Origin of the sequence: Micromonospora sp. NPDC002575, from assembly GCF_042889525.1 — a bacterium.
GTDB classification, from domain to species: Bacteria; Actinomycetota; Actinomycetes; order Mycobacteriales; family Micromonosporaceae; genus Micromonospora; species Micromonospora carbonacea.
On record NZ_JBIARA010000024.1, the window covers coordinates 1 to 57671 of the forward strand.

At 74.2% G+C, this 57671-nt stretch carries 47 protein-coding genes and 2 pseudogenes (1 of these 49 running past the window's edge); 36 read left to right on the plus strand and 13 right to left on the minus strand.

Features of this window, described 5'->3' with window-relative positions; genetic code table 11:
* Positions 1–240 precede the first annotated feature (240 nt).
* Positions 241–921, minus strand: coding sequence for a hypothetical protein (locus ACFYWL_RS27015; RefSeq protein ID WP_386978148.1), 681 nt, complete (start codon positions 919–921; stop codon positions 241–243).
* Positions 922–990: 69 nt separating this feature from the next.
* Between ACFYWL_RS27015 and ACFYWL_RS27020 the strand changes: the two genes are divergently transcribed.
* From ACFYWL_RS27020 to ACFYWL_RS27030, 3 genes are all read left to right on the plus strand, one after another.
* Positions 991–3609 (plus strand): valine--tRNA ligase, encoded by a 2619-nt coding sequence (locus ACFYWL_RS27020; RefSeq protein WP_386978151.1) that lies wholly within the window; start codon positions 991–993, stop codon positions 3607–3609.
* A gap of 101 nt (positions 3610–3710) precedes the next feature.
* Positions 3711–4982, plus strand: a complete 1272-nt coding sequence (locus tag ACFYWL_RS27025; RefSeq protein WP_386978358.1) for a bifunctional folylpolyglutamate synthase/dihydrofolate synthase — start codon at positions 3711–3713, stop codon at positions 4980–4982.
* Complete coding sequence (locus ACFYWL_RS27030; protein ID WP_386978154.1) at positions 4979–5380, plus strand: DUF4233 domain-containing protein; 402 nt, start codon at positions 4979–4981, stop codon at positions 5378–5380. Before ACFYWL_RS27025 ends, ACFYWL_RS27030 begins: the two co-directional genes overlap by 4 nt.
* 159 nt (positions 5381–5539) lie before the next feature.
* Here the strand turns inward: ACFYWL_RS27030 and ACFYWL_RS27035 are convergent, their stop codons facing one another.
* The gene (locus tag ACFYWL_RS27035) at positions 5540–6922 is read right to left on the minus strand and encodes a VOC family protein (protein WP_386978157.1); all 1383 of its coding nucleotides are present in this window, start codon (positions 6920–6922) and stop codon (positions 5540–5542) included.
* A gap of 143 nt (positions 6923–7065) precedes the next feature.
* Here ACFYWL_RS27035 and ndk point away from each other — a divergent pair, with 143 nt between their 5' ends.
* Positions 7066–7491: a nucleoside-diphosphate kinase gene (gene ndk, locus ACFYWL_RS27040; protein WP_386978160.1), complete on the plus strand. Its 426-nt coding sequence runs from the start codon at positions 7066–7068 to the stop codon at positions 7489–7491.
* Between the two features lie 85 nt (positions 7492–7576).
* Here the strand turns inward: ndk and sigJ are convergent, their stop codons facing one another.
* Together sigJ and ACFYWL_RS27050 are read right to left on the minus strand one after the other, a co-directional pair.
* Complete coding sequence (gene sigJ, locus ACFYWL_RS27045) at positions 7577–8683, minus strand: RNA polymerase sigma factor SigJ (protein ID WP_386978163.1); 1107 nt, start codon at positions 8681–8683, stop codon at positions 7577–7579.
* A complete protein-coding gene (locus ACFYWL_RS27050; protein WP_386978166.1) occupies positions 8632–9072 on the minus strand; it encodes a carboxymuconolactone decarboxylase family protein in 441 nt (146 codons plus the stop codon). Before ACFYWL_RS27050 ends, sigJ begins: the two co-directional genes overlap by 52 nt.
* 217 nt (positions 9073–9289) lie before the next feature.
* Here ACFYWL_RS27050 and ACFYWL_RS27055 point away from each other — a divergent pair, with 217 nt between their 5' ends.
* The 3 genes from ACFYWL_RS27055 (at position 9290) to ACFYWL_RS27065 (ending at position 15399) form a co-directional block, all read left to right on the plus strand.
* A complete protein-coding gene (locus ACFYWL_RS27055) occupies positions 9290–10873 on the plus strand; it encodes an alkaline phosphatase D family protein (protein ID WP_386978168.1) in 1584 nt (527 codons plus the stop codon).
* Positions 10874–11238: 365 nt separating this feature from the next.
* Positions 11239–14412, plus strand: a complete 3174-nt coding sequence (gene ileS, locus ACFYWL_RS27060; protein WP_386978171.1) for an isoleucine--tRNA ligase — start codon at positions 11239–11241, stop codon at positions 14410–14412.
* A 285-nt stretch (positions 14413–14697) separates the two neighbouring features.
* Entirely contained in the window at positions 14698–15399 is a 702-nt protein-coding gene (locus tag ACFYWL_RS27065) for a lysophospholipid acyltransferase family protein (RefSeq protein ID WP_386978174.1), read from the plus strand.
* A 57-nt stretch (positions 15400–15456) separates the two neighbouring features.
* Here the strand turns inward: ACFYWL_RS27065 and ACFYWL_RS27070 are convergent, their stop codons facing one another.
* The gene (locus ACFYWL_RS27070) at positions 15457–16926 is read right to left on the minus strand and encodes a cryptochrome/photolyase family protein (RefSeq protein WP_386978177.1); all 1470 of its coding nucleotides are present in this window, start codon (positions 16924–16926) and stop codon (positions 15457–15459) included.
* 196 nt (positions 16927–17122) lie between these two features.
* Complete coding sequence (locus ACFYWL_RS27075; RefSeq protein WP_386978180.1) at positions 17123–19411, minus strand: hypothetical protein; 2289 nt, start codon at positions 19409–19411, stop codon at positions 17123–17125.
* Between the two features lie 238 nt (positions 19412–19649).
* Between ACFYWL_RS27075 and ACFYWL_RS27080 the strand changes: the two genes are divergently transcribed.
* The 8 genes from ACFYWL_RS27080 (at position 19650) to ACFYWL_RS27115 (ending at position 29479) form a co-directional block, all read left to right on the plus strand.
* A complete protein-coding gene (locus ACFYWL_RS27080; RefSeq protein WP_386978183.1) occupies positions 19650–21641 on the plus strand; it encodes a TIGR03960 family B12-binding radical SAM protein in 1992 nt (663 codons plus the stop codon).
* A gap of 98 nt (positions 21642–21739) precedes the next feature.
* Positions 21740–22453 carry a TIGR03936 family radical SAM-associated protein gene (locus ACFYWL_RS27085; RefSeq protein WP_386978361.1) on the plus strand — a complete coding sequence of 238 codons (714 nt, stop codon included), beginning with the start codon at positions 21740–21742 and terminating at the stop codon, positions 22451–22453.
* A 138-nt stretch (positions 22454–22591) separates the two neighbouring features.
* The gene (locus ACFYWL_RS27090) at positions 22592–25918 is read left to right on the plus strand and encodes a ribonuclease E/G (RefSeq protein WP_386978186.1); all 3327 of its coding nucleotides are present in this window, start codon (positions 22592–22594) and stop codon (positions 25916–25918) included.
* A gap of 118 nt (positions 25919–26036) precedes the next feature.
* Positions 26037–26567, plus strand: a complete 531-nt coding sequence (locus tag ACFYWL_RS27095) for a hypothetical protein (protein WP_386978189.1) — start codon at positions 26037–26039, stop codon at positions 26565–26567.
* Between the two features lie 189 nt (positions 26568–26756).
* Positions 26757–27071 (plus strand): 50S ribosomal protein L21, encoded by a 315-nt coding sequence (gene rplU, locus ACFYWL_RS27100; protein WP_007072512.1) that lies wholly within the window; start codon positions 26757–26759, stop codon positions 27069–27071.
* Between the two features lie 11 nt (positions 27072–27082).
* Positions 27083–27337 (plus strand): 50S ribosomal protein L27, encoded by a 255-nt coding sequence (gene rpmA, locus ACFYWL_RS27105; RefSeq protein ID WP_013288010.1) that lies wholly within the window; start codon positions 27083–27085, stop codon positions 27335–27337.
* A gap of 93 nt (positions 27338–27430) precedes the next feature.
* Entirely contained in the window at positions 27431–28918 is a 1488-nt protein-coding gene (gene obgE, locus ACFYWL_RS27110) for a GTPase ObgE (RefSeq protein WP_386978193.1), read from the plus strand.
* Between the two features lie 111 nt (positions 28919–29029).
* A complete protein-coding gene (locus tag ACFYWL_RS27115) occupies positions 29030–29479 on the plus strand; it encodes a GNAT family N-acetyltransferase (protein WP_386978196.1) in 450 nt (149 codons plus the stop codon).
* Between the two features lie 54 nt (positions 29480–29533).
* On the opposite strand, the gene ACFYWL_RS27120 is transcribed toward ACFYWL_RS27115, so the two are convergent.
* Positions 29534–30013: a DUF4383 domain-containing protein gene (locus ACFYWL_RS27120; RefSeq protein WP_386978199.1), complete on the minus strand. Its 480-nt coding sequence runs from the start codon at positions 30011–30013 to the stop codon at positions 29534–29536.
* 193 nt (positions 30014–30206) lie between these two features.
* Here ACFYWL_RS27120 and ACFYWL_RS27125 point away from each other — a divergent pair, with 193 nt between their 5' ends.
* From ACFYWL_RS27125 to ACFYWL_RS27135, 3 genes are read left to right on the plus strand one after another with little or no spacing between them, the layout of a single operon-like run.
* Positions 30207–30992 (plus strand): hypothetical protein, encoded by a 786-nt coding sequence (locus ACFYWL_RS27125; protein WP_386978202.1) that lies wholly within the window; start codon positions 30207–30209, stop codon positions 30990–30992.
* Between the two features lie 31 nt (positions 30993–31023).
* Entirely contained in the window at positions 31024–31488 is a 465-nt protein-coding gene (locus ACFYWL_RS27130) for a phage holin family protein (protein WP_386978205.1), read from the plus strand.
* A complete protein-coding gene (locus tag ACFYWL_RS27135; protein WP_386978207.1) occupies positions 31485–32135 on the plus strand; it encodes a DUF3618 domain-containing protein in 651 nt (216 codons plus the stop codon). Before ACFYWL_RS27130 ends, ACFYWL_RS27135 begins: the two co-directional genes overlap by 4 nt.
* A gap of 186 nt (positions 32136–32321) precedes the next feature.
* On the opposite strand, the gene ACFYWL_RS27140 is transcribed toward ACFYWL_RS27135, so the two are convergent.
* Positions 32322–33569, minus strand: coding sequence for a cytochrome P450 (locus ACFYWL_RS27140; protein WP_386978210.1), 1248 nt, complete (start codon positions 33567–33569; stop codon positions 32322–32324).
* 263 nt (positions 33570–33832) lie between these two features.
* On the opposite strand from ACFYWL_RS27140, the gene ACFYWL_RS27145 reads away from it, so the two are divergent.
* On the plus strand, positions 33833–34234 hold the full coding sequence (locus ACFYWL_RS27145) for a hypothetical protein (protein ID WP_386978213.1): 402 nt from the start codon (positions 33833–33835) through the stop codon (positions 34232–34234).
* Positions 34235–34346: 112 nt separating this feature from the next.
* Here ACFYWL_RS27145 and ACFYWL_RS27150 read toward each other — a convergent pair whose 3' ends face one another.
* Positions 34347–34565 carry a DUF397 domain-containing protein gene (locus tag ACFYWL_RS27150; protein WP_013287999.1) on the minus strand — a complete coding sequence of 73 codons (219 nt, stop codon included), beginning with the start codon at positions 34563–34565 and terminating at the stop codon, positions 34347–34349.
* Between the two features lie 67 nt (positions 34566–34632).
* Between ACFYWL_RS27150 and pepN the strand changes: the two genes are divergently transcribed.
* The 9 genes and pseudogenes from pepN to ACFYWL_RS27195 form a co-directional block, all read left to right on the plus strand.
* Positions 34633–37149, plus strand: a complete 2517-nt coding sequence (gene pepN, locus ACFYWL_RS27155; RefSeq protein ID WP_386978216.1) for an aminopeptidase N — start codon at positions 34633–34635, stop codon at positions 37147–37149.
* Positions 37150–37304: 155 nt separating this feature from the next.
* Positions 37305–37901 (plus strand): nicotinate-nucleotide adenylyltransferase, encoded by a 597-nt coding sequence (gene nadD, locus ACFYWL_RS27160; protein ID WP_043966745.1) that lies wholly within the window; start codon positions 37305–37307, stop codon positions 37899–37901.
* Between the two features lie 110 nt (positions 37902–38011).
* Positions 38012–38422, plus strand: a complete 411-nt coding sequence (gene rsfS, locus ACFYWL_RS27165; RefSeq protein WP_178066109.1) for a ribosome silencing factor — start codon at positions 38012–38014, stop codon at positions 38420–38422.
* On the plus strand, positions 38419–39048 hold the full coding sequence (locus ACFYWL_RS27170; RefSeq protein WP_386978221.1) for a histidine phosphatase family protein: 630 nt from the start codon (positions 38419–38421) through the stop codon (positions 39046–39048). Before rsfS ends, ACFYWL_RS27170 begins: the two co-directional genes overlap by 4 nt.
* A gap of 222 nt (positions 39049–39270) precedes the next feature.
* Positions 39271–40119: pseudogene (locus ACFYWL_RS27175) on the plus strand (DegV family protein); the annotation flags it as partial.
* Between the two features lie 1028 nt (positions 40120–41147).
* Entirely contained in the window at positions 41148–41903 is a 756-nt protein-coding gene (locus tag ACFYWL_RS27180) for a helix-hairpin-helix domain-containing protein (RefSeq protein ID WP_386978224.1), read from the plus strand.
* 134 nt (positions 41904–42037) lie between these two features.
* The gene (locus ACFYWL_RS27185) at positions 42038–44422 is read left to right on the plus strand and encodes a ComEC/Rec2 family competence protein (protein ID WP_386978363.1); all 2385 of its coding nucleotides are present in this window, start codon (positions 42038–42040) and stop codon (positions 44420–44422) included.
* A 122-nt stretch (positions 44423–44544) separates the two neighbouring features.
* Entirely contained in the window at positions 44545–45525 is a 981-nt protein-coding gene (gene holA, locus ACFYWL_RS27190; protein ID WP_386978227.1) for a DNA polymerase III subunit delta, read from the plus strand.
* Positions 45522–45864: pseudogene (locus ACFYWL_RS27195) on the plus strand (hypothetical protein); the annotation flags it as partial. The gene holA and the pseudogene ACFYWL_RS27195, both read left to right, overlap by 4 nt.
* A 612-nt stretch (positions 45865–46476) precedes the next feature.
* Here the strand turns inward: ACFYWL_RS27195 and rpsT are convergent.
* The gene (rpsT, locus tag ACFYWL_RS27200) at positions 46477–46743 is read right to left on the minus strand and encodes a 30S ribosomal protein S20 (RefSeq protein ID WP_043966753.1); all 267 of its coding nucleotides are present in this window, start codon (positions 46741–46743) and stop codon (positions 46477–46479) included.
* Between the two features lie 171 nt (positions 46744–46914).
* Entirely contained in the window at positions 46915–47907 is a 993-nt protein-coding gene (locus tag ACFYWL_RS27205) for a phosphotransferase family protein (RefSeq protein ID WP_386978231.1), read from the minus strand.
* A gap of 83 nt (positions 47908–47990) precedes the next feature.
* Between ACFYWL_RS27205 and ACFYWL_RS27210 the strand changes: the two genes are divergently transcribed.
* The 8 genes from ACFYWL_RS27210 to ACFYWL_RS27245 all read left to right on the plus strand — a co-directional run bounded on the left by ACFYWL_RS27210 (position 47991) and on the right by ACFYWL_RS27245 (position 55614).
* Entirely contained in the window at positions 47991–48524 is a 534-nt protein-coding gene (locus tag ACFYWL_RS27210) for a DUF4240 domain-containing protein (protein WP_386978234.1), read from the plus strand.
* A 180-nt stretch (positions 48525–48704) separates the two neighbouring features.
* Positions 48705–50582: a translation elongation factor 4 gene (gene lepA, locus ACFYWL_RS27215; protein WP_386978237.1), complete on the plus strand. Its 1878-nt coding sequence runs from the start codon at positions 48705–48707 to the stop codon at positions 50580–50582.
* Between the two features lie 149 nt (positions 50583–50731).
* Positions 50732–51019 carry a GlsB/YeaQ/YmgE family stress response membrane protein gene (locus ACFYWL_RS27220; RefSeq protein ID WP_386978240.1) on the plus strand — a complete coding sequence of 96 codons (288 nt, stop codon included), beginning with the start codon at positions 50732–50734 and terminating at the stop codon, positions 51017–51019.
* 209 nt (positions 51020–51228) lie between these two features.
* On the plus strand, positions 51229–51510 hold the full coding sequence (locus tag ACFYWL_RS27225) for a GlsB/YeaQ/YmgE family stress response membrane protein (protein WP_386978243.1): 282 nt from the start codon (positions 51229–51231) through the stop codon (positions 51508–51510).
* 213 nt (positions 51511–51723) lie between these two features.
* The gene (locus tag ACFYWL_RS27230; protein ID WP_386978246.1) at positions 51724–53013 is read left to right on the plus strand and encodes a sugar ABC transporter substrate-binding protein; all 1290 of its coding nucleotides are present in this window, start codon (positions 51724–51726) and stop codon (positions 53011–53013) included.
* The gene (locus tag ACFYWL_RS27235; protein ID WP_386978249.1) at positions 53010–53996 is read left to right on the plus strand and encodes a carbohydrate ABC transporter permease; all 987 of its coding nucleotides are present in this window, start codon (positions 53010–53012) and stop codon (positions 53994–53996) included. The genes ACFYWL_RS27230 and ACFYWL_RS27235 overlap by 4 nt, the downstream gene beginning before the upstream one ends.
* 11 nt (positions 53997–54007) lie before the next feature.
* The gene (locus tag ACFYWL_RS27240; RefSeq protein WP_386978366.1) at positions 54008–54841 is read left to right on the plus strand and encodes a carbohydrate ABC transporter permease; all 834 of its coding nucleotides are present in this window, start codon (positions 54008–54010) and stop codon (positions 54839–54841) included.
* 128 nt (positions 54842–54969) lie between these two features.
* Positions 54970–55614 carry an MOSC domain-containing protein gene (locus ACFYWL_RS27245; protein WP_386978252.1) on the plus strand — a complete coding sequence of 215 codons (645 nt, stop codon included), beginning with the start codon at positions 54970–54972 and terminating at the stop codon, positions 55612–55614.
* Positions 55615–55716: 102 nt separating this feature from the next.
* On the opposite strand, the gene ACFYWL_RS27250 is transcribed toward ACFYWL_RS27245, so the two are convergent.
* Both ACFYWL_RS27250 and ACFYWL_RS27255 read right to left on the minus strand, forming a co-directional pair.
* A complete protein-coding gene (locus ACFYWL_RS27250; RefSeq protein WP_386978255.1) occupies positions 55717–56652 on the minus strand; it encodes a phytanoyl-CoA dioxygenase family protein in 936 nt (311 codons plus the stop codon).
* Between the two features lie 189 nt (positions 56653–56841).
* Positions 56842–57671 carry the 3' portion of a hypothetical protein gene (locus ACFYWL_RS27255; RefSeq protein WP_386978369.1) on the minus strand. It continues 40 nt past the right edge of the window, so the window shows 830 of its 870 coding nt (coding positions 41–870); its start codon lies beyond the right edge, outside the window; it ends in the stop codon at positions 56842–56844.

Sequence of the window (57671 nt, forward strand, 5' to 3'; positions counted from 1 at the left end):
TGGTACTGCACTCGGGAGGGTGTGGGAGAGTAGGACACCGCCGGACATTCTTTCGTTCAGGGCCACCCCGGTTGGGGTGGCCCTGAACCGTTTCCGGCCCCGAACGGCGGGGGTATCTTCGGTGATCAAGAGGTTTGCGTCAGGCTGGAGATCCACTTTGACGCAAATCTCTTGATCACCGGAGCTGGGGGCGGGGCGGGGCCAGGGGCAGGGGCGGGGCGGGATCTGGGCCGGTGGGTATCAGGAGCGGGTCTGGATTCCCTCGCGGATCTGGCGTAGCAGGTCACCGGCGGAGTCCACGGGCCGACCCGGGAACATCGCCATCGCCACGCTGCCGTGGTCCGCCCAGCCGCAGATCGCGAAGTCGCCGCCCTCGCCGGTGGTCGTGCCGCACTTCATGACCCCGCCGAGCCGGCCGGGGGAGACCTCCCGCAGGCCGGTGACCTTCCCGGTCTCGTCCGTCATGAGGCGGAACAGGGTGTCCAGGTCGCGTTCCGGCTGCCACAGCAGCGTCGTACCGCCGAAGATGAGCACCGTCCGCTTGTCGTCGGCTGGGTCCCGGTAGACGGTGCCGAAGCTGCGGTCCAGGTCGATGTCGGCGGACAGGCCGTCACGCAGGTAGTCGGCGGTGCTGCGGGCGCGTTCGCTGTCGTCCCGGCGCAGGCCGGCGACGGTGTCGGGGCTGGACAGCTCGGTGTCCTTCTGCTGCGCCACCCGCCAGCCGGCGACGCCGAGCGCGCCCACCCCGGCGAGGCCGGCAGCCAGCACCACCGCGAGGACGATGCGCCGCCGCCGGGACCGGGGCGCACGGCCGGGGCCGTCCTCCTGGCCCTGGTCACCGAGCCGGATCGGTTCCTCGGTGAGGTCGATCGGCTCGGGCTCGTCGGTGAGCGAACGCTGCGTGAGATGCGCGTCGGACATAGCCGACACCGTACGCGAACAACAGGTGGCGCACGTCAGGTCCTCGGAAGCGCTCCGTAGACTTTGAGGGTGACCGAGAGACTGGATGCCCGACGCCCCGACGCCCCGACCCTGTCCGCCCAGTACCAGCCGGGCGAGGTAGAGCAGCGGCGGTACGAGCAGTGGGTAGCCGGCGGCCGGTTCCGGGCGTCGGCCCAGAGCGACAAGCCCCCGTTCGCCGTGGTCATCCCCCCGCCCAACGTCACCGGGTCGCTGCACATGGGCCACGCCTTCGAGCACACCCTCATGGACGCGCTGACCCGGCGCAAGCGGATGCAGGGTTTCGAGGCGCTCTGGCTGCCGGGCATGGACCACGCCGGCATCGCCACCCAGAACCTGGTGGAGCGGCAGCTTGCTGGGGAGGGCCTGTCCCGTCACGACCTGGGCCGCGAGAAGTTCGTCGAGCGGGTGTGGCAGTGGAAGGCCGAGTCCGGCGGCGCGATCCTGGGCCAGATGCGTCGCCTCGGTGACGCCGTCGACTGGGACCGGGAGCGTTTCACCATGGACGCCGGCCTCTCCCGGGCCGTGCAGACCATGTTCAAGAAGCTCTTCGACGACGGGCTGATCTACCGGGCCAACCGGATCATCAACTGGTGCCCGCGCTGCCTGACCGCCCTGTCGGACATCGAGGTCGAGCACACCGACGACGAGGGCGAGCTGGTCTCGATCCGCTACTCCCCCGACGTGGTGGTGGCCACCACCCGGGCCGAGACGATGCTCGGCGACACCGCCGTGGCGGTGCACCCCGACGACGAGCGGTACCGGCACCTGATCGGCACCGAGGTCGAGGTGCCGCTGACCGGCCGGCGTATCCCGATCGTGGCCGACGAGCACGTCGACCCGGCCTTCGGCACGGGCATGGTGAAGGTGACCCCGGCGCACGACCCGAACGACTTCGAGATCGGCCAGCGGCACGACCTGCCGGCCCTGACGATCATGGACGAGCGCGGGGTGATCACCGCCCACGGCCCGTTCCAGGGCCTGGACCGCTACGAGGCCCGGCCGGCGATCGTGGCCGCGCTGCGCGAGCAGGGCCTGATCGTGGCCGAGAAGCGGCCGTACGTGCACGCCGTCGGCCACTGCTCCCGGTGCAAGACCACGGTCGAGCCGCGGCTGTCGTTGCAGTGGTTCGTCAACACCGGCCCGCTGGCGAAGGCGGCCGGCGACGCGGTGCGCGACGGCCGGGTGAAGATCGAGCCGGCCGAGCTGGCGAAGCGGTACTTCGCGTGGGTCGACAACATGCACGACTGGTGCATCTCGCGGCAGCTCTGGTGGGGCCACCGCATCCCCGTCTGGTACGGGCCGGACGGCGAGATCGTCTGCGTCGGCCCCGACGAGGAGCCGCCGACCGGCGCGGGCTGGCACCAGGACGAGGACGTGCTCGACACCTGGTTCTCCAGCGGCCTGTGGCCGTTCTCCACCCTCGGCTGGCCCGAGCAGACGCCGGACCTGGCGAAGTTCTACCCGACCAGCGTCCTGGTCACCGGCTACGACATCCTGTTCTTCTGGGTCGCCCGGATGATGATGTTCGGCCTGTACGCGATGGACGGCCGGCAGCCGTTCGACGTGGTCGCCCTGCACGGCATGGTGCGCGACGAGCACGGCAAGAAGATGTCGAAGTCGTTCGGCAACGTGGTCGACCCGCTGGACTGGATCGACCGGTTCGGCGCCGACGCGACCCGGTTCACCCTCGCCCGGGGCGCCAACCCCGGCCAGGACGTCCCGGTCAGCGAGGACTGGTGCCAGGGCTCCCGCAACTTCTGCAACAAGCTCTGGAACGCCACCCGCTTCGCGCTGATGAACGGCGCGCACGTCGACGGCCCGCTGCCCGACGCCGGGCAGCTCTCCACCGTCGACCGGTGGATCCTGTCCCGGCTGGCGCACGTCACCGCCGAGGTGGACGAGCAGTTCGAGGCGTACGAGTTCGCGAAGGTCTGCGACCTGCTCTACCACTTCGCGTGGGACGACGTCTGCGACTGGTACGTGGAGCTGAGCAAGCCGGTGCTCGCCGAGGGCGGGCCGGGGGCCGACGCCACCCGGCGGGTGCTCGGGCACGTGCTCGACCAGCTCCTGCGGCTGCTGCATCCGGTGATCCCGTTCGTCACCGAGGAGCTGTGGACCGCGCTCACCGGCGGGGAGACGGTCATGACGGCCGCCTGGCCGGCTGCCGACCGTACCGGGATCGACGACGCCGCGGAGGGCGAGGTCGGCACCGTCCAGCGGGTGGTGACCGAGATCCGGCGCTTTCGGTCCGACCAGGGCCTGCGGCCCACCCAGCGGGTCGCCGCGCGGCTCGACGGCCTGGCCGGCGCGGGCATCGCGGGCCACGAGCGGCTGATCCGGTCGCTGGTCCGGCTCGACCCGCCCGCCGACGACTTCCAGGCCAGCGCCACCCTCGCCATGCCCGGCGAGGTGAGCGTCGCGCTGGACACCCGGGGGTCGATCGACGTGGCCGCCGAGCGGGCCCGGCTCGCCAAGGACCGGGCGGCGGCCGAGAAGGAGGTCGCCCAGGCCCGGGCGAAGCTCGACAACCCGGCGTTCGTGGGGAAGGCCCCGGAGCCGGTGGTCGCCAAGATCCGGGAGCGGCTGGCCACCGCCGAGGCCGACCTGGTCCGCATCGACGCCGCTCTGGAGGCGCTGCCCTCGTGACCGACCGCACCGACCGCACCGACCGCGCCCGTGGGGGCGACGACAGCCGCACCGAGTTCGCCGAGGTGGAGGCCGCGCTCAACGGGCGCGGCTTCACCCGCATGCACTTCGAGCTGGACCGCATCGAGACGCTGCTCGACCTGCTCGGCAGCCCGCAGCGGGCGTACCCGTCGATCCACCTCACCGGGACCAACGGCAAGACCTCGACCGCCCGGATGATCGACTCGCTGCTGCGGGCGTTCGGGCTGCACACCGGCCGCTACACCAGCCCGCACCTGGAGAGCGTGCGGGAGCGGATCAGCCTCGACGGGGAGCCGGTGGGCGAGGACCGGTTCGTGGCCACGTACCGCGAGATCGCCCCCCTGGCCGAGCTGGTCGACCAGCGCTCCGCCGAGCCGCTGACGTACTTCGACATGACGACGGCCCTGGCGTTCGCGACGTTCGCCGACGCCCCGGTGGACGTCGCGGTGGTCGAGGTGGGGCTCGGCGGCGCGGAGGACGCCACAAACGTGCTCCAGGCCGGGGTGGCGGTGCTCACCCCGATCGGGCTCGACCACACCGAGTGGCTGGGCGACACGCTCACCGACATCGCCCTGCACAAGGCCGGGATCATCCACAAGGGGGCCACGGTCGTCTGCGCGGCGCAGGAGGAGGAGGCCGCCCGGCCGATCCTCGAACGCTGCGCCGAGGTCGGCGCGACCATCGCCCGCGAGGGGTCCGAGTTCGGCGTGCTGCGCCGGTCGGTCGCCGTCGGCGGCCAGGTCCTGAACATCCAGGGGCTCGGCGGGGTGTACGAGGAGGTGTTCGTCCCGCTGCACGGCGCGCACCAGGCGCAGAACGCGGCGGTGGCGCTGGCCGCCGTGGAGGCGTTCCTCGGGGCGGGGGCGAAGCGGCAACTCGACGTCGAGGCCGTACGGGAGGGCTTCGCCGCCGTCAGCTCGCCCGGCCGGCTGGAGAAGGTGCGCACGGCCCCGACGATCCTGCTCGACGGCGCGCACAACCCGCACGGGATGGCCGCGACGGTCACCGCGTTGCAGGAGGAGTTCGCGTTCAGCAAGCTCGTCGGCGTGCTCGCCGTCCTCGGCGACAAGGACGCGGCGGGCCTGCTGGAGCTGCTGGAGCCGGTGCTCGACCACCTGGTGGTCGCCCGCAACTCCTCGCCCCGGGCGATGCCGGCCGAGGAGCTGGCCGAGCTGGCCCGGGAGGTCTTCGGGTCGGACCGGGTGGAGGTGGCCGAGGAGATGCCCGACGCGATCGAGGCGGCGGTGGCACAGGCCGAGTCCGACGTGCCCGGCGAGCTGGCCGGGGTCGGCGTGCTGATCACCGGTTCGGTGGTGACCGTGGCCGACGCCCGCCGGCTGCTCAAGCGATGACGTCCCCCGGGGAACGCCCGCAGTCGCCGGAGGAGCGTCCGTCGCCGGGCGGGCCGGGCCGGTCCGGGCTGCGTAACCCCGAGGGGGCCGTGCGTGGCCTGGGCGCGGGGACGCTGGGGTTGGAAGCGCTGGTGCTGCTGCTGGCCATCCAGCCGATCCGGGTGGTCGGCGGCGAGCTGAGCGGCGCGGCCATCGCGGTGATCGTGTTGTTGGCCGTGGCGGCGGTGGCGCTCGCCGGCATGATGCGCCGCCCGTGGGCGTGGCACGCCGGCACCGTGCTTCAGGGGGCGCTGATGCTCGCCGGGCTGCTGCACTGGTCGCTGCTGGTGCTGGGGATCATCTTCGCGCTGGTCTGGGGGTACGCCCTGCACGTGCGCCGGGTGATCCTCGGCCGCTGAGCCGCCCCGTCGCCCTGCCGTGCGCCCGCCCCGTCGCCCTGCCGTGCGCTCGCCCCGCGCCGCCGCGCGGTTCGCCGCGCCGCCGCCTTCGGGGCGGGCGGCGGTTAGGAAGGGGCCCCTGCTCTACAGAATGCGTTAACAGGGGCCCTTCCTTGCACCTCAGGCGTCGGCGCGGGTGCGCCACTGGGTGAGGGCCACGCCGTGGCCGTCCGGGTCGCGGAACGCCGCCGCCCACACCTCCAGCTTGGTGCCCCGGTTGACCACCCGGGGGGCGTAGGTGAACCGGACGCCGGACTCGCGCATCCGTTCGTACGCGCCCTGGATGTCGTCGACCTCCAGGTTGACGTGGACGAGCCGGCGGCTCATGGGGGCCGCGCCAGCGACCTCGCGCAGCACCAGCCGGGTCGCCCCGGAGGCGAGCACGGCGTTGCCGGAGCCCCGGTCGACCTCGGTGAAGCCGAGGGTGTCCCGGTAGAACTCCAGCGAGCGGCCCAGGTCGGTGACCAGCAGGGTGATGCCGACGCCGCTGATCGGGGCGGCGGCGTCGGCCGGCTCGGCCTCCGGGTCGTAGCCGAAGATCGCCTCGTCCAGCTCCGCCTGGTCCAGGGGGGCCGCCCGGGCGCCCGGGTCGTCCAGCGGCACGTCGATCGGGTCGAGGGGCGGGCGGGCGTCGACCGGGTCGGCGGGCGCGGGGCCCGCGTCGATGGTCTCCACCGGAACCGTCGGTTCGAACCGCTCGTCGGCCGGGGCGAACCGCTCCTCGGTCGCCGTGAACCGCTCCTCGGCCGGGGAGCGGGGGGCCGGGGTGGCCCGGCGGGGCAACTGGCCGGCGCTGGGCTCCACCAGCGTCCCCTCGAGCACGACCGGGCCGCCGGGGCGGTGGTGCATCACGACGGGCTCCCGATCATCCGGCAGCGGGCCGAGGTCGTCGCGCAGCGGGTGGAGGTCGTCGCGCAGCGGGTCGGACGCCGGCGCGTCGCGCGGGTCGTCGTGGAAGTCGTCGTCCGCGGCGCGGTCGGCCCACGGCGGCGCCTCCTGCCCGATGAGCACCTCGTCGACGGGATCGGCCGCGGCGAACTCGGGCGGCAGGTCGGCGACGGCCGCGGCGGCGGTCTCCGCGTGGGTGGGCACGTCGTCCCACAGGACCCGGACGTGGCGCTGGTCGTCGAGGGCCACCCGGATCGGCAGGGACTGGCCGACCGACGGCCACTTCGCGACCGACACCCTCGGCTCGATGATCTTCTTCGACCGGGGCGGCATTCCCGGTGCGTCGATGACCAGTTGCAGCTCGCAGCGGCCGAACGCGTACGTGGTGGGGGGCTCGGAGGCGCTGTGCACGTGCCCGACGCCGACGACCCAGGTGCGCCCGCCGCCGCGCACGGTGGCCAGCGCGATCGCCAGCACCACCAGCGCCACGCCCAGCGCCACGATCGCCCAGCTCGTCATGCCCAGCCCGAACAGGACGACGAAGGTGGCCACGGTGCCGAGCACCGCGGCGATGAGCTTGCGTACCGGCGCGATGGGTCGGTTCCCGTCAGCCACAGTGGACCTCCCTGGAGTCAAGGGCCAGGCTAGGCCGGATCGGCGACCCAGGGAAAGAGCAGCCGCCGCGCCGGCGCCGGGACCGGGTCGCTAGGCTGACCGTACCCATGCGAGCCGCCTTCCGCGCACAGGAGGAACCCAGCGTGTCCAGCAGCAGCCCGGACGAGCGCACCCTCGTCCTGATCAAGCCCGACGCGGTCCGCCGTGGCCTGGTCGGCGAGATCCTCTCCCGCTTCGAGCGCAAGGGCCTGCGGATCGACGCCATGGTGTCCCGGACGATGGACGGCGACTTCGCCGACCAGCACTACGCCGAGCACGTCGACAAGGCGTTCTACCCGCCGCTGAAGGGCTTCATGACCGGCGGGCCGCTGGTCGCCCTCGTGCTCGCCGGTGACCAGGTCATCGAGGTCGTGCGCGGCATGATCGGCAGCACCGACGGCCGCCGGGCCGCCGCCGGCACCATCCGCGGCGACCTCTCCCTGTCGAACCGGGAGAACCTGGTACACGCCTCCGACTCGACCGACAGCGCCAAGCGCGAGATCGCGCTCTGGTTCCCCGAGCTGGGCTGACCGGCTCCGGCGCGGGTTGACCGGCTCCGAGCCGCACTGACGGGTTTCCGACCGCGCGGGCGGCGGGGCCGGTCCCACGGCCGCCTCACCCCGCCAGCCGGGTCAGCTTGTCCGGGTTGCCGATCAGGTACAGGCCGGTGATCCGGTCGCCGGCGGCGGCCACGGCCAGCGCGTACCGCCGGCCGTCGGGCCAGCGGATGACGACCCCGGGCCGGCCGTTGAGCTCGGCCGGGGCGAGCTGGGGCGCGGGCCGGCGGCGGGGCCCGTGGACGCCGGCGAAGAAGCGGGCGACCCGGTCCGCCCCGCGCACCGGGTTGCGGGCCGACCGGACCCGCCCGCCGCCGTCGGCCCACACCGTGACGTCGTCGGCCACCAGGGCGGTCAGCCGGGCCAGGTCGCCGTCGCGGGCGGCGGCGAGGAACGCGTCGAGCAGCCGCCGCTGCTCGCCCGGGCTCGCGGTGAAGCGGCGGCGGCCCGCGGCGACCCGGTCCGTCGCCCGGTGGTGCAGCTGCCGGCAGTCCGCCGCCGACCGGCCGAGGATCTCGGCGATCTCCGCGAACGGCAGCGCGAACGCGGTGCGCAGCACGTACACGGCGCGTTCCGGCGCGGTCAGCCGCTCCAGCAGGTGCAGCAGCGCCAGGGAGAGCGAGTCGCGCAGCTCCGCGTGCTCGGGTGGCCCGAAGGGTGGTTCGACCGGCGGCCCGAAGGGCGAGGGCGCGGTGGCCACCGGCTCGGGCAGCCACGGACCGACGTACGTCTCCCGGGCCGCCTGCCGGGCGCGGAGCCGGTCGATCGCGAGCCGGGTGACCACCCGGGACAGGTAGCGGCGCGGCTCGGCCACGGCCGCCCGGTCGACGTCGAGCCACCGCAGGTAGGCGTCCTGGAGCACGTCCTCGGCGTCGTGCAGGCTGCCGAGCAGCCGGTACGCCAGCCCGAGCAGCATCGGCCGGTGCGCATCGAGCGTGCCGGCCGCCCCCGTCGTGCCGGCCGCCCCCGTCGTGCCGGCCGCCCCCGTCGTGCCGGCCGCCCCCGTCGTGCCGGCCGCCCCCGTCGCGTCGGCTGCCGTCGTGCCGGCCGGCTGCGGGGCCGGCGCGCGGCCGGGCCGGCACCCGCCCCCGGCCAGCCGCGCCCCCGCCGCCGTCACTCGTCCGTCGACGGGCGGCGGCGGGTGGCCGCCACGATCCGGTTCCACACGTTGATGGTGGCGATCGCGACCGTCAGGTCCGCCAGCTCCTTCTCCGACCAGACCTTCGCGGCGGCGTCCCACACGTCGTCGGGCACCCCGTGCTCGCCGAGGCGGGTGAGCGCGTCGGTGAGCGCGAGCGCGGTGCGTTCCCGCTCGTCGAAGAAGGGGGCCTCCCGCCAGGCGGCCACGGCGAACAGCCGCCGGCTGGACTCGCCCGCCGCGAGGGCGTCGCGGCTGTGCATGTCCACGCAGAACGCGCAGCCGTTCAGCATGGACGCCCGGAGCTTCACCAGCTCCAGCACGGTGTGGTCGACGTTGTCCCGGGCATAGCGCTCCAGCCCGGACACCGCCCGGTACGCGTCCGGCGCCACCGCCGTCAGGTCGATCCGGCTCATCGTGCCTCCCATCGTCGTGAGCATGCACCCGTCACGACGGGCGGCGGGGGCCCGGATGTGACGGATCGCGGTTGTGACGCGCGTCATCCACGTGCCGTGCGGGTGCCGGCGGCCCCGACTGGTCAGCCGGCCTTCCCCCGCCGGCCATGCGGTCCGCCGCAACAGCACACCTGCCCCCGGTACACCACTGGTGACCAACTTCCCGTGGAGGGGACAGATGACTTCTCTCGACCGACGTACCCTGCTGCGTGCCGGCCTCGCGACCGGGGCGGGCCTGGCCGGCGGCGCGCTGTTCGGCGCGGCCGGCGCCCAGGCTGCCGGTGCCGGCGCGAACCCGCCGGCCGGCGTGCCCGCCTGGCGGCCCGCCGGCCGGCCGGTGCTCACCCACGGCGTGCAGAGCGGCGACGTCACGGCCGACTCGGCGCTGGTGTGGACCCGCGCCGACCGGCCGGGCCGGATGTGGGTGGAGGTGAGCCGCCGGCCCGACCTGCGGGGCGCGCGACTGCTGCGCGGGCCGGTGCTCGACCCCTCCGCCGATTACACCGGCCGGGTGCGGGTGCGTGGGCTGCCGTGCGGCGAGCGGCTGCACTACCGGGTGTCAGTGGAGAGCCTGGACCGGCACGGGGTACGCAGCGAGCCGCTGGTCGGCTCGTTCGCCACCGCGCCCGGCGCGCACGGCCGGCGGGGCGTGCGGTTCGTCTGGACCGGCGACATCGCCGGGCAGGGGTGGGGCATCGCCCCCGACTTCGGCGGGATGCGGATCTTCCAGGCGATGCGGGCCGTCCGCCCCGACTTCTTCCTGTGCAGCGGCGACACCGTGTACGCCGACGGGCCGCTCGCCGAGTCGGTGACGCTGCCCGACGGCCGGATCTGGCGCAACCTGGTCACCCCGGAGAAGAGCAAGGTCGCCGAGACCCTCGCCGAGTACCGGGGGCAGTTCGCCTACAACCTGCTCGACGAGCACCTGCGCGCGTTCGTCGCCGAGGTGCCGCAGGTCAACCAGTGGGACGACCACGAGGTGACCAACAACTGGTATCCCGGGGAGGTCCTGGCCGATGCCCGCTACACCGAGCAGCGGGTGGACGTGCTCGCCGCGCGGGCCCGGCAGGCGTTCGGCGAGTGGCTGCCCGTGCCGGCGGGCGGGCCGCTGTACCGGAAGCTGTCGTACGGGCCGCTGCTGGACGTGTTCGTGCTGGACATGCGCACCTACAAGGACCCGAACGACGGCAACACGTACGCCGACCCGTCGCGTGGCCTGCTCGGCCCGGAGCAGCGGGCGTGGCTGGTCCGGGAGCTGAAGCGGTCCCGGGCGACGTGGAAGGTGATCGCCAACGACCTGCCGGTCGGCCTGGTGGTGCCGGACGGGGCGGCGCAGGAGGGCGTGGCGCAGGGCGACCCCGGCGCGCCCGCCGGGCGGGAGCTGGAGTTCGCCGAGGTGCTGGGGGCGGCGCACCGGGCCGGGGTGACCGGCATCGTGTTCCTCACGGCCGACGTGCACTACACGGCGGCGCACCACTACGACCCGGCGCGGGCGGCGGTGGCCGACTTCACCCCGTTCTGGGAGTTCGTCTCCGGGCCGGCGCACGCGGGCGCGTTCGGGCCGAACGCCCTGGACGGCACGTTCGGCCCCAAGGCGGTCTTCGTGAACGCCCCGCCGCGGGCGAACACGTCGCCGGCGGAGGGCTTCCAGCACTTCGGCGAGGTGGCCATCGACGGGGAGTCGGGCGCGTTCACGGTGCACCTGCGCGACCGCGACGGCGCGTCGCTCTGGACCACCACCCTGCCCGCCCCGGGCCGCTGACCTGATCTTGGACAGTTGTCGTCGCGCGGACGGCAACTGTCCAAGGTCTGAAGGCGGGGCGGGGGCGGGCGGGGGCGCGGTCAAGTCGGCGGCGGGCGACGCCGGGGATCGCGTATCCTTGACCCTCAGTAAGGCGACGACCCGGCCATCACCGGCGAGCCTCCGGAAGAACAGCCGGCGCGAACCGGCCCAGTAGAACCGGACGGGTCCGGCCCGTCACAGCCGGCAACGAGCGGGCGGTCGATCCTGGCCGTCAAGCGGGGTGGTACCGCGGGCCTGCCCCGGCGCGCCGGTGACGGCGTACCGGAAAGGGCTCGTCCTCGCAGACCCACACTGAGTGAGCTGCGCGAGGAGAGCGACCCCCGATGGCCTATCCGTTGCACGACCCGACCGCCGCCGGCGTCCCGGCGAGCCCCGACCTGCCCGCGGTCGAGCGCCGGGTGCTGGAGCACTGGGCGGCCGACAAGACCTTCGAGGCGTCCGTCGAGGCCCGCCCCGCCGGTGACGACGGCAAGAACGAGTACGTCTTCTACGACGGCCCGCCGTTCGCCAACGGCCTGCCGCACTACGGCCACCTCTTCACCGGGTACGTCAAGGACGCGGTGCCCCGCTACCAGACGATGCGCGGCCGGCACGTCGAGCGGCGCTTCGGCTGGGACTGCCACGGCCTGCCCGCCGAGGTCGTCGCCGAGAAGCAGCTCGGCATCACCAGCAAGGCGGAGATCCTCGACCTGGGCGTGGCCCGGTTCAACGAGGCGTGCCGCACCAGCGTGCTGGAGTTCACCCAGGACTGGGAGCGGTACGTCACCCGGCAGGCCCGCTGGGTCGACTTCGCCAACGACTACAAGACCCTCGACCTGGACTACATGGAAAGCGTCATGTGGGCCTTCAAGACCCTGCACGACAAGGGCCTGGTCTACGAGGGCTTCCGGGTGCTGGCGTACTGCTGGCGGTGCGAGACCCCGCTGTCCAACACCGAGACCCGGATGGACGACGTCTACAAGGACCGGCACGACCCCACGCTGACGGTGTGGTTCGAGCTGACCGCCGACGACTCGGCCCCCGAGCTGCTGCGCGGGCCGGTGCGGCTGGGCGTGTGGACCACCACGCCGTGGACGCTGCCGTCGAACCTGGCGCTCGCCGTCGGCCCCGACATCGAGTACGCGGTGCTGGAGCGCGACGGCGACCGTTTCGTCGTGGGCGCGGCGCGGCTGGGCGCGTACGCGAAGGAGCTGGAGGGCTACGAGCAGGTCGGCACCGTGCACGGCCGGGACCTGGTCGGCCGCCGCTACACCCCGCTGTACGACTTCCTCGTCGAACCGGCCGGCGGGAACGCGTACCAGGTGCTCGGGGCGGAGTTCGTCACCACCGAGGACGGCACCGGGATCGTCCACCTCGCCCCGGCCTTCGGCGAGGACGACCAGAACGTCTGCAACGCCGCCGGCATCCCGACCGTCGTCACCGTCGACGACCACACCCGGTTCACGGCGCTGGTTCCGCCGTACCAGGGCGAGCAGGTGTTCGACGTCAACAAGCCGGTGATCCGGGAGCTGAAGGAGCGGGGGGTGGTGCTGCGGCAGGACACCTACACCCACTCCTACCCGCACTGCTGGCGCTGCGACACCCCGTTGGTCTACAAGGCGGTGTCGTCGTGGTTCGTGGCGGTGACGCGGTTCAAGGACCGCATGGTCGAGCTGAACCAGCAGATCAACTGGACGCCGGGGCACATCAAGGACGGCTCGTTCGGCAAGTGGCTGGCCAACGCCCGGGACTGGTCGATCAGCCGCAACCGGTTCTGGGGCTCGCCGATCCCGGTGTGGAAGTCGGACGACCCGAACTATCCGCGCGTCGACGTGTACGGGTCGCTCGACGACATCGAGCGGGACTTCGGCGTACGCCTGACCGACCTGCACCGGCCGGCGGTGGACGACCTGGTACGCCCCAACCCGGACGACCCGACCGGCAGGTCGACGATGCGCCGGGTGCCGGAGGTGCTGGACTGCTGGTTCGAGTCCGGCTCGATGCCGTTCGCCCAGGTGCACTACCCGTTCGAGAACCGTGACTGGTTCGAGCACCACTACCCGGGCGACTTCATCGTGGAATACATCGGGCAGACCCGCGGCTGGTTCTACACCATGCACGTGCTGGCCACGGCGCTGTTCGACCGGCCGGCGTTCCGCAACTGCCTCAGCCACGGCATCCTGCTCGGCTCGGACGGGCGCAAGATGTCCAAGAGCCTGCGCAACTACCCGGACGTCTACCACATCTTCGACTCGTACGGCTCCGACGCGATGCGCTGGATGCTGATGTCGTCGCCGGTGCTGCGCGGCGGGGACATGCCGGTCACCGAGGGCGCGATCCGCGACGCCGTCCGGCAGGTGCTGCTGCCGCTGTGGAACGTCTGGTACTTCTTCTCGCTCTACGCCAACGCCGACGGGTACACGGCGCGCCGGCGGGTGGACTCCACCCACCTGCTCGACCGGTACGTGCTGGCGAAGACGAACGAGCTGGTCGCCACGGCGCAGGCGCAGCTCGACGCGTACGACATCTCCGGGGCCTGCGCCACGGTCCGGTCGTTCCTCGACGCGCTGACCAACTGGTACGTCCGCCGGTCCCGCGACCGGTTCTGGTCCGGCGACGCCGACGCGTTCGACACGCTCTGGACGGTGCTGGAGACGCTGTGCCGGGTGGTGGCCCCGCTGACGCCGCTGACCGCCGAGGAGATCTGGCGCGGCCTCACCGGCGAGCGGTCGGTGCACCTGACCGACTGGCCGGCGGCCGAGGAGTTCCCCGCCGACCACGAGCTCGTCGCGGCGATGGACGCCGTCCGGGACGTCTGCTCGGCGGCGCTGTCGCTGCGCAAGGCCAAGGGGCTGCGGGTGCGGCTGCCGCTGTCGAAGCTGACCGTGGCCTCGCCGGTGGCGGCGCAGCTGCGCCCGTTCGCCGACCTGGTCGCCGACGAGGTCAACGTGAAGGCCGTGGAGTTCTCCGAGGAGGTCACCAGCTACTGCCAGCAGGTGCTGACCGTGGTGCCCCGGGCGCTCGGGCCCCGCGTCGGCAAGCAGGTGCAGCAGGTGATCAGGGCGGTCAAGGCGGGCGAGTGGGAGCTGGTCGACGGCGCGCCCGTCGCCGCCGGCGTCACCCTCGCCGAGGGCGAGTACGAGCTGCGCCTCGTCGCCGCCGACGCGGAGCACTCCGCGCCGCTGCCCGGCGGCGAGGGCGTGGTCGTGCTCGACACCGAGGTCACCCCGGAGCTGGCCGCCGAGGGGCTGGCCCGCGACGTGGTGCGGGTGGTCCAGCAGGCCCGCCGCGACGCCGACCTGGACGTGTCGGACCGGATCGCGCTGACGCTGGCGGCCTCGGCGGAGGTCCGGGCGGCGGTGGCGGCGTACCGGGACTTCGTGGCCCGCGAGGTGCTCGCCGACGCCATCGAGGTGGTGGCGGAGGACGCCGACCTCGCCGGCCGGGCCGACCGCGCGGGCTTCGCCGGCGAGGTCGGCGACGGCGACCGCGTCACGGTGGTGGTGCGCCGCGCCTGAGGTGCAAGGAGGGGTCCCCTGTTAACGCTTTCTGTATAGGAGGGGGCCCCTCCTAACTGCCCCGGGCCGCGTCGCGCGATGGCCCGGGGCGGTGCCGGCCATCCGAGCGGGCGTGGCGGTCACGGAGCGGGCGCGGCGGCGACCCGTGCGGGCGGGCTCGACAGCGTCGGCTAACGTGACAACACCCGTGCCAGCACGGACCACCGGTATCGGCCGACCGCTGGTTACCGGCCCGACCGGCCGTCCCCGCACGACCGCCTGTCCCAGCACGACCCCGGAGGACCAGTGCCGCTGCTCTACACCATCGGCAAGCTCACCGTGGCGCCCACGCTCCGGTTGGCGTTCCGACCGACCGTGGAGGGTCTCGAGCACATCCCGGCGACCGGTGGCGCGATCTTCGCCGGCAACCACCTCTCGGTCGCCGACGAGCTGTTCCTCGGCACGGTCGTGCCCCGGCACCTGGCGTTCTGGGCGAAGTCGGAATACTTCAAGGGCACCGGTGTGAAGGGCGCCTTCTCCAAGTTCGTGCTCACCGGCCTGGGGGCGATCCCCGTCGAGCGGGCCGGCGGCCGGGCGGCGCTGTCCGCGTTCGACGCGGCGATCCCGGCCCTGCGGGGCGGCGACCTGGTCGCCGTCTACCCGGAGGGGACCCGCTCGCCCGACGGGCGGCTCTACCGGGGGCGCACCGGCGCCGCCCGGCTGGCCGTCGCGGCCGGCGTGCCGATCGTCCCGGTCGGCATGATCGGCACCGACAAGGCCCAGCCGATCGGCGCCCGGGTGCCCCGGCCGGGTAGGTCGAAGATCATCGTCCGGTTCGGCAAGCCGCTGGACTTCACCGGCCGCCCCGACGACCGGACGTCGCTGCGCGAGATGACCGACGAGCTGATGAGCGAGATCCAGAAGCTCACCGGCCAGGAGTACGTCCCGCGCTACGCCCCGCCGCGCGCCAACTCGCCGGCCGCAGGCGAGCCCCCGGCCGGGGCCTGACCCGCCGCCCGGGCGTGCCCGGCCTCCCGGGCCGCGCCGTGCCTGCGGGGCGGATCGTCACGGCGCGTCGTTGCCTCGCTGGCGTTCCTGCGCCACGACCCGGTCGACGTCCGCGAGGCGGTCCAGCTGCTTCATCGTGCGGGCCATCCGGGCGTTCGCCGGGATCCGGTCGCGGTTGCGGTGCAGGAACGCCCAGTACCCCGCCGTGTACGGGCACGCACCTGCGCCGAGACGCTTCCGCGGGTCGTACCGGCAGCCGCCGCAGTAGTCGCTCATCCGGTTGACGTACGCGCCGCCGGAGACGTACGGCTTGGTGGTCATCCGGCCCAGGTCGGCGTACTGGCTCATGCCGACCACGTTGGCGGTCATCACCCACTCGTAGCCGTCCACGAAGCGGGTGTGGAACCAGTCCACCAGCTCGGCCGGCCGCCAGCCACGTTGCAGGGCGTAGTTGCCGAGCACCATCAGCCGGGGAATGTGGTGCACCCAGCCGTGGTCGCGCACCCCGGCCAGCACGTCCGACAGGCAGTGCGCCTGCACCGCGTCGGCGTCCAGCTCCTGGAACCAGCGGGGCACCGGGCGGCGGGCGGCGAGCGCGTTGCTGCGCCGCCACCCGGCGCCGAAGTGCCAGTACAGGTGCCACACGAAGTCCCGCCAGCCCAGGATCTGCCGCACGAAGCCCTCCACGCTGGCCAGCGGCGCGCCCTGGCTGCGGTACGCCTGCTCCGCGCCCCGGACCGCGTCGAGGGGGTCGAGCAGCCCGAGGTTGAACGAGGAGGAGAGCATGCTGTGCGCCAGCCACGGGTCGGTGGAGAGCATCGCGTCCTCGTACGGGCCGAAGGCGGGCAGCCGGTGCCGCAGGAAGTGGCGCAGCCGGGCCTGGGCCTCCTTCGTGGTGGCCGGGAAGCGCCGTGGCCCGTCCCGGCCGACGAACCGAATGCCCTCCCGTTCCCAGCGGTCGAGGTCGGCGCGGACCTCGGCGTCGATGTCGTCCTCCTTCGGCACCGGCGCGGCGGGGACGGCGAGCCTGCCCTCCTTCGGCGGCGGCTCCCGGTTCTCGACGTCCAGGCTCCACCGGCCGCCGACCGGCTCGTCGCCGTCGACCAGCACCCGGTGGTGCTCGCGGGCGAACCGGTAGAACGCCTCCATCCGCAGCGCGCCGCGCCCCCCGCCGGCCCACTCGGCGAAGTCGTCGAGGCTGGTGACGAAGCCGCGCGGCGGCAGCACGGTCACCCCGTCCTGCCGGCGGACGAACTCCAGGGCCCGCCGGGAGGTGGGATGGCAGACCTCGACCGGCTCGCGGACCCGACGCAGCCCCTCCGCGTACGTCTCGGTGCGCAGGTAGGTGGCTTGCGCGCCGAGTTCGGCGGCGCGGTGGCGCAGCGCGGAGAGGATCAGGTGCGCCTTCTGCCGGTGGTAGACGCGGCGGCGGAAGACCGCCTTCGACTCGATCAGCAGGACCGGCTGGCGGCGGTCGTCGAGGAAGTGCGGCCCCAGCTGATCGGCGAAGAGCCAACGCCGCGACATGCCCCGATTGTGGCCCGGGCCGGTCGCCGTTCGGCCCGGAAGCCGGAAACCCGAGCGCCGGGACCACCGGTGCCGGTCCGCCGTCCGCCGGCCGTTGGCCCCCGCCGGCCGCCGGCCGCCGGAGAATCTTGGACAGTTCCCGTACGGAGCGGACGACAAGTGTCCAAGAATCCGGTGCCCGGTCGGGCGGGGCGCGTCACGTCGCGCTGGAGCCCACCTGCTGCGGGGTGATGATCTGTTCGCGCATCTCGTCGAGCAGCCGGGCGCTGTCGTCCACGGAGAGCTGGGAGAAGATCCCGTTGGTGAGGCTGCCGTGGTCGACCGAGGTGCAGACCACCACGTCTGTGCCGTCGAGCGCGCCGACGGCGCAGCGGGCGAACCGCCCCCGCACGTCGGTGTCGACCACCTGGGGATCGCCGAGTTGGTATCGCGGCTTGAGCCGGGCCAACTCGTCGTCCGCGTCGCTCTCGGGGGTCAGCCGGAAGCCGGTGCCGCCGAACACGACGGCGGGCTTGCCGGCCGACGAGACGTACACGCCGGCGAAGGTGTCCTCGGCCAGGAGGTGCGCCTCGCGCGTCTCGGCCTCGAGCTGATTCGCGGTGGTCTTGCTGCGGGCGTCCTCGCGCAGCGACAGGTCGGCGATCTGCGCCGGCAGCGCCGCCTTCGCCGGATACTGCTCCCACATCGGCTTCACCCAGTACGCGGGGCAGCCGCAGCAGCAGGCGATGCTCAGCAGCAGCACCCACGGCCAGCGCCGCCGGCGTCGGCGGGGCGCCTTCGGCGCGGGCGGGGGAGGGGCGGGCCGGCGTTGCTGCGGAGGCGGTGGCGGCGGTGCCACCGGGCGGGCCGCGGGCGGCGACACCGGCCGAGCCGGCGGCGACACGGGTCGGGGCGGCGACACCTGCCGGGCTGGCGGCGGCAGCGGCTGGGCCATGGGCGGCGGCGCGGACCGGGCGGCCGGCGGGGGGCTCACGGGCCGGGCCGCGGGCGACACGGGCCGGGCCGGCTGCGGCGGGGTCACGGGGTGGGACGCCGCCGGGGTGCCGCGACCGACGACGGGCGCCGAGCCGGCCGCCGGCCCCGGATACCGCCGGGTGGGTGGCGTCGCGGGATGCGGCGTGGTCGGCGGCAGCGGGGGCAGCTCGGCGGCGTGCAGGTCCCAACTGCCGGTGTCCACGCCGGCCCAGGGGTCCACCGGAACCTGGCTCTCCGGGGGCGGCAGCGGCCCGTGCCCGACCGGTGCGGGCGGCGGCGGAGCCGGGGTCGGTGGCGCAGGGGCGGGCGGGGTGAACATGACGGACTCCCCCCAGCTCCGCTTGCGCGGGGCCGGCGGCGGGACCGATGCGGACCCGCGCAAGCGGGGCGCAGGCGGCTCGGCGGCGGCGGGGTCGACGGTCGTCCGGTCCGGACGCGGGTCCAGCTTCGTGGCGTCCGGGCGGGCGGCGGATTCCGGGGCGTCCGGGCCGGTGTCCAGCCTCGTGGCGTCCGGGCGCGGGTCCAGCTTCGCGTCCGGGTGGGCGTCGATCCTCGTCGGGTCCGGGGTGGGGGTCGGCCTGCTGGCTCTGGCGCGGCCCGGGGCGAAGGCCGGCGGGGTCACGCCGGCCCGGCCGAGGGCGGGCCGCGGCGGCGTGGGCTCGACCCTGGTCGGGTCCGGGCCGGACAGCGGCGGGGTGGCGGAGCCGACCGGTCGAGGTGGCGCGGGAGGTGCCCCGTGGGCGCCGGCCGGATCGACCCGGGTGGGCTCCGGCCCCGGCGACGACCCGGGCTCCGGCGAGGCGTCCGCGACCGGGACGGTCGCCTCGGCGGCCCCGCCGTCGGGGAGCGCGGCGGTCCTGGTCGCGTCGGTTCCGTGGTCGATCGCCCCGTCGGTCACCTCCGTCCTGTCGCCGGTCGCCACCGCCTCGTCGCCGGTCGCCACCGCCTCGTCGCCGGTCGCCGCCGGCTCGTCGTCGGTCGCTACCGGCTCGTCGTCGGTCGCTCGGTCGGTCGCCGAACCGTCGGCCCTCACCTCACCGTCGGCCCTCGTCGTGCCGCCGGTCGGCGGCGCTCCGTCGGCGCCTGTCGCGCCGTTCGTCCTCGGCTCACCGTCGGTCGGCGTCTCCGGATCGGTCGGCGCGTGCTCGACGGCCGCCGTCTCGACCGGGGCCGTCGTGTCGTCGGTCGCCGTGGAGCCGGTCGCCGTCGTGTCGGTCGCCGTCGTGTCGGTCGCCGTGTCGTCGGTCGCCGGCTCGGCGGAGGGGACCTGCACGGCATCGACCGGCTCGACCTGCTGGGTGTCGACCTGCTCGGTGTCGGTCTGCCCGGCCTGCGTGGGGTCGGCCTGCCCGCTGTCGGTCGGCTCGGCGGAGCCGCGCGGGGCCGGTGCGACCGGCGATGGTACGGGGGAGGGGGCCGCCTCGTCGGCGACCGCCGGATCCTGGGCCCGGTCGACGGCCGGGGTGCCCCCGTCGGCCGGTCGATCTGCTCCCGGCTGCGGGTGCGGCATCGCGGCAATCTCCTCTCGCGCCGGTCCGAGGTTAGTACCGGCGTGCCACCGGCGGCGATCCGCCCACGTGCGGGGCGGCCGTGGCCAGGTTCATGGTTCGCGCGTGGACGCCGCGAGCCGGGAGACCGCCCAGCGGTGGCCGGGCCGCGCCGCACGGCCGGGCGTTCTTCCGGGTGGGGCCGGGCAGGCGGTGGGCGCGACGCGGCGGGCGGTGGGTGGCCGCGTACCCTTGGGCATCATGAGCGTTCCGTCCACCACGCCGCGTCCCGCCGTGGAGCCGTCGATCTGGCCCCGTCTGGAGCCGCTGCTGCCCCAGGTGACCAAGCCCATCCAGTACGTCGGTGGCGAGCTGGGCGCGGTGGTCAAGGGCTGGGACGCCGTGGCCGTGCGCTGGGCGCTGATGTATCCCGACGCGTACGAGGTGGGCCTGCCCAACCAGGGCGTGCAGATCCTCTACGAGGTGCTCAACGAGCTGCCCGACGTGCTGGCCGAGCGGACGTACGCGGTCTGGCCCGACCTGGAGAAGCTGATGCGCGCCCACGGCGTGCCGCAGTTCACCGTCGACGCCCACCGCTCGGTGCGCGACTTCGACGTGTTCGGCGTCTCGTTCTCCACCGAGCTGGGCTACACCAACCTGCTCACCGCGATCGACCTGGCGGGCATCCCGCTGCTGGCGGCCGACCGCACCGATGCCGACCCGGTGATCGTGGCCGGCGGGCACGCCGCGTTCAACCCGGAGCCGATCGCCGACTTCGTCGACGCCGCCGTGCTCGGCGACGGCGAGGAGGCGGTGCTGGAGATCACCGCGATCGTCCGGGAGTGGAAGGCCGAGGGCTTCCCGGGCGGCCGGGACGAGCTGCTGCTGCGGCTGGCCCGCACGGAGAGCGTCTACGTGCCGCGCTTCTACGACGTGGACTACCTGCCCGACGGCCGCATCCAGCGGGTGGTGCCGAACCGGGCGGACGTGCCGTTCCGGGTGCACAAGCGCACGACGATGGACCTGGACGCCTGGCCGTACCCGAAGAAGCCCCTGGTCCCGCTCGCCGAGACCGTGCACGAGCGGTACGCGGTGGAGATCTTCCGGGGCTGCACCCGGGGTTGCCGGTTCTGCCAGGCGGGCATGATCACCCGTCCGGTGCGGGAGCGCTCGATCACCACCGTGGGGCAGATGGTGCAGCAGGGGCTGGAGTTCTCCGGCTTCCACGAGGTGGGCCTGCTGTCGCTGTCGTCGGCCGACCACTCGGAGATCGGCGACATGTGCTCGGGCCTGGCCGAGCAGTACGCGGGCACGAACGTCTCGCTGTCGCTGCCGTCGACCCGGGTGGACGCGTTCAACATCGACCTGGCGCAGGAGTTGTCGCGCAACGGCCGGCGCACCGGGCTGACCTTCGCCCCCGAGGGCGGGTCGGAGCGGATCCGCAAGGTCATCAACAAGATGGTGTCGAAGGAAGACCTGATCCGCACCGTCGTCACCGCGTACACCAACGGCTGGCGGCAGGTGAAGCTCTACTTCATGTGCGGGCTGCCCACCGAGACCGACGCCGACGTCCTGGAGATCGCGGACATGGCGCACGAGGTGATCCGGGCGGGCCGGGCCGCCACGGGCAGCAAGGACATCCGCTGCACGGTCTCCATCGGCGGGTTCGTGCCGAAGCCGCACACCCCGTTCCAGTGGGCGGCCATGGAGCGGCCGGAGGTCATCGACGGCCGGCTGCGGCTGCTCAAGCAGGCGATCAACGCCGACCGTTCGCTCGGCCGGGCGATCGGCTTCCGCTACCACGACGGCGAGCCGTCGCTGATCGAGGGCCTGCTCAGCCGGGGCGACCGCCGGGTCGGCGCGGTCATCCGGCGGGTGTGGGAGAACGGTGGCCGGTTCGACGGCTGGAGCGAGCACTTCTCGTACCAGCGATGGGTGGACGCCGCCGCCGAGGTGCTGCCGGCCTTCGGCGTGGACCTCGACTGGTACACGACCCGGCAGCGCGACGAGCTGGAGGTCCTGCCCTGGGACCACCTGGACTCGGGCCTGGACAAGGACTGGCTCTGGCAGGACTGGCAGGACGCCCTGTCCGAGTACGAGCAGGACGACTGTCGGTGGACCCCGTGCTTCGACTGCGGCGTCTGCCCGTCGATGGACACCGAGATCCAGATCGGCCCCACGGGCAGGAAGCTGCTCCCGCTGACCCCGATCAACGGTGCCGGGCTGCGGATTCCCGCCCCCACCCCGCAGTGATCCCCCGCGCGGGATGATCAACCGATCCGAGGAGCACGACGATCAGTAGGAAACCACAGCCGGAGGGCGGGCAGGCGCCGGTCGTCCAGCGCGTCCGCATCCGGTACGCCAAGCGTGGGCCGTTGCGGTTCACCTCGCACCGCGACTTCGCCCGCGCGTTCGAGCGGGCGCTGCGGCGGGCCGGGGTGCCGATCGCCTTCTCCCAGGGCTTCACCCCGCACCCCAAGATCTCGTACGCCAGCGCGGCGCCGACCGGGGTGGCCAGCGAGGCGGAGTACCTGGAGATCGGGCTGCGGGAGCCGGTCGACCCGGGGCAGCTCCGGGCGGCGCTGGACGCCGCGCTCTCGCCCGGCCTCGACGTCCTCGACGCGGTCGTCGCCGCCGGGGGCAGCTTGGCCGACCGGATCGAGGCGTCGCACTGGCGGATCGAGCTGCCGGAGGTGGAGCCGGCCGTGCTGGAGCGCGCCGTGGCCGCCTTCACCGCGGCCGGGGAGGTTCAGGTCGAGCGGATGACGAAGCAGGGGCGGCGCACCTTCGACGCCCGGGCGGCAGTCATGAAGATCGATGTAGTCCGGTCCGTCGAGACGCCTTCCGGGGTACCGGGCGTGTCGTGTGCGATACTCGAACTGGTCGTCCGGCAGGTCACCCCGTCCGTACGACCCGATGACGTCCTTTCCGGCCTGCGCGCGGTGGCCGACCTGGAGCCGCCGGTCTCCCCGAGGGTGATCCGGCTGGCGCAGGGCACGCTGACCGCACAGGGCGAGATCGTCGATCCGTTGGACGCGGATCGCGACGGGGCAGCCATCGTGTGAGCGTTGACCGACGGTCAGCGTTCTGGCAGGCAGACTTCGGCGGTCGCGCAGCTCGCGCGCCCGGCGGAAACACTTTTGCGGCGACCCTGCGTGGCAGCGCTCACCCGCGCCCGGGGCAGCCAGAACTGGAGAACGTCCATGCTCGAGAACGAGCCCGAGGGCGGCGAACGGACCGGTTCCCAGCCGGCCGGCGAGACCGCTGACCGCACCACCGACACCGGCCGCGCCAGCGGTGACACCGTCACCGGTACGGCGGACCTCGCCGCGGGCGGGCCTACCGCCGAGGGCGCGGCCCCGGCCGGCGGCCCCACCGCCGCACAGGGCGAGGCCGCCGGGGAAGCCGCCGCAGGGACGCCGGCCGCGCCACCCCGCAAGCGGGCCACCCGTCGGCGGGCCACCCCGCTTAACCAGCCGGAGCAGACCGAGGCACCGGTGGAGGCGTCCACCTCCGCCGGCTCGGCCAGCGGGGAGGCGCCGCAGGCCGAGGTCTTCGCCCCGGTCGCCGGTGAGCTGGAGGAGACGCCGAAGACGCCGCGCCGACGCCGGAAGGCGACCACCGCGAAGGCCACGGAGGAGCCGATCGTCGCCGCCGCCGCGGAGGAGGCCGGCGCGGAGGTCGTACCCCCGGTCAAGGTCACTCGGACCCGCCGCCGCAAGGCCGCCGCGCCCGCGGCGGAGGCCCCGGCAGCCGAGGCGGCCGTCGGCGAGGCCGAGGGCGCCGCGGCGGGCGAGCGGCCCGACGAGCAACCTGCGGAGGCCGCCCCGACGCCGGCCGCGGCCGAGCCGTCGGCCGCTGCCGCAGCTCAGCCGGATGCTGCCGCTGCCGGCGGCTCCGTCGACCAGCCGGCCGCCGGCGCGACCGAGGCCAGCCAGCCGGCCGCTTCCGGCCAGCCTGCTTCCGGCCGGGCCGCCGCCGGGCGTGGCCGCCGCCGGTCCAGCGGCGCGGAGAACCGTTCCGGGGAGGTGCCGCCCGGGGTTGCCGTCTCCGGTGCCGCCGAGCCGCCGGCCGGTTCCGCCGAGGCTGCCGAGATCGCCGAGCCCGCCCAGGTCGCCGAGCCTGCCAAGGCCAGCGAGCCCGCCCAGGTCGCCGAGCCTGCCAAGGCCAGCGAGCTCGTCGAGGCCGCCGAGCCGAGGACCCGCCGGCGGCGGGCCGTTCTCTCCGCGCCGACCGTCCTCTTCATGGCCCCGCAGCCGGACGAGCTGCCGGTCGCCCGGGTCGTGGTGCCGACCCCGGTGGAGCCGGAGCCGGCCGAGGAGCAGCCCGAGCCGTCCCGCCGGCGTCGCCGCGCCCGGCGCGAGGTCGAGCCGGTCGAGCAGGCCGAGGCGCCGGAGGTCGAGGAGGAGCCGGCCGTCGAGGCGGAGGAGCCCGAGGCCGCCGAGGACGAGGAAGACGAGGAGACCGCCGCCCGTCGGCGTCGCCGCCGGGGTCGCCGGGGCCGGGGCCGGGGCAAGGGCGGCGCGGACGAGGCCGACGACGAAGAGGCAGAGGAGGCCGCCCAGGCCGAGGAGCCCGAGGCCGAGGGCGACGAGGACGAGGGTGAGACCGACGAGGGCGGCGACGGGCTGACCCGCCGTCGGCGGCGTCGCCGCCGCCGGGGCGCCGGGGACACCGACGGGGGCGCCGACGACGGCGTGCCGACGGTCGTCAAGATCCGTGAGCCGCGCAAGGCCGTCGACGAGGTGCAGGGCGTCTCGGGCTCGACCCGGCTGGAGGCCAAGCGGCAGCGCCGCCGGGACGGCCGGGAGCAGCGCCGGACCCGCCCGCCGATCCTGAGCGAGTCGGAGTTCCTGGCCCGCCGGGAGGCGGTCGACCGGGTGATGGCGGTCCGCCAGCGCGGTGACCGCACCCAGATCGCCGTCCTGGAGGACGGCGTGCTGGTCGAGCACTACGTCACCCGCAACTCCTCCGGCACGATGGCCGGCAACGTCTACCTCGGCAAGGTGCAGAACGTCCTGCCGAGCATGGAGGCGGCCTTCGTCGACATCGGGCGCGGGCGCAACGCCGTCCTGTACGCGGGCGAGGTCAACTGGGACACCACCGGCCTGGAGGGGCGGGCCCGGTCGATCGAGCAGGCCCTGCGCTCCGGCGACTCGGTCCTGGTGCAGGTCACCAAGGACCCGATCGGGCACAAGGGGGCCCGGCTGACCAGCCACATCGCGCTCTCCGGCCGGCACCTGGTCTACGTGCCGAACGGCAACGCCTCCGGCATTAGCCGCAAGCTGCCGGACACCGAGCGCAAGCGGCTGCGTGACGCGCTCAAGAAGCTGGTGCCGGACGGCGCGGGCGTGATCGTGCGGACGGCCGCCGAGGGGGCGAGCGAGGACGAGCTGGCCCGCGACGTCAAGCGCCTGCAGGCCCAGTGGGAGGACATCCAGGCCAAGGCCGCCTCCGGCGGCGCGCCGGTGCTGCTCTACGAGGAGCCGGACCTGGTCATCCGGGTCGTGCGGGACCTGTTCAACGAGGACTTCCGCGAGCTGGTGATCGAGGGCGACGAGTCGTACGGGATGGTCGAGTCCTACCTCTCGCACGTCTCGCCGGACCTGGTCGACCGGGTGCGGCGGCACGCCGGCACGACCGACGTGTTCGCCACGTACCGGATCGACGAGCAGATCCTCAAGGGCCTGGACCGGAAGGTCTTCCTGCCCTCCGGCGGCTCGCTGGTGATCGACCGCACCGAGGCGATGACCGTCATCGACGTCAACACCGGCAAGTACACCGGCTCCGGCGGGAACCTGGAGGAGACGGTCACCCGGAACAACCTGGAGGCGGCCGAGGAGATCGTCCGCCAGCTCCGGTTGCGCGACATCGGCGGCATCGTCGTGATCGACTTCATCGACATGGTGCTGGAGTCCAACCGTGAGCTGGTGCTGCGCCGGCTCACGGAGTGCCTCGGCCGGGACCGCACGAAGCATCAGGTCACCGAGATCACCTCGCTCGGCCTGGTGCAGATGACCCGCAAGCGCATCGGCGCGGGGCTGCTGGAGGCGTTCAGCGAGCCCTGCGAGTGCTGCAAGGGCCGGGGTCTGATCATCCACACCGAGCCGGTGCCGGAGAAGCCGCGTTCGGGCGGCGGCGCGGCGGAGAAGGTGAAGGCGGTCGCCTCGGCTGCTCCCGCTCCGGCTCCCGCCGCCGCACCGGCTTCGGCCGAGTCGGCCGGCGGGGCGTCGTCGCGGCGTCGGGCGCGCAAGAGCGCGGCCCCGGAGCGCACGGTCGTCGAGGTCGTCGAGGTGCCGGCCGACGCCGAGTACCACGACACGATGGGCTACGACCTGTCCCGGTACGAGACGGACACCGCCGCCGCGCCGGCCGTGGCGGACAGCCAGCAGGGCGAGTCCGCCCGGCTGGCGGGTGCCGACGACCCGGACGCGCTCGGCGACGACGAGGGCGACGGCGACGGCGGTGAGCCGGGCGGCGGCCGGCGGCGGTCCCGCCGCGGCGGCGCCCGGCGGCGTACCCGCCCGTGACCGGCTGACGGGCCGCGCGTTTCGCAGGGCCCCTGCCCGGGTGACAGCACCGGGGCGGGGGTCCTGTCGCGTGCCGGACCCCGGTTAGGATCGGCCACCCCCGGTCAGGAGAAGAAGAATGCGTCGTCTGCTCGTCCTCACCGTCGCCGCGGTCGTCCTGTCCGCCACGGCGGCCTGCTCCGCCGGGCGTTCCGGCTCCGACCCCGCCGACGGGCCGGGCGGCTCCCCGCCGGCCGCGGCCGGCGGGGCCACCCCGGGCGGCGGGGGCGCGGCACCGGGCACGCCGGGCGGGCCGCCCGCCGCGAGCGGCGCGGCCGGGGGGAACGCCCCGGAGGTCTGCGCCGCCGCCCAGCAGGCCAGCGGCGCGGCGGTCCGCACGTACGTGGCGGAGCTGGGCAGGATGATCGGGGCGGTCGGCGCGAGCGACAGCGCCACGGCGGAGGCCGCCCGCAAGCGGGCGGAGGCGGCGTTGACCGGCTGGCGCGCGGCGCTGCGGGAGCAGTCGACCCGGGCGACCGACCCGCAGCTACGGACGCTGCTGGCCGATCTCGCCACCGAGGTGGGGATGCTCGGCACCGACGTGGACGCGATCGACGAGGAGGAGCTGGACGAGCTCCAGCAGCGCCTCGACCAGCTCTGCGCCCGTTGACCGGCTCGGTACGGGTCGGCCGGGCGGCGTACCCCGGTTTGGGTGTCGCACCGCCGATGACGTACGCTATCTTGCGGCGCACTTTGGTGTGCCGAGTTCCCGCGTGCCCGCGCCGCCGCGCTTCTGCTACCCGGCGAGCCGCCGAGGGAACGACCGCCAGCAGCCTCAACGACAGGGAGTCCGCCTCCGATGTACGCGATCGTCAAGACCGGCGGCAAGCAGTACAAGGTCGCCGAGGGCGACGTGATCGAGGTCGAGAAGCTCGCCGGTGCCCCCGGCGACGCGGTGAAGCTCACCGCGGTGCTCCTCGTCGACGGTGACGACCTGGTGACCGACGCGGCGAAGCTTGCCGAGGTCGCGGTGTCCGGCGAGATCGCCGCGCACACCAAGGGCCCGAAGATCAAGATCCACAAGTTCAAGAACAAGACCGGCTACCACAAGCGCCAGGGTCACCGCCAGCCGCTGACCCAGGTCAAGGTGACCGGCATCTCCAGCGGGAAGTAGGTCGTCCTCAGATGGCTCACAAAAAGGGTGCGTCCAGCTCGCGCAACGGCCGTGACTCCGCGGCCCAGCGGCTCGGCGTGAAGCGCTTCGGTGGTCAGGTCGTCAGCGCGGGTGAGATCCTCATCCGGCAGCGTGGCACCAAGTTCCACCCCGGTGACCTGGTCGGCCGTGGCGGCGACGACACGCTCTTCGCGCTGGCCGCCGGCTCGGTCCAGTTCGGCACCAAGCGCGGTCGCAAGACCGTCAGCATCGTGCCGCAGCAGTAGCTTCGACGCGTCGCGGGCCGCGGACCGGTTGGTCCCGGCCCGCTTCGCTTTTCTCGTACGTGCGGGGCGTCTCCCGCTGGAAGGATTGACGACGTGACGATGTTCGTGGACCGGGTCGTCCTGCACCTGCAGGCCGGCGACGGCGGGCACGGCTGTGTCTCGATCCACCGGGAGAAGTTCAAGCCGTTCGGCGGCCCGGACGGCGGCAACGGCGGGCACGGCGGAAGCGTGAGCCTGGTCGTCGACCCGCAGGTGCACACCCTGCTCGACTTCCACTTCCACCCGCACGTCAAGGGCGAGAACGGCAAGGGCGGCGCGGGCTCGAACCGGGACGGCGCGAACGGGCGCGGCCTGGTGCTGAAGGTGCCCAACGGCACCGTCGTGCAGACCCCCGGCGGCGAGGTGCTGGCCGACATGGTCGGCGTGGGCACCACGTTCGAGGTGGCCCGGGGCGGCCGGGGCGGCCGGGGCAACGCCTCGCTGGCCAACGCCCGGCGCAAGGCGCCCGGCTTCGCCGAACTGGGCGAGCCCGGCGAGCAGCTCGACGTGGTGCTGGAGCTCAAGAGCGTCGCCGACGTGGGCCTGGTCGGCTTCCCGTCGGCCGGCAAGTCGTCGCTGATCTCGGTCATCTCCGCCGCCAAGCCGAAGATCGCCGACTACCCCTTCACCACGCTCGTGCCGAACCTGGGCGTGGTCCGGGTCGACAACCACACCTTCACCGTCGCCGACGTGCCCGGGCTCATTCCCGGCGCGGCCACCGGCAAGGGCCTCGGGCTGGAGTTCCTCCGGCACGTCGAGCGCTGCGCGGTGCTGGTGCACGTGATCGACACGGCGACGCTGGAGCCGGGCCGGGACCCGCTGGCCGACATCGACGCCATCGAGTCGGAGCTCAGCCAGTACGGCGGGCTGGCCGACCGGCCCCGCCTCGTGGCCCTCAACAAGGTCGACGTGCCGGACGGCCGGGACCTCGCCGAGATCGTCCGCCCCGACCTGGAGGCCCGTGGCCTGCGGGTGTTCGAGGTCTCCGCGGCGACCCGCGAGGGCCTCAAGGAGCTGATGTTCGCCATGGCGGAGCTGGTCGAGAAGGCCCGCGCCGCCGCCCCGCCGGCCGAGCCGACCCGCATCGTCATTCGCCCGAGGGCGGTCGACGACACCGGCTTCACCATCGAGGCCGAGCCGGACGGCTCGTTCACCGTCCGGGGCGACCGGCCGGAGCGCTGGGTGCGGCAGACCAACTTCGACAACGACGAGGCCGTGGGCTACCTGGCCGACCGGCTGGCCCGCCTCGGCGTCGAGGACAAGCTGGCCAAGGCCGGGGCCAAGCCGGGCGACCTGGTGCGGATCGGCGAGCGCGAGTTCGACTGGCAGCCCGCCCTCTACGCGGGCGTCGACTTCGTCCCCGGCAACCGGGGCACCGACGTGCGGCTGGAGGAGAAGTCGAGCCGCCCCTCGGCCGCCGAGCGGCTCGCCGCGCGCAAGGCCCGCCGGCAGCGGCCCGCCGACGAGTTGGGGGCCGACGTCACCGACGACGAGCCGACCGCCGGCGACGACCTCGACGGCGATCTCGACGACGAGGAGTAGGGCGGCGACGGGGAGGGCCCGCCGGGCGCGACCACGACCGCTCGCGGGACCTCCGCCGGCGGGTCGCCCGCCGGAAACCTGGCGGAAATCCGTCGCGCCTAGCGTGATGGGATGCTGATCGAACCGCGGCCCACGACCGACCCGGAGATCGCCACCCTGGTCGTGGCGCAGCAGCGTGAGCTGCGCGAGGCCGACGGCGGGCTGGACGGGCAGGTGACCGTCACCCACGACGACATCCGCTACCTCGCCGTCGTCGACGCCGGCCGGGCCGTCGCGTGCGGCGGCATCCAGGAACTCGACCCGCGCACCGGCGAGCTGAAGCGGATGTACGTGCGGCCGGCCTACCGGGGTCGGGGGATCGCCCGCCAGCTGCTGGCCGCCCTAGAGGACCTGGCCTTCCGGCAGGGGTACGCCGAGCTGCGGCTGGAGACCGGCAGCTACCTCCCGGTGGCCATCGGCCTCTACACCTCCTGCGGGTACGCCCCCATCCCCGTGTACGGCGAGTACGTCGACAACCCGTACAGCCGCTGCTTCGCCAAGCGCCTTCCGGTGGCCGCCTGACGGTGCGGGCGCGCGCCGGCCGGGCGGGGCGGCCCGGTCAGGGGCGGTCGACGGTCAGGGGCGGTCGATCGGGTCGTCCAGCCGGCCGCCCGTGCCCACCCGGTCGGACAGCAGCAGGCCCAGCGCGAGCATGCCGAGGCCGAGCAGCAGGTGCAGGAAGTCGTCCGCGCCGTTGAGCGGGATGAAGTTGGCCGCGCCCTGCTCGTTCTCGGCGAACCTGACGAACAGCCCGTAGAGGCAGAGCCCGAGGTAGAGCGCGCCGCCGCCGGCCAGGAAGAGCCGGGCCCCGGCGACGCTGCGGGCCAGGGCCAGCCCGGCCAGCCCGAAGATCAGGTGCAGGGCGTTGTGCAGGACCGAGACCTGGAACAGCCCCAGCAGCTCGGCGCCCGAGTGGTGCCCGGCGAAGGTCAGGTCGTCGTACCCGGTGGTGATGCCGGGGACGAAGCCGAGCACCCCGAGCAGGAGGAAGAGCGCCGCCACCGCGACGGCGGCCACCTGCACCCGGGTCCGCGGGCGCTGCCGGTCACGCGCCATCGATGTCACCTCCGTGGATCAGCAGCCCCCGACGATCCTCCATTGTGTGTGCGCGGCGACACGCTCCGCAGAGAAACCGGGAATCAGGTGTGGGCCGCCCCGGCGAGGGTAGGTCAAAAGACGCCGGCCGGATGAACGCTGGCGAATCCCTCGAATTGACTACCGCGACGACTTTCCGAGCGGAAGGGACATCATGACCTACGATTTCTCACCCACGACGTCCACGTACGGGCAGGAGTCGAGCAACGGCCACGGCGTACGCGATCAGGCCCGCCAGGTGGGCTCGGAGGCCGCGCACGCGAGCGGCGCGGTCGCGCAGACCGCCAAGGAGCAGGGCCGGGAGGTCGTCGGCGAGGCCACGCGGCAGGCCCGCAACCTCTACGGCGAGGCCCGCACCCAACTCGCCGGGCAGGCCGGGGAGCAGCAGCGCCGGGCGGCCGGCGGGCTGCGCTCGCTGGCCGACGAGATGCGCGCGATGGCGCAGCACAGCGGCCAGTCCGGCCCGGTGACCGAGCTGGCCCACCAGGCCGCCGAACGCGTCAACGGCGTGGCCGGCTGGCTGGAGGAGCGGCAGCCCGGCGACATCCTCACCGAGGTCAAGGACTACGCCCGCCGCAACCCGGGCACCTTCCTGGTCGGGGCCGCCGTGCTCGGCGTCCTCGCCGGCCGGCTGACCCGGGGCCTCTCCGCGGCGTCCGACGCCACCGGCGTCGGCTCGACCGGGGCGTACGACCCGGAGCGCACCGCCGTCATCCCGACGCCGCCGACCCGGCGCGCCGTGCCGGACCAGATCCCCCCGGGCGGCTACCTCGACCCGACCCCCGAAGCGGACCACACCGGCCAGGGCGCGGCCTACCCCGACCCGGGCACGGCCACCGGCTACGCCGACCCGGCGGACGGCGTCGGGACGCCGCTGCCCCCGGTGACCCGGACCGACCCGCTGCCGGGCGTGCCGTCCAGCGGCGTCACCCGCCCGTGAGCCGCCGAGCCAGCCGAAGGGAGGCGACCGCATGACCGCGCCGACGCAGGATCCCGGACTCGACTCCGGGCACCACCCCGCGGGTGCCCCGCACACCGCGGACGAGGTCAGGGGCAGCTCGCTCGGTGAGCTGATGCGCCAGGTGACCACCGACCTGTCCACGCTGATGCGTCAGGAGGTGGAGCTGGCCAAGGCCGAGATCCGCCAGGAGGGCAGGAAGGCGGGCAAGGCCGCCGGGCTGTTCGGCGGCGCCGGCTTCGGCGGGTACATGGTGGCGCTGTTCCTGTCGATCGCGCTCTGGGCCGGGCTGTCCAACGTGCTGGACGCCGGCTGGGCCGCGCTGATCGTCGCCGTGCTCTGGGGCGCGATCGCCGCCGTCCTCTACTCCATGGCCAAGCAGAACGCCCAGCGCGTACGCGGCCTCAGGCAGACCAACGACAGCGTGCAGCGCATTCCCGACGCGCTCAAGCCCCACCCGGAGGGAGTCACCCGATGAGCACCGACCCCGACCAGATCCGCCGGGAGATCGAGGCCACCCGCAACAGCCTCAGCACCGATGTGGACGCCCTGGCGTACAAGGTCAGCCCCGGCCGCATCGTCGACGACCGCAAGCAGCGGGCGCGCGCCGCGCTGCAGAATGTGAGGGACAAGGTCATGGGCACCGCTTCCGACTACGGCCACAGCACCGGACACGCCGCCCACGCGGTGGCCGACCGGGCCTCCTCGGCCGCGTCCACGGTGAGCGACAAGGCGCACTCGGCGGCCTCCACCGTCGGCGACGCCGCCCAGCGCACGCCGCGGGTGCTGCGGGAGAAGTCCGAGGGCAACCCGCTGGCCGCCGGCCTGATCGCCTTCGGCGTCGGCATGCTGGTCTCCTCCCTGATCCCGGCGACCCGCCGCGAGCAGCAGGTGGCCGCCCAGGTCAGGGAGCGGGCGGGCGAGCACGCCGGCGCGGTGAAGGAGAAGCTCGGCGAGGTCGCCGGCGAGCTGAGGGAGGAGCTTCGCGAGCCGGCGCAGCACGCGGGCGAGTCGGTGAAGGCCACCGCCCAGGACGCCGTGCACGCCGTCCGGGACGACACCCGCTCGGCCGCCCACGATGTGGTGGACCAGGCCCAGCAGCCCCGCGAACAGGTGCGGTACTGACCGGGGAGCTCCCACCGCGGCTCGCGGCCCGGGGCGGCTCGCGGCCCGGGGCGGCTCGCGGCCCGGGGCGGCTCGCGGCCCGGGGCGGCTCGCGGCCCGGGGCGGCTCGCGCCCGGGTTAGGAAGGGCCCCCTGTGCAACAGAATGCGTTAACAGGGGGCCCTTCCTTGCGCTGCCTGCGGCGCCGTCAGGCGGTGCGGCGCACGTTGGTGAGGACGAGGCCGCTCGGCGGCAGGGCGGGCATCCGCCGCAGGTCGATCGCGAGGTCCTGCGGCGGGACCTCGTAGCGGATGGTCGTGGTCAGGTTGGCGACGGCCCGCTTCAGCAGCTCGATGGTGATCCACTCGCCGGCGCAGCGGTGCCCGGTCAGGTGTTCGCCGCCGCCCTGCGGCACCAGCGCGTACGGGTCGCCGCGCCAGCCGGCGAAGCGTTCCGGGCGGAACCGTTCCGGCTCGGGCCAGAGCGCCTCGTGGTGGTTGGTGCCGTACAGGTCGAGCAGCACCCGCCGCCCCTGCGGGAAGTGGTGCCCCTGCCAGTCGAAGGAGCACCGCACCCGGGCGGCGGCGACCGGAAAGAACGGGTAGTAGCGGCGTACCTCCTGCACGAAGCACTCGGTGGCGTCGTCGTCGCCGCGCACCTGGTCGCGCCACTGCGGGTGGTCGTGCAGGGCGAGCGCGGCGAAGATCACGAAACGGTCCACGGCGACGGTGGGGCGCAGCACGTTGAGCAGCTCCACGGCGGCGATCCGGCGGGGCAGCAGCCGCCCCTGGCCGTCGCGGTGCTCGGCGACGACCCGCAGCGCGCTGCCCGGCGGGGCCGGCAGGACGCCCGCCCGGGCGCGCTCGACGACCTCCCCGAGCCACCGCTCGCCGCGGCGGCGGGCGGCCCGGCCCCGCCAGTGCCGGGGGCCGAACGCGGTGGGTCCCTCGATCATCGACCGCATCACCGCGGTGCGCCGGGTCACCTCGGTATCGGCCAGCGGCACGCCGGCCCAGGCGCAGACGGCCCGGGCGAGCAGCGGGGCCACCTCGTCGTGCAGCACCACCCGGCCGGCGCGCTCCCAGGCCGGCACCCGGGCCCGCCACTCGTCGTCGAAGAGCTGGCCGAGCTGCCGGACCGCCGACGGCGTCATGATCGACATGAACATGGCCTTGCGGTCGTGGTGGGCCGGCCCGTCGAGGCCCTGCACCCCGCCCACGCCGGTGAGGGTCCGCTGCATCCGCTTCGGCGTCGCGCCTGCCCGAACGAAGCGCTCGGGGTCGTAGAAGATCTCCGCCGCCGGTCGGCCACGCAGGCAGATGGTCGGTTCGAGCAGCAGCCGGGCCTGGAAGATGTCCGTGCCGTACCGGTCGCAGCGGTCGCCGATGAACCGGTAGCCCTCCCGCAGCAGGGCCAGGGTGCTGTCCGGGCTGCGGTCGGCCGGCATGCTGGCCATCGGGCCCTCCTGACGTTCCCCGCCCGGCGGCGCCGCGCGGTGGGGGTTCGTCTACCCCCGTCGCCCCGGCCGAATCCCCCTGCCCCGGTCGAGCCCGGTCGGGGGCCGGCGGCCCGGCGTCGGTCCGCGCGGCGACCGCCGGCTGGCCCCTCCCAGGGCGGCGGGAACCTGGTTGGCTGGAGCGCGCGGGCCGGCGACCGGTCGGTCCGGGCGCTCGGGCCGCCGGTGGCGGGAGCGCCGGGCAGCCACGACGGGGAGGACACATGCGGGAGAACGCGTCGCGATACTGGCGACAGCGGCGGGCGGTCGACGCGCTGGGCGCGGGCCGGGCCGGCGGCGGGGAGACGGCGGGGCCGCTGCTCGCCCGGCCCCGCCGGGAGCAGCGGCCGACGCGCTGGTTCACCGTGCATCTCGGCTTCGCCGCCGGCGGGCCCGACCTGGCCCGCGAGCTTGCCGTGGCGTACGCCGAGGGGCTGAGCGTGCTCCGCCCGGAGCTGGCCCTCGGAGCCGCCGCGCTCTCCCCGGCCGACGCCTGGCACCGGGCCGAGCGGTTGTTCTGCGGGGCGGTCGGCCCGGACGGCGAGCGCTGCGCCGACGTGGCCGGTCACCCCGGCTTCCACCACGCCCCGGGCCCCGGCGGCCTCGGCTGGGGCGACGGCGACTGACAGGCGGTACGCGCGGCCCGGGACCGGGCCGTCACCGGCTGCTGCCCCCGGGGACGCACGTTGGCGTGCCTCCCCGGGGGCGACAGGCGTCGCGGCCCGGCGACCCGCCGGCTCAGTCCAGGTCGAACTCGCCGTCCTGGGCGCCGGCGACGAACGCGTCCCACTCGGCCTGGGTGAAGACGAGCACCGGGCCGTCCGGCTCGGCGGAGTTGCGCATGCCGATCAGGTCGTCGACGAAGGCCACCTCGACCGCGCCTTCCGAGGTGTCACCCTCGGCCCGCTGCCAGACCGCCCGGGACAGGTCGAAGTCGCCCTTGGGGTGCTGACCCATTGTTGCTTCCTCCATCGCGTGCCGTGACGGGAAACGAGTGTGGTTCCCCATCGGGCAGGATAAGCGGATGCCGAGCCTGAGCCGTGTAGAGGCGACCGCGCGTGGCGCGTTGATTACCGTCGAGTCCTACCACGTGGACCTCGACCTGACCGCAGGCGACGAGCAGTTCCGCTCGCACGCCACGATCCGTTTCCGGGCGACCCCCGGCGCGGAGACCTTCGTCGAGGTGCTGCCCGCGAAGCTGCTGGGGGCGCGCCTGAACGGGCGGCCCCTCGACCCGGCGACGCTCGCCGGCAACCGGCTGCCGCTGACCGGCCTCGCCGAGGCCAACACACTGGTCGTCGAGGCCGAGATGGCCTACTCGAACACCGGCGAGGGGCTGCACCGGTTCGTCGACCCGGCCGACGGCGAGACCTACCTCTACGCCATGTCCTTCCTGGACAACGCCCAGCGCATCTTCGCCGCCTTCGACCAGCCCGACCTGAAGGCCCCGGTCCGGCTCGCCGTCACCGCCCCGCCGCGGTGGACGGTCGCCGCCAACGGCGCGCTGGCCGCCACGCCCCGGCCGGGGCGCTGGGAGTTCGCCCCGACGGCCCCGCTGGCCCCGTACTTCGTCACGCTGATCGCCGGGCCGTGGCACGTGCGCCGCGCCGAGCACGACGGGATCCCGCTGGGCGTCTGGTGCCGGCGTTCCCTCGCCGCCCACCTGGACGCCGACGTCGAGGAGATCCTCACCGTCACCCGGCAGTGCCTGGACCGGTTCCACGAGCTGTTCGCCGAGCGCTACCCCTTCGGCAAGTACGACCAGGCGTTCGTGCCGGAGTTCAACGCCGGCGCGATGGAGAACCCGGGCCTGGTCACCTTCCGCGACGACCTCGTGTTCCGCTCGGCGGTCACCGACACCCAACGCGAGCTGCGGGCCACCACCATCGCCCACGAGATGGCCCACATGTGGTTCGGCGACCTGGTCACCATGCGCTGGTGGGACGACCTGTGGCTCAACGAGTCGTTCGCGGAGTACCTGGGCACCCGGGTCACCGCCGAGGCGACCCGGTTCGACCGGGCGTGGACGACGTTCGCCCTGCGCCGCAAGGGCTGGGGGTACGCGGCCGACCAGCGCCCCTCCACCCACCCCGTCGCGCCGGAGGAGGTCGCCGACGCGGCCCTGGCGCTGCTCAACTTCGACGGCATCTCGTACGCCAAGGGCGCCAGCGTCCTGCGCCAGCTCGTCGCCTGGCTCGGCGACGACGCGTTCCTGGCCGGGCTGAACGCCCACTTCGTGGCGCACCGCTTCGGCAACGCCACCCTCGCCGACCTGCTCGGCGCGCTCTCCGCGGCGGCCGGGCGGGACCTGTCGGGCTGGGCCGAGCGCTGGCTGCGCCGGGCCCAGGTCAACACCCTGCGGGTCGACGTGACGCTCGACGCCGACGGCCGGTACGCGGACGCGGCGATCGTGCAGACCGCCCCGGCCGGCCACCCGGTGCTGCGTCCGCACCGCGTCGGCGTCGCCCGGTACTCGGCCGACGGCACGGTCACCCGCGACGAGGTCGACCTCGACCCGGACGCCGACGGCGGCCGGACGGTCCTCGCCGGCCTGCGCGGGCAGCCGGCCGCCCGGCTGCTGCTGCCCAACGCCGGTGACCTCACCTTCGCCAAGATCCGCCTCGACCCCGCCTCCGTCGACGCGGTGCCGCTGGTGCTGCCGACCCTGGCCGACCCGCTGGCCCGGGCCCTGCTGTGGGGCGAGGCGCTGGACGCGGCCACCGACGGCGAGCGGCCCGTGGCCGCCCTGGTGGAGCTGGTCGCCGCCGCGCTCCCCGGCGAGACCGAGGTGATCATCGTGGAGGACGTGCTGCGCACCGTCCGGCCGCTGGTCGACCGGTACCTCGACCCCCTCGCCCGGGACGCGGCGCTGCTCCGGCTCGCCGGTGCCTGCCAGCGGCTGCTCGCCGCCGCCGAGCCGGGCGGGTCGCGGCAGCTCGCCGCCGCCCGGGCCCTGATCGGCGCCAGCGCCGACGCCGACCTGCTCGCCGCCTGGCTGGCCGGCGAGGGCGTCCCCGCCGGGCTGGCCGTGGACACCGAGCTGCGCTGGGCGCTGCTCGGCCGGCTCGTCGTGCTCGGCGCGGCCGGGGAGGCCGAGATCGCCGCCGAGGCGACGGCCGACCCGAGCGCCACCGGCGCCGAGCGGGCCGCCCGATGCCGGGCCGCGCTGCCCGACCCGGCCGCGAAGGCGGCGGCGTGGGAGACCGTGGTGCGCAACACCGAGCTGTCCAACCGGCTGGTCGAGGCCGCCGCGCAAGGGTTCTGGCAGCCCGAGCAGGCCGAGCTGACCCGGCCGTACGTCGAGCGGTACTTCGCCGACATGCCGGCGGCGGCGCGCAGGCGTACCCCCTGGGTCGCCGACCAGGTCGCGGCCGACGCCTACCCCCGCTACGCCGTGGGGCAGCCCACCCGGGAACTGGCCGCGGCGCTGCTGGCCCGCGACGACCTCACGCCCGGCCTGCGCCGGGTGGTCACCGACGCCGACGACGACCTGCGCCGCGCCCTGGTGGCCCGCACCGCCGTGGCCGCCGCCTCGGCCTGACCCGCCCGCCGCCGGGGCTCGACCCGGCCGTCCCGCCCGATCCGTCCCGTTTCCGGCCCCTTCCCCGCCCCGGTCGCGCCCGTGACCTGGGCCGAGGGAGGGGCCGCGACCCGGGCCGAGGACGCCGGCCCGGGCGGCCCGCATACGATCTGCGGGTGCGGGAAGACATCCGGCGGGTCGGGATCATGGGCGGCACGTTCGACCCGATCCACCACGGTCACCTGGTCGCGGCCAGCGAGGTGGCCGACCGGTTCGGGCTGGACGAGGTCGTCTTCGTGCCGACCGGGCAGCCGTGGCAGAAGGCGGACCAGCCGGTCACCCCGGCCGAGGACCGCTACCTGATGACGGTGATCGCCACCGCGTCCAACCCCCGGTTCCAGGTCAGCCGGGTCGACATCGACCGGGGCGGGCCGACGTACACCGTCGACACGCTGCGCGACCTGCACGCCGAGTACGGGCCGAAGGTGCAGCTCTACTTCATCACCGGGGCGGACGCGCTGGAGCGGATCCTGTCCTGGAAGGATCTCGACGAGATCTTCGCGCTGGCCCACTTCATCGGCGTCACCCGCCCCGGGTTCGAGCTGACCGACAAGCACGTGCCCGCCGACACGGTGAGCCTGGTGCAGGTGCCCGCGATGGCCATCTCGTCGACGGACTGCCGCGCCCGGGTGGCCCGGGGCGAACCGGTCTGGTATCTGGTGCCCGACGGTGTGGTGCAGTACATCGCGAAACGGCGGCTCTATCAGCAGTGATCGTGCCGGATATGCGGTCGTTGGTCCCGGAAACCGGCCAGAACCGACAGGTCGTCACGCCGGCGGGTGTGAGACGCTTGGAGGGTCGCACGGTTGATCGAAGGAGAACGGTGACAGTTTCCGAACGCGCTCACGAGCTGGCGATGGCCGCCGCCCAGGCCGCGGCCGACAAGAAGGCGCAGGACATCGTCATCATCGACGTGGGTGACCAGCTCGCCATCACCGACGCGTTCCTGCTCGCCGCCGCCCCCAACGAGCGTCAGGTGCTGGCCATCGTCGACGCCATCGAGGAACGGCTGCTGGAGCTGCCGGAGAAGGCCAAGCCGGTCCGGCGCGAGGGCGAGCGCGGCGGGCGCTGGGTGCTGCTCGACTACGTCGACATGGTGGTCCACGTCCAGCACACCGAGGAGCGCGAGTTCTACGCCCTCGACCGGCTCTGGAAGGACTGCCCGCAGATTCCGTTCGTCGACCGGGACCTGGTCGAGGCCGAGGCCGCCGCCGGCACCGCACCGGCCGAATGACCCGACTGATCGTCTGGCGGCACGGCAACACCGACTGGAACGCCACGGGCCGGGTGCAGGGGCAGACCGACGTACCGCTCAACGACCTCGGCCGCGAGCAGGCCGCCGCCGCCGCGCCGCTGCTCGCGGCGCTGCGCCCCGACGCGATCGTGGCCAGCGACCTGCGCCGCGCCGCCGACACCGCCGCCGCCCTCGCCGCGCTCACCGGCCTGCCGGTGCGCGCCGACGCCCGGCTGCGCGAGCGGCACTTCGGGCGGTGGCAGGGGCTGGAGCTCACCGAGGCGGCGCGGCGTTACCCCGACGAGCACGCCCGCTGGCGGGCCGGCGAACCCGACCCGGGCGCCGACATCGAGAGCCTCGACGACCTCGGCAAACGGGTCGGCGCGGCCCTTCAGGACGCGGCCGACGCCGGGCCCGGCGGGACGATCGTGATCGCCACCCACGGCGCCGCGGCCCGGCAGGGCTGCGGCCACCTGCTCGGCTGGGACCACGCGGTGCTGCGGGCGATCGGTTCCCTGCGCAACTGCCACTGGACCGAGCTGCGCGACAGCGGCACGCGGGGCTGGCACCTGCGGGCACACAACGTCGGCGTGCTCGCTGCCACGGGGGCGGCCGAGGCGGTCTGACCCGGCGGCGTCCGGGGTCAGCGTTTCCAGGCCAGCGTTTCCAGGCCAGCGTTTCCAGGCGGCAGTTTCGTGGCCGGCCGTTCGTGGGTGGCCGTTCGACGGCCGTTTCGTGGGCGGCCGTTGGTGGGTGGCCGTTCGGCGGCCGTTTCGTGGGCGGCCGTTTGTGGGTGGCCGGGCCGGGCGGCCCCGGCGGTCCGGGCCGGGATCGGCTACGGTGCCGGAATGCCCGTCGCGGTCGTCACCGACTCCACCGCCTACCTCCCGCCCGATTTGGTGCGCCAGCACCGGCTCACCGTCGTGCCGCTGACCGTGGTGCTCAACGGCGCGGAGGGGCTGGAGGGCGTCGAGACGTTCCCCGACGACGCCACCCGGGCGCTCGGCGGCCGGCGGGTCTCGGTCAGCACCTCCCGCCCGGCGCCGGAGCAGTTCGCGCGGACGTACCGCGAGCTGCTCGACGCCGGTGCCGACGCGGTGGTCTCGGTGCACCTGTCGGCCGAGCTGTCCGGCACCGTCGAGGCCGCCCGGCTGGCCGCCGCGCAGGTCGGCGGCGACCGGGTCGCGGTCGTCGACAGCCGCTCCGCCGGCATGGGCCTCGGCTTCCCGGCGCTCGCCGCCGCCGAGGCCGCCGCCGGGGGCGCCGACCTTCCGGGGGTACGCCGCGCGGCGGCCGACGCGATCGACCGCACCACGATCTACTTCTACGTCGACACGCTGGAGTTCCTGCGCCGGGGCGGCCGGATCGGGGCCGCCGAGGCGCTGCTCGGCACCGCCCTGTCGGTCAAGCCGATCATGCACATGCCGGACGGGGCGATCGTGCTCCGGGACAAGGTGCGCACCGCCAGCCGGGGCGTGGCCCGCCTGATCGACCTCGCCGTCGAGGCGGCCGGCGACGCCGACGTCGACCTCGCCGTGCACCACCTCGCCGCCCCGCGACGCGCCGAGCAGCTCCTCGCCGCGCTCACCGAGCGGCTCGGCGGCCGGGTCCGCTCGACGTACGTCACGGAGGCCGGCGCGGTGGTCGCCGCGCACGCCGGCCCGGGGCTGGCCTGCGTCGTCGTGCACCGCCGCCCCGCCCCGGCCGAGCCGACCCCCGGCACGAGCTCGACCGACACGAGCTCGACGGCCGCGGGCTCGGTTGGCGCGGTCTCGGCGGCCGTGGACTCGGTTGGCGCGGGTTCGGCGGATGCGGGTTCGGCCGGTGTGGGTTCGACGGCCGTGGGTTCGGCGGGTGTGGGTTCGGTTGGTGCGGGTTCGGCGGGCGTGGGTTCGGCGGGTGTGGGTTCCGTTGGTGCGGGTGCGGCGGATGCGGTCTCGGCCGCCGTGCCGGAGCCCCACTGACGGGCGGCTCCCTCACCTGTACGACCTGATCGGCCTCGACCTGCGCCGCCCGTGCCCGGCACCACACAGCCGTCCGCCGGCCCGACCAGTCGCCCAGCCGGCGCGGTCGCCGACAGCCCCTCGACCAGCCCGTCGATCAAGAGGAAAGCGGCAAAGATGATCTCGATGTCTGACGCAAATCTCTTGATCACGGGGCGGATGGTTCCGGTGGGCATGTGGGTGCGGAGGCGTGGTTTGGGGCTGCCATAGCACACGGTGGGCATGATCAGGCGGTTGTCCACAGAGGCTCTCGTTGTCCACAGGTGGCGATCGGTGGGCCTCGGACAGCCCGGGCAGCGGCCTAACCTCGCGCCGTGTCAGACGACGAGGAGACGGTCGTACGGCGGCGGCTGCGGTGGCTCGCGGACGGCCCGCCCCCGGTGCGCCCGGCCGTGCCGGCGGAACCGGTCACGCCGCCGGCAGTCGGGCGGCCGGAGACGGGCGCATCGCCGCCAGGGCCAGGGCCGGGGCCGGTGCCGGCGGGTGGGCCTGCCGTCGGGCGGGCCGTCGTGGTGCCGCCCGAGGACCGGTGGCCGCTGGCCGGCGAGCCGGCGGTCGAGCGGCCGGTGCCCTGGCCGGGGGAACGATCTCCCGGCTCGGGGCGACGCATCGCCCGCACATCGCCTCCCGTCCCGGGGCCGCTCGGGGGTGATGGGTTGGGGCGTGCCGGTTTGCTCGGGGGTGACGGGTTGGGGCGTGCCGGTTTGCTCGGGGGTGACGGGTTGGGGCGTGCCGGTTCGCTCGGGGGCGACGATTCGGGGCGTGCCGGTGAGCCGGCGGCCGGCCCCGACGGCGAGCCGGGGGCCGGGTCGTGGGCGTCGCGGCTGCCGGGGCCCGGCGCGTTCGATCCCGGCCGGCGGGGCGTGCGGGCGCTGGCGGCGGTCGCCCTCGTGGTGGTGCTCGGCGCTGGCGTCTGGGCGTGGCGCTCCCGCCCGCAGGCCGAACCGGTCCGGGCCGAGCCGTCCGCCGCCGCCGGCTTCGACGCGACACCGGGGGCGGGAGCGCCGGCCGCCGCCGCGACGCCGGGCGGGGAACTGGTGGTGGCGGTCGCCGGCAAAGTACGCCGCCCCGGGCTGGTCCGGGTGCCGGCGGGCGCGCGGGTCGGCGACGCGGTGCAGGCAGCAGGCGGCGCGCTGCCCGGCGTGGACGTGGCGCTGCTCAATCCGGCTCGCAAGGTCGCCGACGGCGAGCTGATTCTGGTCGGCGTCACCGCCCCGCCGGGCCAGCCCGGTGCCGCCCCGGCCGCCCCTGGGCAGCCGGCCGGCGGGGGACCGGCGGCCCCCGCCGGGCTGATCAACCTGAACACGGCCACCCTCGCCCAGCTCGACACGCTGCCCGGGGTGGGGCCGGTGCTGGCCCAGCGCATCCTCGACCACCGCGATCGCACCGGCGGGTTCCGCTCGGTGGGGGACCTGCGCCAGGTGGAGGGCATCGGCGACTCCCGGTACGAACAGCTCAAGGAACTGGTGACGGTGTGAGCGGGAGCGCGGGGCGGCCGGAGGCCGGCGCGCCGGCCGGGCTGATCGGTGCGACGGTCGCTGCGCCCGGCGCGGCCGTCGCCTCGGGCGCGCTGGCCGGGCCGGGCGCCCAGGCCGACGGCCGAACGCCCGACGTGCCCGTCGACCGGCCTTCCGGTGTGGTGGACGGGCCCGACCTGCGGCTGGCCGGGCTGGCCGTGGCCGCCTGGCTGGCCGCGCTGGCGAGCCTGCACCTGAGCGCCCGGTCGGCGGCGCTGCTCGCCGCCGGGGCGGCCGGGCTGGCCGGGCTCGTCGCGGCGCACCTGCTCGGCCGGTTGGGACGCCCGGCGGGCCGCGTCCGGCGGCACGGGTGGATCGCCGTGGCCGTGCTGCTCGGTGTGGTGTGCGGGGCGACGGCGACGGCCGCCCGGCTCGGCGTCCGGGACGCCCCCGCCGTCCGTGGGCTCGTCGACGACCGGGCCACGGTCACCGCCGACCTGGTCGTCCGGGACGATCCGCGTCCGGTCCGGGGCGTCGCGGGCCGGCCCGCGACGCTGCTGGTCCGGGCCGAGTTGGTCGCCCTGACCGGCCCCGACGGCGCGCGTGTCGCCGTGCCGCTGCGGGTCCTGCTGCTCGCCACCGACCCGGCGTGGCGGGCGTTGCTGCCCGGGCAGCGGCTGACCGCAGAGGGGCGGCTCGGTGCGCCGCGCGGCGGCGACCTGACCGCCGCGGTGCTCACGGTGCGCGGCCCGCCGACGTCGCACGGTCCGCCGCCGTGGTCGCAGCGGGCCGCCGGCACCCTCCGCGCCGGCCTGCAACGCGCCTGCGAGCCGTTGTCCGACGAGCAGGGCGGGCTGTTGCCCGGCCTCGTGGTCGGTGACACCAGCCGACTGCTCCCGACCGTGGAGGAGGACTTCCGCACGACGGGGATGACCCACCTGAACGCCGTCTCGGGCAGCAACGTGGCGATCGTCGTCGGCGCGGTGCTGCTGCTGGCCCGCTGGGCCAGGGCCGGCCCCCGGCTGGCCGCTGGGCTCTGCGTACTGGCTGTGGTCGGGTTCGTCATCCTGGTCCGCCCCTCGCCGAGCGTGGTGCGCGCGGCCGCCATGGGCGCGATCGGCCTGGCGGCGCTGGCCGCCGGCCGTCCCCGGGCAGCCCTGCCGGCGCTGGCCGCGGCGGTGGCGGCACTGGTGCTGTTCGACCCGGACCTGGCCGGCGACCCGGGGTTCGCCCTGTCCGTGCTGGCCACGGCCGGGCTGCTGCTGCTCGCCCCCGGGTGGCGCGACGGGCTGCGCCGGCGGGGCGTGCCGCCCGGGTTGGCGGAGGCGCTGGCCGTGCCCGCCGCAGCGCAACTCGCCTGCGGCCCGGTGGTCGCCGGGATCTCCGGCACGGTGAGCCTGGTGGCGGTCCCGGCGAACCTGCTGGCCGTCCCGGCGATCGCGCCCGCCACGGTGCTCGGGGTGGCGGCGGCGGTGCTCTCCCCGGTCTGGCCCCCGGGCGCGGAGTTCGCGGCGTGGCTGGCGAGTTGGCCGGCCTGGTGGCTGGTCACGGTCGCCCGGTACGGTGCCCGGCTGCCCGCCGGCACGCTGCCCTGGCCGGACGGCGTGCCGGGCGCGCTGTTGCTGGCCGGGCTGACCGTGGCGCTGCTGGTCGCCACCCGGCGGCCGGTGGTGCGCCGGCTGGTGGCGGTGGTCGCCGTCGCGGTGGTCGCCGGCACCCTGCCGGTCCGCCTCGTCGCCGGCGGCTGGCCGCCCGGCCGCTGGGTGGCGGTGGCGTGCGCGGTGGGCCAGGGTGACGCGCTGGTGCTGCCGGTGGCCGTCGGCCGGGCGGTGGTGGTCGACGCCGGTCCGGACCCGGCGGCGGTGGATGGCTGCCTGCGGCGGCTCGGCGTACGGGAGGTGCCGCTGCTGTTGTTCAGCCACTTCCACGCCGACCACACGGGCGGGGTCGCCGGGGTGTTCCGGGGTCGCCGGGTCGCGGCGGTACGCACCCCGCAGTGGCCCGAGCCCGCCGCCGGGCGGGACCTGGTGCGGGCCGCCGCAGCGGCGGGCGGGGCGGCGGTGGCCCCGGCCGTGGCCGGGTGGGCGTACCGGGACGGCGGAGTGGAGCTGGTCGTGCTCGGGCCGCCGTACCCGCTGCGGGGCACCCGGTCCGACCCGAACAACAACTCGCTGGTGCTGCGCGCCACGGTCGCCGGGGTGCGGATCCTGCTCGCCGGGGACGCCGAGACTGAGGAGCAGCGGGCGCTGCTCGACCGCATGCCGCCCGGCGCCGTGCGGGCCGACGTGTTGAAGGTCGCCCATCACGGGTCGGCATACCAGGATCCGGCGTTCCTGGACGCCGTCCGGCCGAGCGTCGCGCTGGTGCCCGTCGGGGTCGGCAACTCGTACGGGCACCCGAACGTCGCCGTGCTCGCCCGGCTGGCCCGGGGCGGGGCCCGGGTGCTGCGCACGGACACCGACGGGGACGTGGCGGTGGTGCGCGGCGGCGGCGGGATGGCTGTGGTGGTCAGGGGCGTGCCGCCCGGGCAACGCCCGTGAGGCCATGAGCATTGGCGGCATTGATGGTGGAGAGAGTTGAATGTCTGGATTTGCGTTGAGTGCGGGGTCTGCCGTCACGGTGCTCGACGAGCAGGCACGCGCGGCGGAGGGGACGTGCGAACATGGGCGGCGTGACCGCGCCCGACCTTGCCCCCATTCTGCTGGTCCTCGGCGACGAGGAGTTGCTCGCCACGCGCGCGGTGACCGAAGCGGTGGCCCGGGTCCGCGCCGTCGACGCGGGCGTGGACGTCCGGGAGTACCAGGCCGGCGCGCTGACCGTCGGCGAGATCGCCGAGATGCTCAGCCCGTCGCTGTTCGGCGGCCGGCGGGTGCTGGTCCTGCGCGCCGGGCAGGACGCCCGCAAGGACCTGGTCGCCGCCCTGCTGGCGTACGCGAAGAACCCCGACCCCGAGGTCCACCTCGTGGTGCTGCACCTCGGGGCGGCCAAGGGCAAGGCGTTCGCGGACGGGCTGCGGGCGGCCGGCGCGACCGTGGTGCTGGCGGTGAAGCTCAAGGGGCACCGCGAGCGGGTGGCCTTCGTCCGCGACGAGGTCCGCCGGGCCGGCGGCAAGTGCACCGACGACGCGGCGGAGGCGCTCATCGCGGCGGTCGGCACCGACCTGCGCGAGCTCGCCGCCGCCTGCTCGCAGCTTGTCGCCGACACCGACGGTCGGATCGGCGCCGACACCGTGGCCCGCTACTACAAGGGGCGGGTGGAGGTGAGCGGCTTCACCGTCGCGGACGCGACCATGGTCGGCGACGTCCCGGCGGCGCTGGAGGCGCTGCGCTGGGCGCTGCACGTCGGCGTCGACCCGGTCCCGATCGCCGACGCGCTGGCCGACGGCGTCCGCACCGTCGCCCGGGTCGCCGCGGCCGGGCGGGGCGACCCGTACCAACTGGCGAGCAGCCTCGGCATGCCGGCGTGGAAGGTCAAGAGCGCCCAGCAGCGGGCCCGGGGCTGGACCCCGGAGGGGCTGGTGCGGGCGATGCAGGCGGCCGCCGAGTGCAACGCGGCGGTCAAGGGTGGCTCGGACGACCGGGCGTACGCCCTGGAACGGGCGGTCTTCTCGGTCGCGGCGGCCCGGCAGGGCGGCACCCGGTGAGCCGGCCGGTCCGGGCGTCGTGGGCGACCGTGCCCACCGAGGAGGAACGGTACCGTCCCCTCTACGCCCGGGCCCTCGGCCTGCGGTTCGTCAACCCCGGCGGGGTGCTCTGCTTCCTCTTCTTCGAGGGGGCCGTCTCGCTGGCCGCCCTGCTCGCGCTGGCCGAGCTGGTCACCTGGTGGGCGGTGCTCGTCCTGCCCGCCGCCGTGGCCGTGATGGTCAAGCTCAACGACATGGTGGCCGAGCTGGTGGTCCGGACGGCCGCCCTGGTGCCCGAGCAGGAGCGGGACCGCTTCCGTCGGCAGTTGGAGCCCGTCGTCGGCCGCGCCTCGGTGCGGAGTGTGGCCGCCCCGTTCGGCGGTGCCGGTGCCCCGTTCGGGAACGCTGGTGCCTTGGCCCGCAACGTCGGTGCCACTGCGCCCGGCGTCGGCGGCCACGCTGATGCGGCCGGTGCCCGGGGTCGGGTCGCCCTCAGCAGCGTGCGTGCGGGCGGACCGCGCGTGGCTCCGGGCGTGGGCCCCGACGCCCTCGCCAACTCCGAATCGGCCGGCTCCGAGTTCGCCGACCGGCCGTTCGCCGACCGGCCGTTCGCCGGCTCCGAGTTCGTCGGCTCCGGGCCGGCGCCCTGCGTAGAGGAGACCCGGCCCGACCGGTGATCCGAATCCCGGCCCGGGAAACGGGATCCTCCAGGACGGAGCGATCCTTTGGGACGCGCGATCCTTTGGGACGGGCGCGATCCTCGCTGGGCCGGTGGCGGGCTGAGGTGATCGACTCCATGCCGCCGACATGGCGGTATCAGCGCCGCCGGAAGGCCCCATGTCGCCGACATGGCGACGCCCGCGCCGGCGGAAGGCCCCGCGTCGGGCGGGCACGCGTCGGGCGGGCAGGCACGCGGAAAGCCGGAAGCCCCGGTGATCCCGGGGCTTCCGGCTCAGGCCCGTGTCCGCCGCGTCAGGCGGAGAGCGAAACCACGCGCTTGGCGATCGCCGACTTGCGGTTGGCCGCCTGGTTGGAGTGGATCACGCCCTTGCTGACCGCCTTGTCCAGCTTGCGCGAGGCGTCCCGCATGAGAACGGCGGCCTTCTCGGCGTCACCGGCCTCAGCGGCCTCGTGGAACTTCCGGATGGCGGTCTTCAGCGACGACTTGACCGACTTGTTACGCAGCCGGCGCTTCTCGTTCTGCCGGTTGCGCTTGATCTGGGACTTGATGTTCGCCACGCGACAGCCTCGTCTTGATAGCTCGGGTTGGTCAGCTTGTGCGCGCGACGAGCATGCGTCATCGCTGCGCGAAGAGCCAGGTTACCAGGTCCGCCGGGACGAGCCAAAACGGCCCTTCGCGCCCCGCCGACCGAGCCACCGCCGACCGAGCCACCGTCGGGCGAGCCATCGTCAGGTGGCGAGGTCCCAGCCCTGCCGGGCGGCGAGCCAGCCGAGGGCCTGCTCACCGCTCCAGCGCTGGTGGGCCCGCAGCTGCGGGGACGCGTCCGTCGGGCCGGAGGCCGCCGAGGTGAGCAGGTACCCCGAGAGCGCGGCGAGCGTCACGTCGAGGGCGTCCGCGGGCGCGCCGGCCGTCGCCGGGTGCCCCGCGAAGCGCGCGTCGGCGTCCAGGCCGCTGGCGTGGGCGGTGATCAACAGGCTGACTAGGTCGAACCAGGCCGGCCCGTGGCAGAGCCAGTTCCAGTCGCAGAACCAGGCCCGCCCGGCCGGGTCGACGAGCACGTTGTCCAGCCGCAGGTCGCCGTGGGCGAGGCCGCCGTGTGCGGCGTACCCGGGGAGGCGGGACTCCAGCGCGACCAGCTCGGACAGCCGCCGCCGCGCCCCGGGCGGCAGGTCCGGGGCCGGCTCCCGGCCGGCGGCCACCTCGCCCCACCACAGGATGTCCTCCCGGGCCAGGTCGGCCAGCCGGGGCAGGCCGAGCGCGACCAGTTCGGGCGGCGGGTCGGCCAGGGCCGCCGCCACCTCGGCGTAGCCGGCGAGGGTGGCGTCGAGGTCGGCGCGGGTCCAGGGCAGCGCGGGAGTACGGCCGTCGATGGCGTCCAGGCCGAGGGCGTACCAGCCGGCGGCGGTGACCGTCCAGCGCGGGCGGGGGACCGGCAGGCCGGCGGGGAGCCGGTCGAGCACGGCGGCCTCCCGGGCGTACCAGTCGACGAGGTGACGCTGCTCGGTCAGCGACGCCGCCTTGACGAACACGCGCCGGCCGTCGGCGCCCGCGACCAGGGCGGCGAAGCCCCGGGTGAATCCGGCGCCGGCCACCCGGACCACCGATGCCGGCGTGCCCAGCCGGGCGGTCACCGCCGCCCGCAGCCCCGCCGGCAGTTCCGCCCAGGAGGGCCGGTGGGCGGTCGCGTCGTACGACACCGGGGGAGGCGCGATCGGGGTCACCCGCCCATGCTGCCCCACCCCGTCCACCCCCGCCGTGCCGTGTCACCCGCCGGCGTCGGACGCCTCTGCCAGACTGCCAGATCATGAGGACCGACGACTTCTGGCAGTTGATCGACCAGGCCCGGGCCGGCGGGGGCGGCGCGCCCGGCGCGGTCGCCGCCCGGGCGGTCGCGCTGCTGGCCGAGCGCGACGCCGCCGACATCATCGGGTACGCGCGGCACCAGCGCCGGGTGATGGCGGCGTCCTACCGGGCCGAGCTCTGGGGCGCGGCCTACCTGATCAACGGTGGCGCGTCCGACGACGGGTTCGAATACTTCCGGGGCTGGCTGATGACCCAGGGTCGGCAGGTCTTCGCCCGGGCGGTGGCCGACCCCGACTCGCTGGCCGAGCTGCCGAAGATCCGTCAGGCGGCGCTCACCGGCGAGGAGTTCGAGGCCGAGGCGATGCTGACGGTCGCGGAGGAGGCGTACCGGAAGGCGACCGCCGCCGAGCTGCCGCCGGTGGAGGAGGTCCCCTACCCGGAGCTGGGCGAGTTCTGGGACTTCGACGACGAGGACGAGGCCCGCCGCCAGCTGCCGAAGCTCGCCGCGCTGTTCGTCGAGGCCCCGCAGGAGTGAGCCGGGGCCCGCAGGAGTGCGCCGAGGCCCCGCAGGAGTGCGCCGAGGCCGGCGGGGGTGCGGGGCGGCCGGTGGGACGCCGGGAGGAGTGATCCGACCGTCCCCGGGGCGACGTGGGAGCATAGAGGGGGCTGGCGTCCGCGCCGGCCCGCTCACGTCAGCCGACCAGAACGGACCGCTGTGCCACCGACGCTCGATTCCGGCGCGAACGCTCCTGGTGCCACCGACCCGGCGCGCATCCGGAACTTCTGCATCATCGCCCACATCGACCATGGGAAGTCGACCCTGGCCGACCGGATGTTGCAGCTCACCGGCGTGGTCGACCCCCGGCAGATGCGCGCGCAGTACCTGGACCGGATGGACATCGAGCGCGAGCGCGGGATCACCATCAAAAGCCAGGCCGTGCGGATGCCGTGGACGATCCGGGAGGGCGACCGGGCCGGCGAGCAGGCCGTCCTCAACATGATCGACACCCCGGGGCACGTCGACTTCACGTACGAGGTGTCCCGGTCCCTGGCCGCCTGCGAGGGCGCGCTGCTGCTGGTCGACGCCGCGCAGGGCATCGAGGCGCAGACCCTGGCGAACCTCTACCTGGCGCTCGAGAACGACCTGAAGATCATCCCGGTGCTCAACAAGATCGACCTGCCGGCCGCCCAGCCCGAGAAGTACGCCGAGGAGCTGGCCCACCTGATCGGCGGCGACCCGGCGGACTGCATCAGGGTCTCCGGCAAGACCGGCGACGGCGTGCCGTACCTCCTCGACGAGATCGTCCGGCAGTTCGTCCCGCCGGTCGGCGACGCCGCCGCGCCCGCCCGCGCGATGATCTTCGACTCGGTGTACGACGTCTACCGGGGCGTCGTCACCTACGTCCGGGTGGTCGACGGCCGGATCAGCGCCCGGGACCGGATCAAGATGATGTCGACCGGCGCGGTCCACGAGCTGCTGGAGATCGGCGTCATCTCCCCGGAGATGGTGAAGGCCGACGCGCTCGGCGTCGGCGAGGTGGGTTACCTGATCACCGGCGTGAAGGACGTCCGCCAGTCCCGGGTCGGTGACACCGTCACCATCAACAGCAGGCCCGCGACCCAGGCCCTGGGCGGCTACAAGGACCCGAAGCCGATGGTCTACTCCGGCCTCTACCCGATCGACGGGTCCGACTACCCCAACCTGCGCGAGGCGCTGGACAAGCTCAAGCTCAACGACGCCGCGCTGGACTACGAGCCGGAGACCTCGGGCGCGCTCGGGTTCGGCTTCCGCTGCGGCTTCCTCGGCCTGCTGCACCTGGAGATCATCCGGGAGCGGCTGGAGCGGGAGTACAACCTCGACCTGATCTCCACCGCGCCGAACGTGGTCTACCGTGCCATCACCGAGGACGGCCAGGAGCTGGTGGTGACCAACCCGAGCGAGTACCCCACCGGCAAGATCGCCGAGGTGTACGAGCCGGTGGTGCGGGCCACGGTCCTGACCCCGAACGACTACGTCGGCGCGGTCATGGAGCTGTGCCAGGGCCGCCGGGGCAGCCTGCTCGGCATGGACTACCTCTCCGCCGACCGGGTCGAGCTGCGCTACACCCTGCCCCTGGCCGAGATCATCTTCGACTTCTTCGACCAGCTCAAGAGCCGCACCAAGGGGTACGCCTCCCTGGACTACGAGCCCTCCGGCGAGCAGGCGTCCGACCTGGTGAAGGTGGACATCCTGCTGCACGGCGAGCCGGTGGACGCGTTCAGCGCCATCGTGCACAAGGACAAGGCGTACAACTACGGCGTCACCATCGCCGCGAAGCTGCGCAACCTGATCCCGCGCCAGCAGTTCGAGGTGCCGATCCAGGCGGCCATCGGCAGCCGGGTGATCGCCCGGGAGACCATCCGGGCGATCCGCAAGGACGTGCTCGCCAAGTGCTACGGCGGTGACATCAGCCGCAAGCGCAAGCTGCTGGAGAAGCAGAAGGAGGGCAAGAAGCGGATGAAGATGGTGGGCCGCGTCGAGGTCCCCCAGGAGGCGTTCATCGCCGCCCTCTCGTCCGACTCCGGCGACGGCAAGGCCGCCGGCAAGAAGTGAGCCGCGATCGGCTCGGCGCGGACGGATCCGTGCCGAGCCGGCCGCGTTCGCGGACGTACCGCCGGTTTGGATTTTCGGGCCCTCGGGAACTTAGCGGTCACGACAGCTTCAACACACCGTTGTGGCGCTTCTTGAGGAGGAGGGCGACCGTGGAGCTCACCGTTTGGGGCATCATCACCGCGCTCATCGTCGGTCTGATCGTGGGCGCTCTGGGCCGCCTGGTCGTGCCGGGCCGGCAGAACATGCCGATCTGGCTGCACATGCTGATCGGCGTCGGTGCCGCCCTGCTCGGCACCGTGCTCGCCCGGGCCATGGGCATCGCCACCGAGACCGCCGGGGTCGACTGGGGCGAGCTGCTCGTCCAGGTCGTGCTGGCCGCCATCGGCGTGGCCCTGGTCGCCGGTGTGGGCCGCCGCCGGAGCGTCACCCACCGGTAGCCGGCAGCTCACTGCTTCCACGGGCGCCCGACCATTCCGGTCGGGCGCCCGTTCGCATTCCGGCCGCAGCCACCTGAACTGCGAGGACATGTCCGGCCGTGAAGTTGCCGGGCGAATGCCGCGATGACGGGTTTGGATTTCCGGCGCCCCGGGAACTTGATGGTTGCCACAGTGAACAAGCCTTTTGAAGCTTTCTGAGGAGAACGACCATGACCGTTGTCGGAATCATCACCGCGCTCATCGTCGGTCTGATCGTGGGCGCTCTGGGCCGCCTGGTCGTGCCGGGCCGGCAGAACATGCCGATCTGGCTGCACATGCTGATCGGCGTCGGTGCCGCCCTGCTCGGCACCGTGCTCGCCCGGGCCATGGGCATCGCCACCGAGACCGCCGGCGTCGACTGGGGCGAGCTGCTCGTCCAGGTCGTCGTCGCCGCCATCGCGGTCGCGATCGTGGCCGGCGTGGGCGGTCGCCGCAGCGTCACCCACCGGTAAGCGTCCCACGGCGCACGAACGGGCGTCCGGCCTCCGGGTCGGGCGTCCGTTCGCGCACGTACGCCCGGCTTTGCCCCGATGTCGGGCCGCGCCCGGGCCTCTCGCCTGCGGTACGGTCGCCTCGCCCCCGCCCGCCCCCTGTCGTAAAGGAATTTTACCTACTAGGGTGCGGCAGAGAAGGTTAGTGCCGGGACGGCGCGAGGGAGATGTGGCGTGAACAGGTGGAAACGGCTGGCCCCGGTCACCGCCGTGGTGGCGTCGGCCGCGATGGTGCTTGCCGGCTGCGGCGGCTCGGGCGACGACGAGGCCGCCGACGACGGCAAGCTGACCGTCTGGATGATGGGCGAGGGCAGCGAGGCGCAGACGGCGTTCCTCGACGGCGTCGAGGCCGAGTTCAGGAAGAAGCACCCCGACACCGACGTCGTCGTCCAGTACATCCCCTGGCTCGAGGCGCCAAAGAAGTTCCAGGCGGCCCTCGCCGGCGGCGAGGGCCCCGACGTGACCGAGCTCGGCAACACCGAGACCCAGGGCTGGGCCGCCCAGGAGGCGCTCGCCGACGTCACCGCCAAGTTCGCCGCCTGGCCCGAGGGCAAGGACATCTTGCCCGACCTCGTCCGCAACGCCCAGCTCGACGGCAAGCAGTACGGCGTGCCGTGGTACGCCGGCGTCCGCGCCCTGTACTACCGCACCGACTGGTTCGCCGAGGCCGGCGTCAAGCCGCCGACGACCTGGGACGAGCTGGTCGCCGCCGCCAAGGCGGTGCAGGCCAAGAAGCCGGGCACCTACGGCATCGCGCTGCCGGGCAACTCGGAGCTGCCGTTCTACTCCTTCCTCTGGGGAGCGGGCGGCGAGATCGCCACCCAGCAGGGCGACACCTGGAAGTCCGGCTACACCACCCCGCAGGCCCGGCAGGCGGTCAAGTTCTGGACCGACCTCGTCACCGTGCACAAGGTCGCCCCGCCCGCCGCCGCCGGCTGGAACGAGATCGACGCCCGCACCCAGTTCGCCACCGGCAAGGCGGCGATGGCCTTCGCCGGCAGTTGGCAGGCCGGCGCCATCAAGAAGGACAACCCCGAGATCGAGAAGTTCTGGGGCACCTTCCCCATTCCCGGGCCGGACGGCAAGCCGGCCCCCGCCTTCGCCGGCGGCTCCGACATCGCCCTGTGGCAGGACAGCAAGAAGCAGGACCTCGCCTGGGACTACCTGACCGTGCTGCTGAGCAAGCAGAAGGACAAGGAGTTCGCCGGCAGCCTCGGCTTCTTCCCGGTCTACTCCGACCTCGTCGGCGGCGGTGAGTACGCCAACGACAAGATCATGGCCGCGTTCGCCACCTCGTTGCAGAACACCAGGCTGACCCCGCTCACCCCGAAGTGGGTCGAGGTCAGCCGCACCAAGACGGTGACCCAGGCTATGAACAGCTCGGTCATCAAGGGTCAGAAGACGGTCGAGCAGGCCACCGCCGACGCGGCCGCCGAGATGGAAAGCATCCTCAACGCGAAGTGACCACGCTGACCCAGGCGCCGGAGACGCCCGCCGCGCGGGAGACCCCCGCGCGGCGGCGTCGCCGGGCCGACCGCCTGCCCTACCTGCTGCTCCTGCCCTGCCTGGTGATCATCGGCGTCCTGCTGCTGTGGCCGCTCGGCCAGGTCGTGACGATGTCCTTCTTCCGGCTCGACAACGTCCGGCAACTGCGTGGCGACCGGGAGTGGCCGTGGGTCGGGCTCGGCAACTACGCCGAGATCCTCGGCGACCCGTTCTTCCTCACCGTGCTGCGCAACACGGTGCTCTTCGCCGCGGCCAACGTCGCCCTCACGATGATCCTCGGCACGCTGGTCGGGCTGCTGCTCAACCGGCTCGGCCGGCGGATGGCCACCTTCGTCGCGAGCTGCGTGATGCTGGCCTGGGCCACCCCGGCGCTGACCGGCACCATCGTCTGGAAGTGGCTGTTCGACGACACCTCGGGCCTGGTGACCTGGCTGTTCAACGCCCTGCCCGACGGGCTGTCGACCGCGCTGTTCGGCCGCGCCGACTGGACCGGGTACGGCTGGTTCAACTCGCCGCTGATGTTCTTCTCGATCCTCACCCTCGTGGTGGTCTGGCACTCGTTCCCGTTCATCGCCGTCAGCGTGCTGGCGGGGCTGAAGAGCGTGCCGAGCGAGCTGCACGAGGCCGCCCGGGTCGACGGGGCCGGCCCGTGGAAGGTCTTCTGGAAGATCACCTTCCCGCTGCTGCGGCCCGTCTTCGGCATCCTGGTGGTGCTCTCCACCATCTGGGACTTCAAGGTGTTCACCCAGCAGTTCGTGCTGGCCGGCGGCACCCAGGACCGCCCGACGTTCATGCTGTCGATCTACTCGTACGCCGAGGCGTTCTCCCCGCCCCCCAAGTACGGCCTGGGCGCGGCGATCGCCGTCATCCTCACGCTGATCCTGCTGCTGGTGACCGGCCTCTACGTGCGGATGGTGCTCAAGCAGGAGGAGGACGCGTGAAACGCGGCGCGGTGGTGAAGCGGGTCGCCCTCAACGGCGCTGGCCTGCTGGTGGCGCTCTTCGCGGCGTTCCCCGTCTACTGGATGATCGCGACGTCGCTCAAGCCCAACCGGGAGATCTTCTCGGCCACGCCCCGGCCGGTGCCGACCGCGCCGACGCTGGAGCACTACCGGGAGATCCTCACCGGCAACCTCATCCCCGGCGTGACGTTCGGCGACTTCTTCCTCAACTCCGCGCTCGTGGCGGTGTCGACAGTGGTGCTCAGCGGCCTGGTCGCGCTGCTCGCCGCGACGGCGGTGGCCCGGTTCCGGTTCAAGCTGCGCACCAGCTTCCTGATCATGCTGCTGGTGGTGCAGATGATCCCGCTGGAGGCGCTGGTCATCCCGCTGTTCCTGATGATCCAGCGGCTGGGCCTCTACAACACGCTGCCCAGCCTGATCCTCACGTACCTCGGCTTCTCGCTGCCGTTCGCGGTCTGGATGCTGCGCGGCTTCGTGGCCGCCGTGCCCAAGGAGTTGGAGGAGGCCGCGGCGATCGACGGCGCGAGCCGCGCCCAGACCTTTCGCCGCATCCTGTTCCCGCTGGTCGCGCCGGGCCTGGTGGCCACCAGCATCTTCTCCTTCATCACCGCCTGGAACGAGCTGATCTTCGCGCTGACCTTCGTCAACGACCAGGACCGCTACACCCTGCCGGTGGCGATGACGTTCTTCTTCGGCCGCGACGACACCGCCTGGGGGCCGGTGATGGCCGCCTCCACGCTGTTCACCCTGCCGGTGATCGTCTTCTTCCTGCTGGTGCAGCGCCGGATGGTCTCCGGCCTGGTGGCGGGCGCCGTCAAGGGCTGAGGTGCAAGGAAGGGCCCCCTGTTAACGCATTCTGTCGAGAGGGGTCCCCTTCTCACCCGCCCCGGCGGGCGGGCGGGCCCCGGCGGGCGGGGCATCGGCGGGCCGCGATGCCGCCGTAGGCTGACGCCATGACAGGCAGGCTGGTGACGGTGAACGTCGGCGTGGTGACCGAGGCGGAGTGGGCGGGCGACACGAGCGGCCGCAGCGGGATCGACAAGCGGCCGGTGGACGGGCCGGTGCTGCTCCGCGTCGACGGGGTGGCCGGCGACTTCATCGGCGAGCGGGCCCACCACGGCGGCCCCGACCAGACGGTCTACGCGTACGCCGAGGAGGACGCCGCGTGGTGGGCGGCCGAGCTGGGCCGCGACATCCGGCCGGGGGCCTTCGGCGAGAACCTGACCACGTACGCGGTGGACGTGACCGGCGCGGTCGTCGGCGAGCGGTGGCAGATCGGGTCGGCCCTGCTGGAGGTCACGAAGCCGCGCACGCCGTGCCGGACGTTCGCCGGGTTCTGGGGCGTACCGGATCTGATCAAGCGGTTCACGGCGCGCGCCGCGCCGGGGGCGTACCTGCGGGTGCTGCGGGAGGGCGAGGTCGGCGCGGGCGACCCGGTGGAGGTGGTGGAACGCCCGGCGCACGGGGTGACCGTCGGCGAGGTGTTCCGGGCGGGCACCCTCGAACCGGAGCTGCTGCCCCGGCTGCTCGACGTCCCCGAGCTGCCCGAGCCGCTGCGGCGCAAGGTCGAGCGCCGGCTCGCCACGCCGGACGCCTGAAGGCCCCCGACGCCTGCCCCCCGACGCCGCCGCGCACCCCAGGCGTTAACAAGGGCCCCCTGCTATGCGGAATGCGTTAACAGGGGGCCCTTCCTTACCGCGTCAGCGGAGCCAGGGGATGCTGCGGTCCAGCAGGCCGCGCTCCTTGAGCTCCTTGCGCAGCGGGATCTCGTCGTCGATGTACCCGTTCCAGTTGATGCCCCAGTAGTTGGCGGTGTGGGTGCCCTCGCCGCAGAGCTGGCGCTGCACCGGCGTGCGGTTGGCCCACCACTCGCCGTCGGTGTCGATGTGCAGCTCGTCCAGCGGGCGGATCCACCGGTACGTGTAGCCGACGAAGAGCATCTTGCGGGTGATGTTCGACAGGTTCGTCGACCGGGAGTGCCACTGGCGGCGGTCGAAGATGAACGCGTCGCCCGGGTTCGCGGTGATCTCCACCGTGCCCTCCGGGTCCGGGTTGTGCACCGTCAGGTCCGCCGGGCGGGGCAGCGAGTTCCACAGGTGGCTGCCCGGGATCACCTTGGTCGCGCCGCGGCCGGTCTCCGACAGGTCGGAGAGCACGTACGCCACCTTCAGCGAGAACATCGGCCGGGGCAGGTTCGGGTCCATCGTCTCCGGGTCGGAGTTCTGCCGGTACCCGTCCTGGTGCCACCCCCAGTACGGCTTCTCCGGCTCCAGCGCCGGCGGGGTGACGTCGAGGTGGTTGTGGTGGGTGTAGATGTTCCACCCGGCCAGCCCCCACATGTACGGGAAGGCGATCGGGTGGGTCAGCAGCTCGCCGAAGAGCTCGTCGCGCTCCAGGAAGCCCAGCAGGTGCAGGGTGCCGTCCTTGGTGGTGTTGCCCTTGGCCTTCTCCTCCGCGTACACGCGGTCGACGGCCTCCTCCAGGGCGGCCCGGTGGTCCTCCGTCAGCACGTTCCGCAGCAGGAGGAAGCCCTGCTCGTGGAACTCCTTGCGGTCGGTGTCGCTGATCGGTTCGTAGCCGGTCCGGCCGTCGTAATCGAACACCGCGTCGTACCCCTCCCCATGAGGTGAAACCATTTCTGGCACAGGACGCCGATGCTACTGCGCCACCGCGAGCGGGCGCGGAGCGCGCCCGACGGTGCGGGGGAGCGGCCGGACCGTTGGCACCCACTTGGGTGCGGAGAGTGAGAATGGGCGCTTGTTCGGCGGCTTTCGCCGGATATGCAGGATTGTGCGGTGACCGTCGGTGTGGAGAATCGCGACCGGTCAGGCGTCGGGGAAGACCTCGGCGAGCACCTGGCCGTCGTCCGTCGGGGCGTCGCCCACCCGGCCCCAGGTGCCGGCCTTCGCGGTCCACTCCAGGCCGGCGAAGCGCACCCGCTTCACGCCGTGGTCGGAGGCGTGCGAGACCAGCCAGTGCGCGTACCGCCAGCCGTCGCGCCGGTCGTCGGCCGGCACCGCGACGCCGGTCAGCTCGGCCGGGGAGGCCGCCTCCGGCAGCCCCCAGTCCAGGCTCAGGCCCCGGGTCAGCGCGGCGGCGGCGGTCGCGCCCCGCATCACCGGCGTCGCGCCGACCGTGCAGGCCACCGCGCCGGTCGCCTCGCCGAGCAGCGCCCGGGTCAGCACCTCCGACTCGTCCGCCCACTTCTGGTACGCCTCGGGGAACGCCGAGCGCTGCACCTTCTGCGCCGCGTCGGTGACCCGCATCTTCTCCCAGCCGCGCACCCGCTTGAGCGCGGCGTAGAACTTCCTGGTCGCGTACCGGGGGTCGGCGATCTGCGCCTCGGTGCCCCAGCCCTGGCTCGGCCGCTGCTGGAACAGGCCCAGGGAGTCCCGGTCGCCGCCGGAGAGGTTGCGCAGCCCGGACTCCTGGTAGGCCGTCGCGAGGGCGACCACCACGGCCCGCTCGGGCATCTTCCGCTGGACGCCGATCGCCGCGATCGTGGCGGCGTTGGCCATCTGGTCGGCGTCCAGGCGCACCTGGCCGTCGGCCTGCACGATGCAGGTGCGGCTGGCCAGGGACAGCGGCAGGCGTAGCTGCCCGCCGGCCTGCCGGACGACGAGCCAGATCCCCACCACGGCGATCACGGCGACGA

Bases quoted from the DNA above. Each gene is read 5' to 3' on its own strand.
- ACFYWL_RS27015 (WP_386978148.1), bottom strand. From the start codon at position 921: ATGTCCGACGCGCATCTCACGCAGCGTTCGCTCACCGACGAGCCCGAG.
- ACFYWL_RS27025 (WP_386978358.1), top strand. From the start codon at position 3,711: ATGCACTTCGAGCTGGACCGCATCGAGACGCTGCTCGACCTGCTCGGC.
- ACFYWL_RS27030 (WP_386978154.1), top strand. From the start codon at position 4,979: ATGACGTCCCCCGGGGAACGCCCGCAGTCGCCGGAGGAGCGTCCGTCG.
- ACFYWL_RS27050 (WP_386978166.1), bottom strand. From the start codon at position 9,072: ATGAGCCGGATCGACCTGACGGCGGTGGCGCCGGACGCGTACCGGGCG.
- ACFYWL_RS27055 (WP_386978168.1), top strand. From the start codon at position 9,290: ATGACTTCTCTCGACCGACGTACCCTGCTGCGTGCCGGCCTCGCGACC.
- ileS (WP_386978171.1), top strand. From the start codon at position 11,239: ATGGCCTATCCGTTGCACGACCCGACCGCCGCCGGCGTCCCGGCGAGC.
- ACFYWL_RS27070 (WP_386978177.1), bottom strand. From the start codon at position 16,926: ATGTCGCGGCGTTGGCTCTTCGCCGATCAGCTGGGGCCGCACTTCCTC.
- ACFYWL_RS27075 (WP_386978180.1), bottom strand. From the start codon at position 19,411: ATGCCGCACCCGCAGCCGGGAGCAGATCGACCGGCCGACGGGGGCACC.
- ACFYWL_RS27080 (WP_386978183.1), top strand. From the start codon at position 19,650: ATGAGCGTTCCGTCCACCACGCCGCGTCCCGCCGTGGAGCCGTCGATC.
- ACFYWL_RS27090 (WP_386978186.1), top strand. From the start codon at position 22,592: ATGCTCGAGAACGAGCCCGAGGGCGGCGAACGGACCGGTTCCCAGCCG.
- ACFYWL_RS27095 (WP_386978189.1), top strand. From the start codon at position 26,037: ATGCGTCGTCTGCTCGTCCTCACCGTCGCCGCGGTCGTCCTGTCCGCC.
- rplU (WP_007072512.1), top strand. From the start codon at position 26,757: ATGTACGCGATCGTCAAGACCGGCGGCAAGCAGTACAAGGTCGCCGAG.
- rpmA (WP_013288010.1), top strand. From the start codon at position 27,083: ATGGCTCACAAAAAGGGTGCGTCCAGCTCGCGCAACGGCCGTGACTCC.
- ACFYWL_RS27115 (WP_386978196.1), top strand. From the start codon at position 29,030: ATGCTGATCGAACCGCGGCCCACGACCGACCCGGAGATCGCCACCCTG.
- ACFYWL_RS27120 (WP_386978199.1), bottom strand. From the start codon at position 30,013: ATGGCGCGTGACCGGCAGCGCCCGCGGACCCGGGTGCAGGTGGCCGCC.
- ACFYWL_RS27125 (WP_386978202.1), top strand. From the start codon at position 30,207: ATGACCTACGATTTCTCACCCACGACGTCCACGTACGGGCAGGAGTCG.
- ACFYWL_RS27130 (WP_386978205.1), top strand. From the start codon at position 31,024: ATGACCGCGCCGACGCAGGATCCCGGACTCGACTCCGGGCACCACCCC.
- ACFYWL_RS27135 (WP_386978207.1), top strand. From the start codon at position 31,485: ATGAGCACCGACCCCGACCAGATCCGCCGGGAGATCGAGGCCACCCGC.
- ACFYWL_RS27140 (WP_386978210.1), bottom strand. From the start codon at position 33,569: ATGGCCAGCATGCCGGCCGACCGCAGCCCGGACAGCACCCTGGCCCTG.
- ACFYWL_RS27145 (WP_386978213.1), top strand. From the start codon at position 33,833: ATGCGGGAGAACGCGTCGCGATACTGGCGACAGCGGCGGGCGGTCGAC.
- ACFYWL_RS27150 (WP_013287999.1), bottom strand. From the start codon at position 34,565: ATGGGTCAGCACCCCAAGGGCGACTTCGACCTGTCCCGGGCGGTCTGG.
- pepN (WP_386978216.1), top strand. From the start codon at position 34,633: ATGCCGAGCCTGAGCCGTGTAGAGGCGACCGCGCGTGGCGCGTTGATT.
- ACFYWL_RS27170 (WP_386978221.1), top strand. From the start codon at position 38,419: ATGACCCGACTGATCGTCTGGCGGCACGGCAACACCGACTGGAACGCC.
- holA (WP_386978227.1), top strand. From the start codon at position 44,545: ATGGGCGGCGTGACCGCGCCCGACCTTGCCCCCATTCTGCTGGTCCTC.
- ACFYWL_RS27210 (WP_386978234.1), top strand. From the start codon at position 47,991: ATGAGGACCGACGACTTCTGGCAGTTGATCGACCAGGCCCGGGCCGGC.
- ACFYWL_RS27225 (WP_386978243.1), top strand. From the start codon at position 51,229: ATGACCGTTGTCGGAATCATCACCGCGCTCATCGTCGGTCTGATCGTG.
- ACFYWL_RS27245 (WP_386978252.1), top strand. From the start codon at position 54,970: ATGACAGGCAGGCTGGTGACGGTGAACGTCGGCGTGGTGACCGAGGCG.
- ACFYWL_RS27250 (WP_386978255.1), bottom strand. From the start codon at position 56,652: ATGGTTTCACCTCATGGGGAGGGGTACGACGCGGTGTTCGATTACGAC.